Genomic DNA, 57,671 nt, shown 5'->3' with positions numbered 1-57,671 from the left:
CATGAGCTCACTCTCTTTCCTTACGTTCGGTCCGCGCGTCGATCGTGTGGCCGCCTGAGCAGCCAGACCCCCGTTGAAACTATTTCTACACGCAAACGATCCCCGCTTGGGGTAGCCGCGCTGTTACTGGTGGTGCAATTGTTACTGACATCGGGCGCTTGTGCAGCACCTGAATACACAAGTGCCGTCCCGGTTCTCCTTCGAGGAGTCCGGAACGGCACTGGTGAAGTGACTAGGTCACGGGATCGCGCACGATCACCAAGCGTTCATGGTGTCGAGGATCTGGCCGCGAGCCTTCCACAGCTCTGCCGACCAGTACGGCCACGAGTGCGTGCCGTTGGACGGGAAGCTGTAGGTGGCCGGGATACCCAGCGAGTTCATGCGGATCTGGAATGCACGGGTGTTGACCAGGGCGAGAGCCTCGAGGCCCATGCCGTTAGCCGTGTTGTAGTAATCGATCGGTGCGCGCGGGTGGTCGTATTCACCGGGCAGGCCGCTTGCCGACGAGATGTACATCGACAGGCCCTGCAGACGCGGTGCGAAGACGAACGGGTCGTTGCGCAGCCAGGACGGGCTCCACGGCGGTCCCCACATGGAGTCGACGTTGAAGCGACCGGCATCGAGCATTGCGACGCGGATTGCCTCGCGCATGCCCGGAGCCGAGATGTTCAGGTAGCCCGACAGCGAGCCGGCGAACTTGAACTGGTCACGGTGGTAAGCAGCCAGCGTCAGAGCAGCGCTGCCACCCATCGAGAGGCCGAGGACCGCGTTGTTGGTGGGCGAGACGCCGTAGTTCGCGAGGAAGTTGGGCAGTTCTTCGGTGAGGAAGGTTTCCCACTTGTACGTGATCTGCTGGCCGTTGAAGTTCGACGGTGCATACCAGTCGCTGTAGAAGCTGGACTCGCCGCCGACGGGCATCACGAGGGTGATGTTGTCGTTGCGGTACTGGTCCATCGCATTGGTCTCGAAGCTCCACGCGTTGGCGTCGTTACGCGCACGCAGGCCGTCGAGGAGGTAAAGGGCAGCGTTTCCGCCGCGAGCGGCCCACTGGACCTGGACCTTGATGTTGCCCATCGAGGAGGGCACCCACAGCTCGTCGTATCCGCCGGAGGGGGCGGTGTGGCTGGGAGCAGTGTGCGCAGGCGCAGCAGAGGCGACAGCACTACCGGCAACTCCTGCAGCAAGGGGGAGCACAAGTGCTGCGGCACCGATGGCCAACGCTCGGTGCTTGAGGCGCTGGGTCAGCCTCTTTCTGGCAAAACGCATGGATACTGCTCTCTCTCTTCGTCTGCGGAACCCACTCGGTGGAGTGGTTCCGGCGGATTCCGTCGGGGAACAGGCTTTTCTGCCAGCCCGAACGAGTTCGGGTCGGCAGCGGACCTCTTCCAAGTCACACTGCGCTCGCTGGACTTTATGTCACAGGTTCAGCTGTGACAAATAGGTGGACCGTTACGTCCCAATCCGCGAGCAACACCGTCATCACCCTCGGGGGTGATTCAGGTTAGGTGAATCGTCTTCGAGTACATCGTGGCCAATCAATTCGGTGTTACTGAATCGAAATATTCAAACCCTCAACAGTCGGTGATGCTGATCACATCACCTGGGTGACTCCGGTGGAACGAGACCGCAGCGTTCCAATTCGTAGGCCGGAACCCGGTCGAATCGGTACTTCGCGAAGTCGAATGCCTGCTGGAAGTTCTGTTTGAATCTGGCCCAGGTCAGCTCGGAGCGGTACGACGTGAGCAGCTCCTGAGTTTCCGGGCAGGTGATGGCCAGCTTTGCGTCCGCAACCCAGTCTTCGTCGAGGAAGAACGGCAGCCACGGTCGAACGTCGATCATTCCCGTGTCCGCGACCACCCAGTCCGGATAGAGATTCTTGTCGTGCCCGATCCGGCCGTCCTCGAGTCGCTCGGTGTGAGCTGCCAGGGGATACGCCAGCCCCATCTGATCGAGCACCCGAACGTCGAGGCCGACGTTCATGCTCGTCATTCCGAGGTTGAGGAAGAAGACGACGTGCTCGGCCGGCTCTTCGATCGGTCCGGGTGGTGGGACGACGAACCAGGAGTCGTAGCTCGCGGACGGCAGCAGCAGCCCACCCTCCGGAGTCCGCGCGATGGTCTCGACCATGGCACGCATTCGCGGATAGTCGAGGTAGTCCTCGGCCAGGATCGGATGCTTGTGACCGGTGTTGAGTGCGTAGAACGCTCGCTCGTCGACGATTCCCGAGCGACCCACCACGGATCCTTCGGGCATACCCGTCGTGTTCGCGGCGAAGAAGGCCCAGATGATCGTGCCGATCCACAGCACCGCCGAGACTCCGAAGATCGCGGTGTCGCGATTACTTCCGAACGCTGCCCGCGCCGGCACCCGCAACGGAATGACCGCCACCGGGATGAGCAGGCAGAACAGCACCGGCAACAGGACGCGGCCGTGCATGAAGTCGCCGCCGACGCGCAGAGAGTAGATCCCGAGGATCAGCCCACTGCCGAGAATGAAGGTGACAATCGCCCGCGGCGTGCGCAGAAACTGCTGAAAGCGCTGCCACAGCGGGCGTGCGGGTTGATCTGCGGTAGCGGTAGGTGTGTCCGCTCGGCTTCGCCACACGAGCAGCAGCGCACCGATGAGCAGGAACAGTAACGGCAACCAGAGCAGGTACGGCCCGACCAGGTTCCACAGGTAAGCAAAACCCTGCGCCCACTTCGCGCCACCGGCGTCCTTCGACACCGCGGTGTTCGGGTACGGCAAGGCGTAATAGCCCATTCGCCAGATCTGATAGCCCACCGGGACAAGTCCGGCGACGACGACGATCAGTGTGCGAATCTTCCAGGTCAGGCCTGCGGAGAGAACGATCATCATCAACGCGGCAGCACCGGGAATCGCCATCTCGGGTCGAACCAGTGGTCCGAGTCCGGCCACGAACGAGAGAGTCAGGATCGACGCCGTGGACGGCGTCGACGCCTGCGCCCACCGAACGAGCAGTACCCACAGGAGCGCGATCCAGAAGATCACCAAGCATGTCTCGAGCCCGGAAGTGGCGAAATCTCGCGCAGGCGGAACCGCGATGTAGACGAGAACACCCGCCGGTACCAGCAGGATCGTTCCGCCCGCCGACGGCCGAACGCCGCGGTACAGACGACCGGTGCCGAGCATCGCCAACACGACGGCAGCAGTCGAGAGTACGAGCGCGATCGTCAGAACAACGTATTCGAGACGGATCTGCGTGAGCCAACTGAACGCGTAGACGATGTACGTCCACGCGGTACTCGTGTTCGCCTCGACACGCTCACCCGCGTTGAAGACCGGGCCGTTCCCCGCGAGCAGGTTGCGAACGGTTCGCAAGACGATGAGTCCGTCGTCGGCGATCCAGCGACGCTCCCACGCACCCCAGAACATGAGGGCAGCAGCAAGCACCACCCCGCCGAGAAAAACTCCTCGACTGAGGGTGGTGCGATTCGCCGCAGTGTCGACGTGCGGGTCGGCCTCGGTGCGTGGCTCAGACGAGGTAGACAGCGACACCCACTACTCCGATCCACGCAATCGCGAGGAGTTGCAGCACCCGGTCACCGAGCGCGATCTCCTCAGGCTCTCCGGCTTCGCCGCCGTCGACGTCCACCGCGTATCGCAGCACCGCGATGGTGAACGGCACCATCGAGATGGCGTACCAGTTGGTGCCCTTGATGGCGTCCTGTTGGAACGCCCACAGTCCGTAGCAGAGGACCAGCGTCGTCGCTGCCATCGTCCACACGAAACGCAGGTACGTCATCGTGTAGCTCTCGAGGGACTTACGGATCTTGGCGCCGGTCTTCTCGGCCAACTGCAGTTCGGCGTAGCGCTTGCCTGCCGCCATGAAGAGTGAGCCGAACGCCATCATCAGCAGGAACCACTGCGAGAGATCGATCTCGGCGGCAACGCCACCGGCGATCGCTCGAAGCAGGAAGCCGGACGAGACGATGCAGATGTCGATGACGGCCTGATGCTTGAGACCGAAGCAGTAGGCGAGCTGGATGACGATGTACACGCCCATGACCACGGCGAGTTGCCAGTTGGCCAGGAAGGAGAGCCCGATCGCACCGGCAAGCAGCACGACTGCCATGCCGTAGGCGATGTTGACGGGTAGAACGCCGGCCGCGATGGGACGGAATCGCTTCGTGGGGTGAGCACGGTCGGCTTCGACATCCATCGCGTCGTTGACGAGATAGATGCCTGATGCCGCCATACAGAACACGACGAACGCCAGCGCGACGGGCAACAGCACGTCGGCTTCGGTGGCGGTTCCGGCCGCGATGGGCGCTGCCAGCACAAGGACGTTCTTGACCCACTGACGTGGGCGAAGCGCCTTGACGATGCCGGCGGGCAGGGACTTCGGGGGTCCGCTGACCGTAGCCGGTTCCTCGCTCATTTATCTCCACATTTCTGTTCGGCTCTGGCTTCTTCGACCCGGCGAACTACCGCCGCGGATGCGGCTCCCAGTGCCGCTCCGGCGAGTACGTCGGTCGGGTAGTGAACTCCCAGGACCAGACGCGAGAGCATCATCGGGGGCACCAGCAACGCCGGTAAGGGTAGCCCGGTGAGCCGACCGATCAGCACAGCCGCCGCCGTCGTCGACGTCGCGTGTGATGACGGGAAGCTGAGCTTGCTCGGTGTCGAGACGTTGACCTGCACCGAAGGATCGGAAGGTCGCTTGCGCCTGACCACCCGTTTGATCACCACGGAGGCGGCGTGTGCACCGAATGCTCCGACGGCTGCTCCGGCCCATTCCCGTCGACGCGGCTTGTCCACAGCAGCTCCGACGGCAGCGATCGCGATCCACCCGAGGGAGTGCTCACCGAAGTGAGACATACCGCGGGCGACCTTGACGGCTCCCGGCAGCTGCCCGACGGTCGACTGAATCCCGGCCAGAATCTGTACTTCAGGAGATGCCGAAGACACGTTCCCACCTTTCCGTGCTGGTCAGTGAAGGAACGGCGTCCTGGTACTGCTTCTTGAGCTCGGGGAAACGGGCGGCGAGTTCGCGGCGCAACCGTGTTGCTTCCTTGAGCAGTTCGAGCGCGAGTTTCGGGTTTCGCTTGCGGTAGACGACGCCGCGACCGTCGGCCGTGGTGACGGTGACGCCGTCGACCTGCGAGAGCAGGAACCAACGGGCGTCGATGGTCGGAACGTTGAGCTGAGGGCGCTCGAGGTGTTCCGGCTTGGCCGGCTTCACGTTGTGCACTCCGGCCCTGAGGACCCGGGTGATCTTCGCGACGGTCGACAGCGGCAGGCTCACGTCTCCGACATCCGCACCGGAGGGCAGCGGCAACGCAGTCGACGACGGCAGTACGACGGCGTCGGAGAATTCCTTGCGCTGGGCGTGGACCTCACCGAGTGCCGTCGGCAGCATGTTCGCGACGTGCTCGGGTCCGGCGAGGAAGTCCGCGATGGCCTTGTTCTGGATCGCGACGGTGGAGTACTCGAGGCACAGCAGGTGCTTGAGCGTTGCCTTCACCGTGTTGACCACGAGGCCACGGCCGTTGCCCGGCATGTGGAGCGCGGCCACCACCAGACGGTTACGGAGGTGGAAGTACGCCTGCCAGTCGATGGCGTCGTCCTTGTCGCTCCACGCCATGTGCCAGATCGCGGCACCGGGCAGCGTGACGGTCGGGTATCCGGCATTCTTTGCGCGCAAACCGTATTCGCAGTCGTCCCACTTGATGAAAAGCGGTAGCGGCTGCTTGATTTCTTCGGCGACCTGGCGCGGGATCATGCACATCCACCAGCCGTTGAAGTCGACGTCGATGCGGCGGTGCAGGAGTTTCGATTCGCGCAGCGGCTTCTTCGAGAAATCGTGGTCGTATTCGACGTTCGGTGCCGCGGTCCACATGAAGATGCCGCGGTCGACCACTTCACCCATCACGTGGAGGTGGCTTCGTTCCTGCAGGTTGAGCATCTGCCCACCCACCAGCATCGGCGACTTCGCGAAACGCGAGAACGAAAGCGCACGCAGAATCGAGTCCGGTTCGATCTCGATGTCGTCGTCCATGAACAGGATGTGCTGGCACTGCGTCGTCTTGAGTGCCTCGTACATGATTCGGCTGTATCCGCCCGAGCCGCCGAGGTTGCCCTGATCGTGAATGGCGAGCCGATCACCGAGCGCTGCAGCAGCTTCGGCGAATCCGGGTTCGTCACGCACCTTGCGGGTGCCCTGATCCGGCATGATGACGGCCTTGATCACGTCCGACACCAGCGGATCCGAAGCCAGTGCAGCAAGCGCCTTGACCGCGTCGGTCGGACGGTTGAACGTCGGAATACCAACGGCGACAGTCGCTTCGCCTGGAGCCTCGACGGGCGCGTACCAGCCGCCGCTCTCGACGACCACTGCCGTATCGGTGGTGATGTCGAACCAGATCCAGCCACCGTCCTCGAACGGCGCCAGTTCCACCTCGAACTCGACCGCGGCATCGCCGTCGGCAAATTCCTTACCTTCCACGTGAATTCGCGAGGAATCCGCCTTGGAACGGTAGATGTCGACGCGGCCGTGGCCGGACAGCTCGAGACGAAGGACCACCGATTTCAGGATGGACCATCGACGCCAGTAGCTGGCAGGGAACGCGTTGAAGTACGTGGCGAACGAGACCTCGGTCTCGGCGCCGAGCGCTACCGACGTGCGCGAGGTCGAGTGCGCCCGCCGACTATTGGACCAGGACTCTTCCAAGTACAACGTGCGGACGTCGAGCGGCTCACCGGCGCGGGGCAGGATGATCCGCTGAAGCAGGGACTTGCCGAGGTAGGTCACCTCGTCGCCGCTGACGGCATCTTCGCCTTCGAGTAGATGACGTGCGTTCATTCGCTCTCCCCTGCCAATTCCGCACCCGTTTCGAGATGCGGGCGCAGGGTGTTCTCGAACATCGTCAGCGCGCTGGCGATCGCCATGTGCATGTCCAGGTACTGGTAGGTGCCGAGACGCCCACCGAAGAGGACCTTGTTCTCCACGGTCTCCTTCTTGGCGCGTGAGCGGTACGCGGAGAGCTTCTCGCGATCCTCGGGAGTGTTGATCGGGTAGTACGGCTCGTCCTTCGCCTCCGCGGCACGTGAGAACTCACGCATGATGACGGTCTTGTCGGTCGGGTACTCGCGCTCCGGATGGAAGTGACGGAACTCGTGGATACGGGTGAACGGCACGTCGGCGTCGTTGTAGTTCATGACCGGGGTGCCCTGGAAGTCTCCGGTGGGCAGAACCTCGGTCTCGAAATCGAGGGTGCGCCATCCCAGTGCACCTTCGGAGTAGTCGAAGTAGCGGTCGAGCGGGCCCGTGTAGATGACAGGGGCGTCGGGGCTGGCGGTGCGCAGTTCGTCGCGGACGTCGAAGTAATCGGTGTCGAGGCGGACCTCGATCTTCGGATCCTTCGCCATGTTCTCGAGCCACGCCGTGTAGCCGTCGACAGGCAGGCCCTCGTACGTGTCGTTGAAGTAGCGGTTGTCGAAGTTGTAGCGGACCGGCAGGCGGCTGATGTTCGCGGCGGGCAACTCGGTGGGGTCGGTCTGCCACTGCTTAGCTGTGTAGTCACGCACGAACGCTTCGTAGAGCGGGCGTCCGATCAGGGAGATCGCCTTCTCTTCGAGATTGGAGGCGTCCTTCGAATCGATCTCGCTGGACTGTTCGGCGATGAGGGCGCGTGCTTCTTCGGGAGTGAAGTACCGACCGAAGAACTGCGACACGAGACCGAGTCCCATTGGGAACTGATACGCCTGTCCCTTGTGCAGCGCGAAGACGCGGTGCTGGTAGTTCGTGAACTCCGTGAACTGGGTGACGTAGTCCCAGACCTTCTTGTTGGAGGTGTGGAACAGGTGGGCACCGTACTTGTGGACCTCGATGCCGGTCTCCGGCTCTGCCTCCGAGTATGCGTTTCCCCCCAGGTGGTGACGGCGATCCAGCACCAGCACGCGCTTACCCAGCTGGGTAGCGGCACGCTCGGCGATGGTCAGCCCGAAGAATCCCGAACCGACGACGATCAGGTCGTACTGGGCACGGGCGGTCTCTGAATTTGCAGCGGTCACGATGAACCAGGGTATCGGACCTGTTCGGAAGCCGAGGGTTGGATGCGTCACCAGGGCCGATGCGGCAAGTCAGGACGTTGCAAGACCGATTAGACCGGAAGCACTCGGTGCACCGCTCGACTCGAATTCGATCACGATCGGTTCGTCGACGGGGAAGTGTGCGGGAAGTAGAAGTAGTCCCTCCGACGCGCAGCGTTCGAGAAGTTCGCGGCGGGTGACCCTCGCGATCTCGGGATCCGCGTCGCCGCCCTGGCTGAGGTCCGGGTACAGAAACTGGATCGGATGGTGGATCACATCGCCGGAGATGACGGCGCCGCCGTCGGCAGTGCGAATCTCGATCACGATATGGCCCGGCGTGTGGCCGGGCGCGCTGCGAACGACGACGCGTGTGCCTTCGGACTCGACCAGGACGTGGCCGTCGTCGACCGCCTCCCACTTCGCCCCGTCCAGAACGGGACGGACGCTGTCCTCGAAGGTCTGCGCCAGATCCGAGACCACTCCTTCGTGTGGACCGTCGGCGGCGAGTTGTTGGAGCGCGGCCAGTTCGGTGCGATCGAAAATGTAGGTCGCGCGGGGGAAGGTAGGCCGCCAGGTTTCGGCGTCGAGGGCGGTGTTCCAGCCACAGTGGTCAGGGTGCAGATGTGTGCTGACCACCAGATCGACGTCGTCGACGGACACACCGGTGGCTGCGAAGCGTGAGAGGTAGTCGGTGCCGAACATGTGATGCGGCAAGAGGTTCGGCCGGTGCTTGCTGTTTCCGTTGCCGGTGTCGACGACGACGGCCTTGCCGCCGATCTCCACCAGGTAGGTGTGGATGGCAAGCACGAGGTCACCACTACCCTCGTCGAAGAACTCCGGTGTCAGCCGCGCCGACGCTTCACTGATCTCGGCCTCACTCGCCTGGGGAAAGAGCTCTCGCGGCGGAAACGGCCAGTGCGCCAGCTCTGTCAGTTGGGTGACGCGTGCCGACCCGACGTCGATGGTGAAGCTCATCAGTGTTTGCCTTCCGAACAGCTCGATACCGCTTGTGGGCACACACAAAGGCACCCACCGAAATGCTCGGTGGGTGCCTGGTCGGTGTCAATGGTTTTCGACGCCGGTGATCAAAGACTCTTCGCGATGATGCCCTTCATCACTTCGTTGGCGCCGGCGTAGATCTTCTGGACGCGGGAGTCCTCGTACATGCGCGCGATCGGGTATTCACGCATGTAGCCGTATCCGCCGTAGAGCTGCACGCACCGGTCGACGACGGCGCATTGCTGCTCGGTGAGCCAGTACTTGACCATCGCGGCGTCTGCGCCGTCCAGCTCGCCGTTGAGGTGATCCTCGATGCAGTTGTCGAGGAAGACACGGCAGGTGCGTGCGATCGTCTGGCACTCGGCCAGCTCGAAGGCGGTGTTCTGGAACTCGAAGAGGCTGTGCCCGAACGCTTGACGCGCCTTGGTGTATGCAACGGTCTCCTCGACTGCACGCTCGATGGTGCCGATGGCCTGCGCGCCGATGATGAGGCGTTCCTGCACCAGCTGCGCCATCAACTGACCGAAGCCGAGCCCCTCGGACTCACCGAGGAGGTTCGAGACGGGAACGCGAACGTCGGTGAAGGACAGCTCCGACGTATCGGCGCCGTGCTGACCGACCTTGTCGAGCACGCGGCCGACCGCAAAGCCTTCGCAGTCACGAAGATCCACGATCAGGAGCGAGACACCCTTGGCGCCCGCCTTGGGGTCGGTCTTGACGGCAAGCACGATCATGTCTGCGCTGCCACCATTGGTGATGAAGGTCTTCGACCCGTTCACGACGTAGTGGTCACCGTCACGGATCGCGGACGTGGTGATTGCCTTGAGGTCGGAACCTGTTCCTGGCTCGGTCATTCCGATGGCGCCGAGGATTTCGCCCGTCGCCATACCTGGCAGCCAGGCCTTCTTCTGCTCTTCGCTTCCGTACTCGAGCACGTAGTGGGCGACGATGCCACTGTGCACGGAGTTACCGAGCGCATAGTCACCGCAGTAGCCCTGCGCCTCGAAGACAGCGAGATCGTGCGCGAAAGTTCCACCGCCCCCGCCGTATTCCTCGGGAATCGAGCAGCACAGCAGGCCGAGCTTGCCGGCTTCGAGCCACACGGACCGGTCGACGCGATGCTGAGCGTCCCACTGCTCACGCTTGGCGATCAGTTCACGATCGAAGAAACCACGGGCCAGTTCGGCTACTGCGGTGATCTCGTCGTCGTGCCACGACGGCTTGCGCTTGGTCGCCATGATCAGACCCGCTTCAGCAGGGCAGCGAGTGCCTGACCGCCGCCGATGCACATGGTGACGATGCCGAATTCGAGGTCGCGGCGAACCATGTCGCGCGCGGCACGCAGGGTCAGGATGGCTCCGGTGGCGCCGACCGGGTGTCCGAGGGCGATCGCTCCGCCGTACGGGTTGGTCTTCTCCGGATCCAGGCCACTGTCACGGATGACGGCGATGGCCTGCGAAGCGAACGCCTCGTTGACCTCGGCGGTGCCGATGTCGGAAGGCTTCAATCCTGTTTGTGCAAAGAGCTTTTCGAGAGCGAGCACGGGAGCGTAGCCCATCAGACCGGGCTCCATGGCTGCCGTCGTGACGGTTTCGAGCGTGACCAGTCCGGTGAGACCGCGCTTGGCTGCCTCGGTGCCCGTCGCGAGGACGAGTGCGCCGGCGCCGTCGTTGATCCCCGACGCGTTACCGGCGGTGACGGATCCGCCCTCTTCGAATGCGGGGCGCAGCTTGGCGAGGGTTTCGACGGTGGTTCCGGGCTTGGGATGCTCGTCCTCGGTGACGGTGACGGAGCGCCGACCACCGGTCTCGACGGGAGTGATTTCCTCGGCGAATGCCGCCTTCGCTGCGTCGGTAGCGGCGCGGCGCTGAGATTCGACGGCGAACTCGTCCTGCTGCTCGCGACTGACGCCGTACTTACGGGCGACGGCTTCGGCAGTGCGGCCCATGTGAGCCTTGCTGAACGGGTCGGTGAGCATCGCGACGGTGCCGTCGACGAGGCTGCGATCGCCGAGCTTGTAGCCCGAGCGGGCGGCGAAGTCGTAGAAGGGCATGCGAGACATGCTCTCGTCACCGCCGGCGAGCGTGATGGCAGCTGCGCCCCATCGCATCTGCATCGCCGCAGACCACACAGCCTGCAGACCGCTGCCACAGAGGCGGTTGACGGTGTAGGCGGGGACGTTCTCGGGCAGTCCGGCGGCGATGCCGACGCGGCGTGCGTTGTAGGCGTCCGGGCCGACCTGGCCGATGCAGCCCATGACGACCTCGTCGATGTCTTCGGGCGCAACGCCGGCGCGGCTCAGCGCGGCCTTGGCTGCTGCGGCGCCCAGCTCGTGTGCGGGTACGTCCTTGAAGACGCCGCCGAAGCTACCGACGGGGGTCCTGGCCCCGTCGACGATGACGATCGGTTCGGGTGTGGTCATGATTGTCCCCATCTGCTGTGCTCACGTCGATTTCTCTGTCCGTGGCCGATACTAGGACATCGAAGTATCTCGCAGATGGGGACGTTGGTGTCAGGGTGTGGGAGCGCTCTCGGCGACGGGCACGACCTCGGCGTCGGCGTCGGTGTCTTTGTGGTTCCGGTAGCGGTAGAGCCCGATACCCACGAGGATCGCTGCAAGTCCCAGGGACACGATCATCTGGCTGCGCGTCGAGTCCAGGGTGAGCATTCCGATGCAGAGCGCGATGATGGCGGCGATCGTGGCGTAGGTCAGGTACGGGAAGAACCACATCTTGAGTTCCAGCTCCTGGCCCGAAGCTTCGAGCTTGCGGCGGGTGCGCAGCTGGGACACCGAGATGACCAGCCAGACGAACAGCGCGATCGCACCGGAGGAGTTGACCAGGAACAGGAAGACCTTGTCCGGGGAGAGGTAGTTCATGCCGACGGTGAGGAAGCCGACGATCGTCGAGACCAGGACAGCGCGCATCGGGACGCCGGTCTTCTCGATACGTGAGAGCGACTTGGGGGCGTCGCCGCGGCCGGCGAGGGAGAAGATCATGCGGCTCGCGGTGTAGAGACCCGAGTTGAGGCAGGACAGAACCGACGTGAGGACGACGACGTCCATGATGTTGCCCGCGGCCGGAATGCCGTAGGAGTCCATGACGGCGACGTACGGGCTGAGTGCAACCGACGCGCTGTCCCAGGGAAGCAGAGTGACGACCACCGCGATCGAGCCGATGTAGAAGATGAGAATTCGCCAGACGACGGATTTGACGGCTGCGCGAACAGCTTCGAGCGGGTTGGCCGATTCACCGGCGGCGATCGTGGCGATTTCGGCCCCGAAGAACGAGAACACGACCACAAGGACTGCGGCGAGCATCGCTCCTGTTCCGTTCGGCAGGAAGCCGCCGTGACCGGTCAGGTTTGTCATTCCGGGTGCTTCGACGCCGGGCATCCATCCGCAGATCGCCACGATGCCCATGCCGAGGAACGCGATGATGGCGACGACCTTGATGGAGGCGAACCAGAACTCGAACTCGCCGAACGACTTGACCGAGATGATGTTGGTCAGCGTCAGCACGATCATCAGAATCAATGCCCAGGTCCACTGGGGAACCCCCGGAACCCAGCGATTCATGATGAGGGCACCGGCGGTGGCCTCGATGCCGAGCACGATGATCCAGAACCAGGCGTACAGCCAGCCGATCGAGAAGCCCGCCCAGCGGCCGATGGCCTTGTCGGCGTACGAGGAGAACGAGCCGGTTTCCGGCGACGCTGCCGACATCTCACCGAGCATGCGCATCACGAGGATGACGACGACGCCGGCAAGCGCGTAGGAAATCAGGACACCGGGTCCCGTCTCCTGGATCGCCACACCGGAGCCGACGAACAGTCCGGCGCCGATGACGCCTGCGATCGCAATCATCGACAGATGCCGCTTCTTCAGCGTGTGCTGAAGTGCCGGCTGGTCTGTACTGGACATCAGTACTCCTTGTGGGCTGTTCGGAACGTGGATCTCGGTGGCGCTCTATCCGGAGCGCATTTTCGATAGCGCCAGTGTCGGACCTTCGGCAAGCTCGCGTCAGGCTCCACTTTGTACAAACGTGACCGCAGGCACTACAAAGTGGCGAGTTCGAGGTGTCAGACTGGACTCATGCCCATCACGCTCCGCCAGCTTTGTGCGACCGAACAGTTCGGCCTTCGCGTCCTGGCTGGGCACGACCAGCTCGATCGCACCCTGACCTGGGCACATGTCTCCGAACTACCCGACCCGACGCCCTTCCTCGACGGCGGTGAACTACTACTCATCACCGGGGTGTCACTACCGACGACGGCCGCGGAAACGACCCGATTCGTACGGACCCTGGTGGCGGCCGGAATTGCCGGAATCGGTTTCGGAACCGGCCTCGGATACGAGCAGGCGCCACAGACTCTGGTGGATGCGGCCACCCGTTTCAGTGTGCCCCTTCTCGACGTCCCATTGCGAACACCTTTCATCGCCCTGACCAAAGCGGTGTCGAAGGCGCAATCCGACGACGACATGAAAGCGCTGCGCAGCAATTACCAGAGCCTGCGGCGACTGCTTCAAGCTGCGGTGACGGTCAACGGCACCCGGGCAGTCGTACGACGGGTGGCGGAATTGATCGGCGGATGGGCGGCTCTGCTGGACTCGGCCGGACATACCGTCGAGATCTCACACACCGCCGCGGCCGCCGGAATCGAGCGAACTGCCCCCGAGCGCGACGCCCGCCCGATGGAAGTCAGTTTCCTCACGAGTGAGAACGAGGACGTCATCTCCCATCCGCTGCTGACGTCGAGGGGAAAGCTGATGGGGTACCTCGTCGCCGGCTGCCCCGGCGCCGTCGGTTCACTGAATCAGGGCATCGTCATCGCAGCCGCGTCTCTGCTCACGTTGATGACGGCTCGAACCCGAGACGCACAGCTGACGATGAACCACCTTCGTACCGTTGCGATGCATCAGCTGTTCGAGGGACAGAATGCGCTCGCCCGCAACATCTCCGGGGAACTGTGGGGAGGATTTCCGGTCGAGCCTTTCCAGGTCTTCCACGTAGCGGGCCCGAGTGGCCTGCTCGAGAGCGTGTCCGTCTCACTGCTCGATGGTCTCAGCCGCGATCTGGCGTTCGGCATCACCGACGGTGCACTGATTGCCGTCGTCTCGGCTACCGACAGCGGGCGAATCCTCGCCCGTGTCAACGAAATCGACGTCACCGTCGGCGTGTCGGACATGCTGTGGTGGGACGATCTCTCGCGCGCCAGACGCCAAGCCGCGCAGGCAGCAGCCGAGGCCGGTGCCCGCAACCTGCCTTCGATGCGGTTCGCCGAACTCTCGGAGAGCGGATTGTCCGCATTTCTCGACCAGGATCGCTCGACGGCATTCGCGGCGGCACACTTGCGCCCGCTTCTGGAAGCGAAGGGCGGTAGCGATCTCTACCGGACCTTGGCCATGTGGTTGGCACACAACGGGGTGGGCGACGCCGCAGCCACAGCGCTGAATATTCATCGGCATACGTTGCGCAGCAGACTCGCTCGGATCGAGAGCCTTCTCCAGCTCGACCTCGGCTCCCCCACGGAACGTGCGGAGTTGTGGCTCGAGTACCGCCTGCTCGGCGACGCCCCGACCATCTGACCGACAACCAACGAACCCTGAACGACCTGAAGGGCCTCCGCCGGGTTACGGCAGAGACCCTTCAGAGTCGATACGTGCGAGTCGCTACCGACCGACCTTCCCCTAGCTTCCGCCCGTCGGTATCCACTCGCGGAGCACGTTGGCATCAACTACCTGCGCGCCCAAAACCTTTGTCCAGATGATGGTTCCGTTTTCGTAGACACGGAAAGTGCCTGCTTCGGAGGGCAACTGCATCTCCGGGCCGGCAGGAGCACCGAGAGAGCCGCTTTCACCGCCGAGCTCCCGATACTTCTTCTCGATCTGCGTCTCCGTAACCGTACCCGATGGATCGTCGGATGGCGAATTGGATTCCGGCACTGTCGATTCCGAATCCGGCGCCACTACCACACCCGCACCGTCACCGATGGTGAACCAGTCGGATTTCAGGCCGAGTTTCTGGCGGAACTGAATTCCGGTGGCGCCAACAGTTGCATCTGTTCCGACTACCTCGACTGCCGTCACTCGCCCGCCGTCGGTACCGAATCCGTTGCGCGAGAGAATCTTGAGCGATTGCAGCTCACCCACATCGAAGGCGTCCGCAATCTGCCCTGCGGTCAGATTCACTGTCCAGTCATGATTCGGAGAAAGGGCGTCACCGAGATCCTCGACGGCCGGGAATTCACCGCCGGAGCTGTAACCTCCTGTGGACGAGGAGAATTCGGTGGCAACAATCTTGCCGTCACGCGACAGAACGGCGCCGGCGGTGGACCGGACGGCTTCGGTGGTGCGGGGATCTTCCTTGCCCGCTCCGCCGTAGACCTGGCAGTCCTGAGTGTCGCAGGTGTCGGCGTACGAGCTGCGATGCTCGGTCGCAGCGTACGAGCGTGCTGCCACGGCTTGCGCCCGTAGCGCTTCGGCCCCACCGGAATCGGCCCATTCGGCCTTCGCTTCGACCGGCACCACGCCGAGCAGGTAGTCCTCCATGTCGAGGAGATTGACTGTCCGAGCCGAGCCGTTGTCGAGCACTACGCCGAGGGCGCCTCGATAGGGCGCATCGTTGTTGCACAGCTTCAGGAACTGGTCGGCGGGTCGATCCGGACCGAGGTCCACCGGGTCCACCCACGGATGCTCGGTGACCGCTTCCCAGACAACCCCGCCACCGCACCCGCTGGTGACCACTACCTGCGCACCGCCACCGGGCAGTGCAGTGAGATGGGCAGCCTCGCCGGGCGCGGTGCGCTGACCGTTGACCACGAGGCCGGCGTCGGAGTAGACGTCGAGCGTCGAGTTGTCCTGGGCCGTGAGCCGCACACTCATCTGGGCGGGCGGCATCGAGTCCAGGACGGTTCCCCCATAGTAGTGACTGAGGATTCGCTCGCCGGACCAGCCGTCGTTCTTGGCGTAGCCGTAAGCGCCCCACTGGCCCATTCCACGGCCATGTCCGTTGCCGTGCCCGGAGAGCGTGAATTGCGTGTCGGCAGCGACGGCGTGCAGGATCGACGGCTCGTCAGCGCGGATTTGCGTGAAACCTCCGATCGCGACGCCGAGCGCAAGAGCCGGAACGAGACCGAGGACCGAGATCCGCATCAGCGAGGTTCGCCTCCCGGGTCCGCCCACCAGAAAGCGACCTGCGCGACCGGACACAGGCCTCTTACCTGCAGTTCCGCTTCTTCCGCTTCTCGCCATCAATGCTCTCCTCATCGCTACCGGCCTCACGAGTCCGCGAAGTCGGTACTTCGCGCGCAGGCCAGTCCACAACGATTTAACTAAAGTCTCACCCTAAGGTTGAGCGTTATGGACTTTTGTGACTAGTGTGGCAAGAGTGTTTGGAGTTAGCAACACCAGTCACACGAGTCACATCAGCATCACGAGTTGCAGACGTACGCGTCCGAAAACTGGAGTTCAACCCCAGAACATGGCATCCGACCTGCTCGGATCCGGTTTTGAAGGATTCCGTTCACGGCCGTCATCGGCCCTGAAGTTCGCTCGCAAGTAACTACAACCGAGGAGTAATCCCTTGCCACACCGTCGACCGAAGCCCTCGCTCGTACTCGGGGCTGTAGCCGCAGTGGCTGTCGCAAGTCCTTTTGCGGTCTACGGCTTCACGAGCACTACGTCCGATGTACGTTCCGCGAACGAGACGACGTCAGTAGCAGTGCCGACCCAGATCGCAGAGGTGCTCCTCGCGTCGGTGCCCGACATCATCATTCCGGTCAAGGAGCTGACCGGTCTCGATCTCCCCGACATCAACCTCGGTGATCTGAGAAACCTCAAGCTCCCGACCGAAATCCCGCTACCTCCCGGGATCACGCTGCCGACCGAGCTGTTCCCGGCACCCGCTGCTCCCGGCGCCCCGACCGAAACCGCTCCGGTTCCTTCCGAGGAAGAGCCAGGTGCCGTGGTCAAGGAAGTCACCCGCGACACTCCGTTCAGCATGGTCGCGTTGACCTCGGACACCATCGTCTCGGCGCAGTCCAAGGTCCGCGCCCTGGCCGAAGACGGCACCTGGGGCCCGTGGTTCACCCCTGACGCCATCGACTCCGCCAGCTCGGATCAGGCCACCAACTCCGGTACCGCCACCGAACCGGTCTTCGTCGGCGCCACCAAGTCCATCCAGATCCTCACGCCGCAGGGCGCCGCTGCTCCCGCAGCCGAGGTTGTGCCGGCCCCGGCTCCGGAAGCTGCCCCCGCGCCCGCTCCGGAAGCTGCCCCCACTGAAGCACCCGCAGCCACCGGCGAACTCGGGTACACACCCGCTTCGGTGTCCAAGCCGCTTCGCCAGGTGACGACGGCAGCAGATGCCGTCACCGCCGTGTTGATCGACCCGGGTGCCAGCGAGGCAGACAGCAATCTGCAGGCCGTCGCAGCGCCGCTCGGCGGCAGCGGACCGTCCGTCATCACCCGTGCTCAGTGGGGAGCAGACGAGTCACTTCGCTGCGACTCCCCCACCTACGACGACTTCATCGGTGGCGCGACCGTTCACCACACCGCAGGTAGCAACAACTACACGAAGGCCGAATCGGCCGGCATCGTCCGCTCGATCTATGCCTACCACGCACAGACGCTCGGCTGGTGCGACGTCGGATACAACGTCCTCGTCGACAAGTACGGTCAGACCTTCGAAGGCCGCGCAGGCGGACTCGACAAGGCAGTTCAGGGTGCACACGCGGGTGGATTCAACGAGAACACCACCGGTATCGCGATGATGGGCGACTACTCCACCGTCGAGCCTTCGCAGGCGACGCTCAACGCCGTCGGCAAGTTCCTCGGTTGGAAGCTCGGCATGGCCGGACTCGATCCCAAGGGCCGAACGACGATGTACTCCGAGGGCACCGAGTTCACGCCGTACCCGCAGGGCGCAGCAGTCGATCTGCCGATCATCTTCGCCCACCGCGACGTCGGAAACACCGCGTGCCCGGGTGATGCCGCATACGCACACATGAACGACATCCGGAACATCGCGGCCGCGAACATCGGGGGGACGTTGAACCCCTCGAACCCTTCCAATCCGTCGACGCCTGCGCCCAAGCCGACCACTCCGGTCGACACGGTCACCGGTGGCACCGGTTCGTCGATCCCGGATCTGGTCACCCAGATTCTGCAGATCACCGACAATTCACCGCTCGCGCAGAAGTGGATCGCCGAAGGTGGCGAGATCGGACGCCTCGGCCAGGCACTGTCCGGAATTCTGCAGGCGAAGCTCGGCAACCAGGGTGCGCTGTTCCAGAACGGCGCTGTCTACACCTCGCCGAACGGCGGAGTGTTCACCGTGCTCGGCGAGATCTTCAAGTCGTGGCAGAGTTTCGGTTCCGACGCGGGTGAACTGGGATTGCCGATCTCGGACGAGTACTCGATCCCGGACGGCCTGCGCAGCGACTTCGAGAACGGTTCGCTGATCTTCAACCAGATCACCGGCATGGTCACGAAGGTCCTCAAGACCTACAACGAGACCTTTGCCCAGGAAATGGCCAACAGCGCGCCTGTCGGCTGACACTCGCGCAGTACACGTCCTCGGGCGCTGGTGGGTTCTACGACCACCAGCGCTCGAGGACTTTTGCGACCCCGTGCGCCGAATTGGTGTCGGTGACCTCGTCGGCTGCGGCTTTGGCTTCGGGGTGAGCGTTGCCCATGGCAACGCCGAGGCGTGCCATCCCCAGCATCGGGATGTCGTTGGGCATGTCCCCGAAGGCAACCAGACCCGACAGGTCGAAGCCGAACCTCTCCGCGGCGGCAACCAGGCCCGACGCCTTCGTGATTCCCGGCGCCGAGAGTTCGATCAGTCCGTTCTCGGTGGAGTACGTCATGTCGGCGAGCGCACCGACGTGCGGAGCGAGCGTGTCGTACATCGCCGTGCTGGTCATGCCTGGACGGCGAATCAGGAGTTTGACGGCCGGCGCCGCAAGCACTTCGTCCTCGGACATCTCGGTGTTGTCCGGGTTGAGCCAGGCATGTTCGTAGTCCGGTGAGCTGACGAACTGTGGGGTGGCGGCGTCATGTGCGCTCTCCCCCACTCGTTCCGCGGCCAAACCTGCGCCCGGGAGTGCAACCAGTGCCAGCTCGGAGAGTTCGGTGAGTGCGTCGACCGACAAGGTCGCGGCGCTGAGGACGCGGTCGGCGTAGCTGTCGTAGACAACGGCTCCATTGGCGCAGACGGCGAGTGGCGCGTATCCCAAGCCCTCGACGACGGGCGAAATCCATCGCGGAGGACGCCCGGTTGCCAGCAGGAACGGCGTGCCGGATTCGACGACGGCATGCACGGCGGCGCGGGTGCGGGCACTGACCAACTCGTCGTGATCGATGAGGGTGCCGTCGACATCGGTCGCAACCAAGGTTGGGCGGTCAGGGCTGATACGACGGTCTGGGCTCACACCGCCATTGTGCCTGCCCGGTACGACGGTCTCGCTCAGCGCGCCCGCTTCGCGCGTTCCTGTGCGTCCATGGCCGCAGCTTCCTCCGGCGTCGGTGCGCCACCGCCGAGTCGACGAGGCACCCAGTACGCCCCGGGCTCGTGCACGAACCCGTCCTGCACGTGGCGCAGGATTGCATCCATCTCGATGCGCAGAATCTCGCTCAACGCTTCGGCGGGCTCGACCGGATCGATCGGTGCACCCACCTCCACCGAGATCGGGAAATGATTGCGGCCCAGATTTTTCGGTCCGCCCTTGGTGACGATCCGCTGGGCGCCCCAGACGATCAGCGGAATTATCGGAACGCCGGCGTCGATGGCCATCCGAGCTGCTCCGGATTTCATTTCCTTGATCTCGAAGCTCCGGCTGATCGTCGCCTCCGGGTAGACGCCCACCAGTTCGCCCCGTTTCAGGGCGTCGACTCCGGCTCGATACGCCTGCGCTCCGGCAGAGCGATCGACTTCGATGACACCGCATCCACGCATGAGGAAGCCGAGGACCTTGTTGTCCGCCAACTCGGCCTTTGCCATCACCCTGAGCTTGCGTTTCGCGGTGCCGACCGCCAGGGCCGCCGGTATGAAATCGAGGTAGCTCGTGTGGTTGATCGCGATGACGGCACCGCCGGACACCGGGACGTGCTCCGTCCCGGTGCGGGTGACTTTCACGCCCTGGAAACCGCTCAGACCACGCGCGACTACCTCGACAGCGGTGTAAACGGGTTCGAAGGACATCGGTCAGCCTTCGGACTTCCGCGCCTCGCGAGCCTTGGCTTTCGCCTCGGCCTCATCGGCATCCATCTTGTCGGCCTGCTCGAGCGTCGGCGCGCTGCCACCGAGGCGAGCCGGCACCCAGTACTCGCCGGCGGGATGGTCGTAGTTCTTCTGCAGATCGAGCAGCAACTCCTGCATCGTCGACCGCAGCTTCGCCGTCAGCTCACTCGCCGGCTCGAAAGGTGCAATCGGCTCGCCGACGGCAATGGAGATGGGAGTGTTGGTGCGGCCCAAACGCTTCGGATAACCCTTCGTCCACACGCGCTGAGCGCCCCAGATGACGACGGGAACGATCGGGACGCCCGCCTCGATCGCCATCCGAGCGGCGCCGGACTTGAATTCCTTGATCTCGAAGCTCCGACTGATCGTGGCTTCGGGGTACACGCCCACCAATTCGCCGCGCTTCAGGAAATCTACGGCCGCCTTGTAGGAGTCGGCGCCCGCGCCGCGGTCGACCGGGATGTGCTTGAGGGCCCGCATGATCGGTCCGGAGATCTTGTTGTCGAAGACCTCTTTCTTGGCCATGAACCGGATGTAGCGCTTCGGGGTCCGTGCCGGCAGTCCCGCATACGTGAAGTCCATGTACCCGGTGTGGTTGATCGCGATCACGGCGCCACCGGACGCCGGGATGTTCTGCTCTCCCTTGACGGAGAACTTCAGGCCCTCGAAAGCGAAGACGGTACGGGCGATGCCGATGACTGTTCTGTAAACGGGATCCACAGTTCGCTAGCGTAGACGGGAATCCGTGATCTGACCCGCAGCAGTTCTGGGGTGGATGTTGGTCAGAATGTCGCAAAAGGGGCGTACGAACGAATGAAGTCGGCAGGACGAGCGGCAGTGGGGGCAGTCGCACTCGCCATGACGTTGGCGATAACCGCATGTGAGGACGACGGACGGACGGGAATCCTGACGGACGAACCGTCTCCGCCGACGACTGAAACCACGACGACAACCACTCTCGCACCCACGACGACAATTGCGCCCGCTGCGCCGGTCGCGCCACCTCCGGTTGGTGACGTGCCCGGCAATCCGGCTGCTGCGCCGGCCTTGGCAGCTTGGGCAACGGACCTGGTGTCCTTGGACGTGGACGCGCTCACGAACGCATGCTGGACGATGCCGCCCACAACGATCGCCGACCGATACTCGGATGTTCCCGCCATCTTGGCGGCCATCGCCGCACCAGGCGTCGACGGCCAGTACGCGGTCACCTGGAGCGGCGGCGGACTCTCCGTCGCCGCCAAGCGCTCGGAGATCGCTTCCGGCTATGCGTGCCCGTTCGTCTTCCCTGCGGGGCAATCAAACTTCTACACCGCGGCCGACGCTTCCCACGCCGTCGTCAGGTTTCTCTCACGCGCCACGGGACGGCCGGTCAATACCCGCGACGTCGAGACGTTCTATCCACTGATCTGCCCCGGCAACAGCCCGTGGGATCCGGACGGCACCGGCGCAACCGGCCAGCCGCCTCTCAAGCTCGATCCGAATCAGCTGGCCGGTATCAAGTCTTTCGACGCCGACGCTGCAACAGTCAGTCCGGTTCGCGGCGACTACGTCCGTGTCACCCTGCCCGTCAGCGACGGAACCGGTAACTCGCGCTCGATGCAGTTCACCCTGTCGATCGGCCCCGAGGGATATTGCCTCGGGGCCGCGACCTGAACTGCTTCGGTCAGGAACCGAAGGGAAGGAAATCGCTCGAGCCAGCGCTGCCTGAACCGAGGCTGCCCGTGCCACCACCGGTTGCAGCCTTGACCTGAATTGCGTGGGCCGCCGAGGTGGAGCCTGTGAATCCGGCTGCGCCACTGTAGATTGCCGAAATCGAATGCGCGCCAGTTGTGGTGAAGGTGTGGTTCAGCGCCGCGATCCCGTTGACCACTGCAACAGCGTCACCGATCGGAGTATCCCCATCCATGAACTGCACCGTTCCACCGTTCTGCACCGAACTGACAGTCGCCGACAGGGTCACCGACTTGTTCACCACGGCATCACCAGGCACCGTCACCACAGTCTCCGTGGTGACATCCGAAGGCGCAGGGTCCGTTACATTCACCGTCCGCGCCTGGGCCGAGGATCCGACTACACCGGCTCCTCCCGAATAGACCGCAGTGATGCTGTGCGCACCCGCAGAGGTAAACGAATGCGTCAGGCCCGCAGCGCCGGCCGTAACCGCTTCAGGACCGCCGATCGCGACGCCACCGTCGTAGAACTGCACGGTTCCGACGCCGACAGCATCATCCGACGACGTTCGGACGGTTGCCCACAAGTCGGTCGCCACACCAGTTTTGGCGTCGGTCGGAATATTCAGTTCGACGACGGAATCCTGGTCGGCAACACTGACCTGAACTGACTTCGCACTCGCAACCGAGTTCTTGAATCCGGCACCAGCCGTGAAATCCGCGGTAATGCTCTGCGCGCCAGCGGCATCGAAGGAATGCGAGAGCGTCGCGGTCCCACCGGAAACCGTTACCGGGGAACCGATCGCCGCACCGTTCGACTTGAACTGCACCGAACCCACAACGTTGTTCGGAGCCACGGTAGCGGTCAGATCTACCGCCGTACCCGTAACCGCCGTAGCCGGAACCGAGAGCGACGTCGTCGTCTCGACATCCACTGGAGCCGGATCAGAGACCGTCACCGTGTGAGCCGACGCCGACGAACTCACAAACCCTGCACCGGCAGTGAAGTCAGCCGTAACACTCTGAGCACCAGCAGTATCGAAGGAATGCGAGAGCGTCGCAACACCCGACGTGACTGCCACCGGAGTGCCGATCGCAGTGCCATTCGACTTGAACTGCACCGTACCGACAGCGCTGTTCGGAGCAACCGTCGCGGTCAGATCAACCGCCGCACCCGTGATCGCCGTAGCCGGAACCGACAACGACGTCGTCGTCACCACATCCACCGGAGCCGGATCCGACACCGTCACCGTCTGAGCGGGCGCCGACGAGCTGACAAACCCTGCGCCAGCAGTGAAGTCAGCCGTAACACTCTGAGCACCAGCAGTATCGAAGGAATGCGAGAGCGTCGCGGTGCCACCGGACACCGTCACCGGTGAACCGATCGCCGTGCCATTCGACTTGAACTGCACAGTGCCCACCGCATTGTTCGGAGCCACCGTCGCAGTCAGATCAACAGCCGTACCCGTGATGGCAGTCGCGGGAACCGACAACGACGTCGTCGTCTCCACATCGACCGGAGCCGGATCAGACACCGTCACCGTCTGAGCAGGCGCCGACGAACTCACAAACCCTGCACCAGCTGTGAAGTCAGCCGTAACACTCTGAGCACCAGCAGTATCGAACGTATGGCTCAATGTCGCAACACCGCCAGTCACCGTCACCGGTGAACCGATCGCAGTGCCATTCGACTTGAACTGCACCGAACCCACAGCGTTGTTCGGAGCAACCGTCGCCGTCAGATCAACAACCGTACCCGTGACCGCCGTAGCCGGAACTTGAAGCGTTGTAGTCGTACTCAGCGCTGAGCTCGAGATCTCGATGGTCTGAGCTTGCGCGGTCGAACCACCAAAACCTGCAGTACCTGAGTAGACCGCAGTGATCGAGTGTGATCCCGTCGTGGTGAACGTGTGATCCAGGGTCGCCGCTCCGCCAGTCACCGCGATCGGTCCGCCGATGTCGATGCCACCGTCCTTGAACTGGACCGTTCCGCCGTTAGCTGCCGGTGAGATGTTTGCGGTCAGCGCGACCGAGGTCTGCTCGACGGCACTACTCGGGACTGTCAACGACGCAGTCGTCTGTACATCGGCAGCGGCCACGCTCACTGTGCGTGCTGGTGACGTGGATGTCAGAAACTCGAGAACACCGTCGTATACAGCGGTGATGGAGTGATCGCCTGCCGCGGTGAATGTATGTGGCAGTGTGGCAACGCCATTGACGACGGCCACCGGGGCGCCGATGTCAGTTCCGCCATCCTTGAACTGAACGGTGCCGCCTGTCGGTGCCGGGGAGACCTGCGCAACCAAATTGGTCGACTGACCGACCGTTGCAGCCGCGCCGGATGTCACTGTGGTCGAGGTCGCCGCCTGCGAGACGACGTTGACGGTGGCCAATGTCTGACCACCCGCATTCAACCCACCACCACTCGAATCGCGCGGAGAGCAGTTGTAGCGCTCCCAGTACCCCGGCCAAAGGGTCTCGTACTGCAAGAACGTGAACGCATTCTTCGGCGAATTGAACGCACCCGAATCACCATCTGTGGCACGCAACTTCGGCTGCACCGTACTACCCGCGGCACCGGCAACCACCGTCACGTCGATCGCGGGCAACCGGAAGGTCTTCCCTGCCCCTGCCTCGATTCCACCGTCACTGTTCTTGCTCGTGCTCGGGCCGTTACCGCCCTTGTTGTTCGAGTCAGCAGTCTGATTGTTCCCCGAAATACGCAGATGCGTACCCGCGCCATCCGGCGAACCGCCGTCGTTGATCCGAATCACCGACGGAGTTACACCGGACAAATTCGACGAAGTACCTGCCACGACCTGAGCATCCACCAACGACACCCCTGCAGGTATATCGAAGTCGTACTTGAGCCGCGTCCATTTACCGACACTGCGGCCTGCATGCCCACCCGTCGGCACCGACATCACGTTCGGCTGAACCCGATAGGTGAACGTCGACCCCGCCACCACCTTCTCCGGTGCAGACACCGTCACACCCGTCGAATGAAACACATCCGCGATATCAACAGCCAGATGTTCATAACCATCGCAACCCAGCTTGAACCCGATCGAGTTCTCCACCGCGGGAGATGACGTCGGAGCTGCCGAAGCAACGCCACCTGCCACCAGCACGCCACCGACCAACGCCGCCACCACGACCGCGGAACTTCTTCTCACCAACACGAACTCTCCTCAGCTAGCAACAGACGTGGATCGGGAACCGCACGGAAGGAGGTCACTCGAACAGAGCGGAAATCGGAATGGAGCTGGACGCTCGTACAGTACCCGTCAAAAGTAGTACTTGTATCAGTTATTTCAGACAAATATTCACGAACTGCCAATAGTTCAGCTAACGACCGATCAGCGATTCCCGAAGAGCAATGCCCCCTTGCACCTATGGGCGCAAGGGGGCATCACATCATCGGAGAATCATGAACCGAACGGCAGCGACAGTGAACCGAGCGAACCGGAGCCACCACCCCCGTTACCGACGTTCACAACCGATGCAGTCGACGTGGAACCCGTGACGCCCTGGGCTCCGCTGTAGACCGCGGTGATCGAATGGTTGCCGGTCGTGGTGAAGGTGTGACTCAGCACGGCCTGCCCACCGACAACATCAACGGCAGTTCCGATCGGAGTCGTTCCGTCGAAGAACTGGACGGTTCCCGACGTCGCGCCGGAAGAACTGACCACAGCCTTCAGCTGCACCGCCGTGCCGACCTTTGCCGAGGACGGAGCCGTCAACGACGTAGAGCTTTCGACATCCGACGGGGTCGGAACCGTGACATTGACTTCGACAGACTCCGCAGTGGACGACGTGAACACACCGGATCCACTGAATACAGCCGAGACTGCAAAGGTGCCTTCTGCTCCGAAGACGTGCGGGAGCTTGGCAACTCCGTCAACAACCGCGACCGGGGCGCCCAGATCGACTCCACCGATCTTGAACTGGACCGTTCCGCCGGAAGGCACCAGGGCGTCCGAGGGATCTTCGGACACTGTCGCGAAGAGATCAACAGGCAGTCCGACCTTGGCTTCACCCTGAACACTCAGCACCGTCTTTGTCGCCTTGTCGACCGGAGCCGGATCCGACACCGTCACCGTCTGAGCAGGCGCCGACGAACTCACAAACCCAGCACCAGCGGTGAAGTCAGCGGTAACACTTTGTGCGCCAGCAGCATCGAACGTGTGGCTCAATGTCGCAACACCAGCAGCCACCGTGACCGGTGAACCAATGGCCGTGCCGTTCGACTTGAACTGCACCGTGCCGACAGCGTTGTTCGGAGCCACGGTCGCGGTCAGATCTACCGCCGTACCTGTGATCGCCGTAGCCGGAACCGAGAGCGACGTCGTGGTCTCGACATCGACCGGAGCCGGATCGGACACCGTCACCGTCTGAGCCGATGCCGACGAGCTGACGAACCCTCCACCAGCGGTGAAGTCAGCCGTAACGCTCTGCGCGCCAGCAGTATCGAACGCATGACTCAATGTCGCAACACCCGCGGAGACTGTCACCGGAGTGCCGATCGCCGCGCCGTTCGACTTGAATTGCACCGTACCCACAGCATTGTTCGGAGCCACCGTCGCGGTCAGATCAACCGCGCTGCCCGTGATCGCCGTAGCAGGAACCGACAACGACGTCGTCGTTTCCACATCCACCGGAGCAGGATCAGAGACCGTCACCGTCTGAGCCGACGCCGACGAGCTGACAAAGCCAGCACCGGCGGTGAAGTCAGCGGTAACACTTTGTGCACCAGCAGCATCGAACGCATGCGACAGCGTCGCAACACCGCCACTCACCGTGACCGGAGTGCCGATTGCAGTGCCGTTCGACTTGAACTGCACCGTACCGACAGCAGTATTCGGAGCAACCGTCGCCGTCAGATCAACCGCCGTACCCGTGATCGCCGTCGCCGGAACCGAGAGCGACGTCGTGGTCTCGACATCCACCGGAGCCGGATCAGAAACGGTCACCGTCTGAGCAGGCGCCGACGAACTCACAAAGCCAGCACCAGCGGTGAAGTCAGCCGTAACACTCTGCGCACCAGCAGCATCGAACGCATGCGACAGCGTCGCAACACCGCCACTCACCGTCACCGGCGAACCGATCGCAGCGCCGTTCGACTTGAACTGCACCGTACCGACAGCAGTATTCGGAACCACGGTAGCGGTCAGATCAACCGCCGTACCCGTGATCGCAGTCGCCGGAACCGAGAGCGCCGTCGTGGTCTCGACATCCACCGGAGCCGGATCAGAAACGGTCACCGTCTGAGCAGGCGCCGACGAACTCACAAAGCCAGCACCAGCAGTGAAGTCAGCCGTAACACTCTGAGCACCAGCAACATCGAACGCATGGCTCAATGTCGCAACACCACCAGTCACCGTGACCGGAGTGCCGATTGCAGTGCCGTTCGACTTGAACTGCACCGAACCGACAGCATTGTTCGGAGCAACCGTCGCCGTCAGATCAACCGCCGTACCCGTAACCGCCGTCGGGGGAACCGAGAGTGACGTCGTGGTCTCGACATCCACCGGAGCCGGATCAGAAACGGTCACCGTCTGAGCAGGCGCCGAGGAACTCACAAAGCCAGCACCAGCGGTGAAGTCAGCCGTAACACTCTGCGCACCAGCAACATCGAACGCATGGCTCAATGTCGCAACACCACCAGTCACCGTGACCGGAGTGCCGATTGCAGTGCCGTTCGACTTGAACTGCACCGTACCGACAGCAGTATTCGGAACCACGGTAGCGGTCAGATCAACCGCCGTACCCGTGATTGCCGTCGCCGGAACCGAGAGCGACGTCGTGGTCTCGACATCCACCGGAGCCGGATCAGAAACGGTCACCGTCTGAGCAGGCGCCGACGAACTCACAAAGCCAGCACCAGCAGTGAAATCAGCCGTAACACTCTGAGCACCAGCAACATCGAACGCATGGCTCAATGTCGCAACACCACCAGTCACCGTGACCGGAGTGCCGATTGCAGTGCCGTTCGACTTGAACTGCACCGTACCGACAGCATTGTTCGGAGCAACCGTCGCCGTCAGATCAACCGCCGTACCCGTGATCGCCGTCGCCGGAACCGAGAGTGACGTCGTGGTCTCGACATCCACCGGAGCCGAAGCAATGCTGATCGTCGCGAGTGGACCTGCACCAGCGTTGAGAGGCGCGGTGTCCTTGTTCTCGCGAGGCGAGCACCGGGTCGGAGCCCACTGTGTACCAAGGAAACTCGCCTTTGCGAGCTGAGTGCTGAAGTTTTCGCTGGCACCGAGGTTGCCGGCCGCACCCGCGGTCCTCACCTTCGGCTGGATCACTCCCGTCGCACCAGCGACCATTGTTACGTCGACTGCGGGAAGTCGGAACCACGTGTCTCCGTTGCCGTTTGTCGAGCCATCGAGGTTCTTCTTGGACTTCGGTACTCGAATTCCACCCTCCGAGTTCGTGCTCGTCGTCGGACTGTTGCCGATCACCTGGTTGTTTCCTGACAACCGCAGGATCCCGCCGCTGCCGTCGACATTGCCAGAATCGTTGACTCTGAGAACATTCGGTGCGACATTGTCGAGTCCGATGGAGGTACCTGCGACGACGGTAGCGGAAACGTACGTCGCATTGCTCGGGATGGCATAGTCGATTTTCAGACGTGACAAGTTCGTAGTAGTCGCTCCGGAGTCCTTGTCCGGATATGACGTTCCGCTCGGCTGAATTCGGTAGGTGAAAGTCTCGCCGGGCTGGACAGAAGCCGGGGCGTCGACCGTGATGAGGTTGTCGGTGACCTTGTGGACGTCTCCGATAATCGATCCGGCAACGCACGCTGTTTTGAAACCGGTGGTCGAGATAGCAGCTGACGCGGGCGTGCCGACCAGCAGCATTCCGGCGACCATGGCGGTTCCGGTTATGGGCACGGCGAATCGCCGCAACTGAGAGATTTGGGGCATGGGCACTTCCTTCGGAAGGGCAAACATGAGCAGTGGATTCGGACAAAACGTGTGCGCGCCGTCACAACATAACGAAAAAACTAGTACGTGTACTACTTTTGGCAAGACACTTGTCCAATTCACCCCGGACTCACCCTCGTATCACCAGACGCGAGATGGAAAAGCAGGGTATGGAAACTCGATTGAACGCAAAACTATCGCCAAAGCGGCCCATCGACAACGCTTTTGGTGGTCACCGCGCCAATCGGCGGGAAAAATTTGATATTTCGTCAGTTCAGAAAAAGTTCCAAACCTACCAGTACGAAAGTACGAAAAGGGCCGCGACGGAGTCCGTCGCGGCCCTGATTGTGTTGGTTCAGCGTGTCAGCGAAGCACATCCGTGCCGACAAACGGCACCAATGCCTCGGGCACTCGCACCGAGCCGTCGGCCTGCTGATGGTTCTCGAGAATCGACACGATCCAGCGCGTCGTAGCCAAGGTGCCGTTGAGAGTGGCGGCCGTCTGCGGCTTGCCGTTCTCGTCGCGGTACCGAACTCCGAGGCGGCGGGCCTGGAACGTCGTGCAGTTGGACGTCGATGTCAGCTCGCGGTAAGTGCCCTGCGTCGGGACCCATGCCTCGCAGTCGAACTTACGCGCAGCCGAAGAACCGAGGTCTCCGCCGGCGACGTCGATCACGCGGTACGGAACGTCGATGGCTGCCAACATGTCTCGCTCCCACCCTAGGAGACGCTGGTGTTCGGCGTCGGCGTCCTCGGGACGGCAGTACGTGAACATCTCGACCTTGTCGAACTGATGGACACGGATGATGCCGCGGGTGTCCTTGCCGTAGCTTCCGGCCTCGCGGCGGAAGCACGAGGACCAACCGGCGTAGCGCTTCGGGCCTTCGTTCAGTTCGAGGATCTCGCCCGAGTGGTAGCCGGCCATGGGTACCTCGGAAGTTCCGACGAGGTACAGGTCGTCATCCTGCAAGTGGTAGATCTCGTCCGAGTGAGCACCGAGGAAGCCGGTACCGGCCATGATTTCCGGGCGTACGAGCACCGGCGGAATCATCATCGTGAATCCGTTGGCGATCGCCTTCTGCGCAGCCAACTGCAGCAGTCCGAGCTGGAGCATGGCCCCGTAGCCGGTCATGAAGTAGAAGCGCGAACCCGAAACCTTGGCGCCGCGTTCCATGTCGATCAGGCCGAGCGACTCGCCCAGCTCGAGGTGATCCTTCGGCTCGAAGTCGAACTTCGGAATCTCACCGACGTGTTCGAGAACGATGTAATCGTCCTCGCCGCCCGCCGGCGCACCTTCTTGTACGACGTTGGAAATCGCGCGGTGTGCGGCGTCGAGCGCGGCCTGCGCCTCGTGCTGCGCGGCCTCGGCTTCCTTGACCTTTGCCGCCAGTTCCTTGGAACCTTCGAGCAGTGCGGGACGCTCCTCCGGAGATGCCTGTCCGACCTTCTTGCCGAAGGCCTTCTGCTCTGCACGGAGGTTGTCTCCGGTCAGAACGGCAGCGCGTCGGGACGCGTCGGCTTCGAGCAGAGCGTCGACCAGTCCTGGATCTTCTCCACGGGTGCGCTGCGACTCGCGGACGATTTCGGGGTTCTCACGGAGAAACTTGAGGTCAATCACGACTTCGAACTTTACCCACTCACTGCAGCTCTCCGACGGTCACGTCCACGTCGGAGAGGGAGAGATCACGATTCGAGCAGACTCAGGTAGTCCTCGCGTCCGAACATCCGAGCCGCGTCGACCGCCGTCGGGTGTCCACCTTTCGGGTCGGCTCCCCCGCTCACCAGCGCTTTCACCACCGCATCCTCGCCCTTGAAGACCGCCCCGGCAAGGGGCGTCTGGTTCTTGTCGTTGGGCCGGTTGACGTCGGCGCCGCGCTCGATCAGGGCAACGACGGCGTCAGCGTGACCGTGGTACGCCGCCAACATGACGAGCGTGTCGCCACTCTCGTTGGTCAGATTGACGGGAACTCCGGCATCGACGTACGACGCCAGCCCGGCTGCATCACCGGTTCGTGCCATGTCGAAGAGCCGGCCCGCCAGCTCGACAGCCTCGGGATCGAGTGGGGTGTTTTCGCTCATGACTACAAAATACTCACAGACGCGATTGTGAGTTTTGTGGTGAAGGTTCGATATCGCCACGGCAACAGGCATGATGGAATCGATGTCCGAAGACAAGATCGAGAAGTCGCCAGATCCGGCAGATCCCCAGGGGGCGCCGGCGAAGAAAACTGTCTCCGCGAGTCGCACCCGTCGGGTCCTGGCCGCCGTCGCGGTGGGTGCGGTGGTCGCCGCGATCGCAACGATCGCGATTTCCGGTGGATTGAACAAGGACGACTCGTCCTCGGTCAGTGTCAGTGGCGGCGGTCCAGCAGCGACGGGATCTACTCGCGACGACGCCTTCACCGCGGCTGCGGCCGGCGACTGCCTCAACTGGACGCCTGCGACCGAGTCGGGCGGGGACCGCACGGACATGTCGAAGGTTCAGTGCGGAACTGAACACCGCTTCGAGGTTGCCGGACCACTCGACCTCTCGGTGTTCCCCGGCGCCGAGTTCGGCCCCGGTTCCCGGTACCCGGGCGCCCTTCGATTCGCCGAACTCCGCGACGAGCACTGCACACCCATCGTCATGTCCTACCTCGGTTCGAAATTCGATCCCAAGGGCAAGTTCAGCGTCGGCCTGATGTTCCCGAGCGAATCCGGTTGGGCCTCGGGCGAGCGCGCACTGCGTTGCGGCTTGCAGTTCTCGACGACGACCGGCGAACTTCAACCGTTCGCGGGCCGCGTGGCGGATCAGGACCAGTCGAACGTGTGGGACGTCGGCACGTGCATCGGCATCAACCAGAACCTCCCGACCGATCCGGTCGACTGTGCGAAACCGCATGCATACGAAGTTATTTCGGTGATCGACCTCGGCACTCAGTTCCCCGGCGCGATGCCGTCGGTGGAAGATCAGGACCGCTATCTCGAAGGCGTCTGTACTCAGGCATCCAACGAGTACCTGGGTTCCGCAGACGCACTTCGCGACAAGACGCTGACGCTGTTCTGGGACAACATTTCACTGGAAAGCTGGTTGGCCGGTAGCCGCCGAGTCAATTGTTCGATCGGCAAAGAGGTCGAAACCGGCGGGTTTGCCGCGATCACCGGAAGCGCCAAGGGCGAGATCCTGATCAACGGTGCCGCTCCGGTTCCGCCACCCGCTGCACCGGAAGGTCGGTCGTTGCCGACGCCGTTGCCCGGCGCAGCTCCGCCGTCGTAAGCCATGACAGTGACTATGACGCCCGACCGATTCGAGGAACTGGTCGGCGAGGCACTAGATCTGATTCCGCCGGAACTTGCGAAGGCCATCGACAATGTCGTGGTGCTGGTCGAAGCACGTGACGAGGAAGAACCGGGGCTGCTCGGTTTGTACCAGGGCGTCGCTCTGACCGAGCGGGATTCTCATTACGGCGGGTACCTGCCGGACACGGTCACAATTTTCCGCGATTCGATCCTCGATATCTGTGCATCCGAGGACGAGGTAGTTCACGAGGTTGCAGTGACCGTCATCCACGAGATCGCGCATTACTTCGGCATCGAAGAAGACAGGTTGCACGAACTCGGCTGGGGCTGAGGACAAAGTCGTCCGATTTCGGGGGGAACCAAAAGCGGGCGGTATGCATCAAAGTATGTGCGGGGGGAATATCGACGGCTGTGCGCACGGCCTCCCGACCACTTATCCGCCCTGGTCAGGAAGGAGTTCGGCACTATGCACGTCGACCCTCAAGCCCTAGTTGCCGCCGCACTGGAACTCGAGTCTGCGGCGACGCGATTGCGCGGAATCGTCTCTACTGCGCAGCCGACGCTACGCGTTCTCCCAGCCGGATCCGAGGAAGTGTCCGGTAGCGCGGCAAATTACTTCAACACCATCTCGGGCAGCCTTGCCTCGTCCACCGATCGGGCAATCGAGGAGCTCACCGCGGCTGCGGCAGCTCTGCGCAAGAATGCAGCTGCCTACGAGCTCGAAGACCAGCTCACCAAGTCCAGCCTGGCAGCCGCACCGATCTGATCGACAGAAATCGAACTCGGTAACTCGGCAACACAGTCACACTTCCTGGGGGGAAGAACAATGGTCGGCATCACCGGCGTCATCTGGTATCCACGGGGCGCAGCACCCAACTCCGCAGCACTGGTCGCCGGAGCCGGGCCGGTCCCTCTCGGCGTGGCGGCCGGAGCCTGGTCCACCGTGTCGTCCGGACTCACCGACACCGCTGCGTCCATCTCTCGCGTGATGGCGGATCTTCGCACCGGGTGGTCCGGAGAAGCAGCGGATGCCGCATTGAGCAAATTCGCACCGTTCCAGGAATGGGCTGCAGCGGCCGCGTTGCTCGCGGGAGAAACCGCAGGTAAGGCCCAAGTACAGTCCGGTTCCTACACCGTCGCCACCCTGGCCATGCCGTCGCTGGCGGAGATCGCGGCAGTTCAAGCGGCAAAGGTAGCCGCGTACTCCATCGGCGGTGCCCTGGTCGGCGGTGCCGCCGCCGCCGAGGCTGCCGAAGAAGCTCTCAAAATTCGAGCGGCGGGGACAATGGAAACGTACGACGCCGCAACGGCCCACCTGGCCGTGCAGCAGAACTTCGACTCACCACCGTCCATCGCGGAACCCACAGCTGGGGCATCCGCTTCGACCGAAAGCCCAGGCAGCGCCGCACGACAGTCCGTCGTGCAAGCGGCATCCACGCTCGCTGACGCAATCGCGGATCCCGTGCGCGCCGCCACCGCTGCTGTCGCATCCGTAGTTTCCAACCCGGTATTTGCCGCCGCTGCCTCACAGGCCGGTGCCATCTCCGGTGGAGTTGCCACCGCAGCCAGCGCCACCACCACCGCAGTCACAGGCGCCACCACTGCCGCATCAGCTCTCGCGACGGCAGGAGCAGGACTCACCGGACTGGGCGGCGCGGGACTCGGCGGCGCAAGACTCGGCGCTTCCACACCATCACTGTTCGGCACCCCGTGGGCAAGCCGGGCACCGGCACAGGTCAGCGCAGCATCCGCGACTACAGGAGCCGGAGCAATCGCGGGCTCGTCGTCGAGCAGCAACACCGGTCGGCACGCTCTTCCTGATCCCTCCACCGGCCAGAGCGCCACGCGCCAGAACCCCGTGACCTCGCCGGTTCAGGGCACCGCGCATACCGTCAAGGTGGATCCGGCCCGAACCGCAGGCGGATCTGCGCCGATCGCCGGCGGCCGTCATGCGGCCCAATCTGAAGACGAGACCGAGCACGACACACCCGATTACCTGAAGCACTTCGAGCACTTCGCCGACGGCCGAACAGTCATCCCGTCCGTGATCGGTGGCGCACTCGAAACTGCAGAGCATTGATGGTGGATCTCGGCACCTCACCTGAGGGGTGGAATTTACCTGTCGTCGCCCTGTCACAGGACGAAATCGACTATGTACGTGAGCGACTCGGACTCGATGGGCTTCCCGTGGTTCTCGGTGGCGCGACGGTTCACGGCAGTGCGAGCGCTCACCGTACGGCGATGCAGTCCGCGGCAGATTCACTCTCCGAGCGCGATCTCCTCCCCGGCGGGGAGATCCATCACGACCTCAGTGCCCGCCTGCGCGTCCTGACCCACCCCAAGTGGGAGTTGGCGCTGCGTCGGCATGTCGGTGGAGGGATTTCACGCCTCTGCGTCGCGCAGGGCGAGTTCCTTTGTGTCGAAGCAACTTCAACCGGTTCTTCGTTCGCATTGCGCAGCGTCACCGCCGAACCGACTGCACCCGTTGTCACCGCGCTCGGCAGCGCCGAAGCAATGCCGATTGCCGTGATCAACGCACCGACCGAGATGCTCAGCCTGGCATTCGGCGCCGGCCCGGATGCAGGCAGCGTAACCTCGGCCTTGATCAACGCCGGAATACCCGAAGACGACGCGCGCCAACTGGGTAGCGCAATCGTCACATGCACCGCCTTCGCCGAATTGGTCGGAATACCACACAGTTTGGGAGCGACGACGCTCATGACCGGCGCAGTGACTGTGTACGACACCTTGTCGGGTCGGCTGGTCGGTTCGACCACTCGGGCCGCCGACGGCACCGAATGGACGTCCATCAGTTCCGGAACATCCCATCGCCTCCGACAAGCCGTGAACGCTCTGGTAACTGAACTCGAGGAATCGGCGCCGGAGACTTCCGGGTAACCTCGGGGCGTCCCTTCAACGCCCGGAGCCTTACTTCAGCATGCAGTTCTCGCGTCAACCGTCGTCACCGGGCGAACAAGGCTCGGTCGCCACGATCGACCGGCCGAACGATGAACGGGCAACAACACCGCACCGACAAGACCTGAACGGACTGCGTGGCCTCGCCATCGGTTTGGTGGTCGTGTTCCACGTGTGGTTCGGACGGGTATCGGGCGGGGTGGACGTCTTCCTGGTTCTGTCCGGATACTTCTTCGTCGGCTCACTGGTTCGACGCGCCGAAGCCGGGGGTTCACTCAACCCGGTCCCGGCACTGCGGCGGGTGTTTCTGCGGCTGTTCCCCCTGATCGCGGTGGTCAGCATTTTGACCGCACTGGGGACCGCGTTGCTGCTGCCACGCACACGCTGGGCCGATCTGGGCGATCAACTGATCGCGGTGCTCGGGTTCTTCCAGAACTGGCAGCTCGCCAGCACCGCAAGCGACTACCTGGCCGCCGACGGCTCGGTCACTCCCCTGCAGCACCTGTGGTCGATGGCCGTACAAGGTCAGTTCTATCTCCTGGCCATCGCACTGGTCTCCGTGATCGCTTATGTGGCTTCACGCGTGAATCCCAACTATTTCCGCCCGTCACTCGCGGTCACCCTTCTGGTTCTGACCGCAGGATCTTTTCTCTACGCACTCGCCAAATCTTCACGTCACCAAGCCTGGGCGTACTACGACTCCGGTGCCAGGTTGTGGGAATTGGCACTCGGTGGTCTGCTGGCCGTTCTGATGACCAGCACACGCAGTCGGCAGATCGCATCCCTGCCGTTCTCGGTCAGAGCGACGATCGGCTGGGCGGGTCTTTCGTCGATCCTGTTGTGCGGCATAGTGCTCGACGGCGCCCAGCAGTTCCCCGGCCCGTGGGCGCTGGTGCCGGTGCTGGCCACTCTTGCGCTGATCCTGTCCGGAGTCGGCGACGACACGCCTTGGACGTCGAAGACGCTCGCCCATCCGGCACTGACGTGGCTCGGCTCGTTCGCATTCGCGCTGTACCTGATTCACTGGCCGATTCTGGTGTTTGCACTCGTGATCACCGGACGCCCCGAAGCCGGCCTGCTCGGTGGGGCACTGATCATCGCCCTCTCCGTCGCGGGGGCGCTTGCACTCCGGCGCCTGATCGAGGTTCCGGTGGAACGTGGAGGCCGCTCGCGCCGGTACACCGTCCTGGCATGCGTCGTCACCGCTGCCGTGGTCCTCGCCGCTTCGGTCGCCTGGCAGTCGTACGCGAGCAGCCAGACGACGGGCCAGCGGGCAGTCGACACCCTCGACCTCCCGACCCATCCCGGCGCACTCGCGCTCACCGACGGTGTCGAAGTACCCAAGGCGTCGATGGTTCCCTCGATCTTCGATGCGCCACTGGACCTTCCGGCCAGTACGCTCGACGGCTGTATCGCCGATTTTCTCGAGCGGGACGTCGTCCACTGCACCTACGGCGACGCCGACGCAGACAGAACCATCGCGCTCGCGGGTGGTTCGCACTCCGAGCACTGGCTCACTGCGCTCGACGAACTCGGCAAGAGTCACGGGTTCCGCGTCGACACGTATCTGAAGATGGGCTGCCCGCTCACCATCGACTCCATGCAGACGTTGTCGGACAACGACTATCCGGATTGCGTCGACTGGTCGCGTGGAGTGCTGACCGAGTTGGCCGACGCCTCACCCGATTTCGTGTTCACGACGGCAACCAGGCCGAGTTCCGACGGCCCTGGCGACGTGACGCCCGAGTCTTACGTACACGTGTGGGAGGAACTGGGGCGCGACGGTATCGACGTGCTCGCCATCCGCGATACCCCGTGGTTGCACCACGACGGCGTCGCCTACCGCGCGATCGACTGTCTGGCGACAACCACGTCACCCGATCACTGCGCGATGCCACGGTCCGAAATGCTCAGCGACGTCAATCCGGCGCCGTCGGCGATCGGCGATCTGACCAACGTCCGTCTACTCGACCTCAGCGACGGCGTCTGCGGACCGGAGTTGTGCCGCGTCGTGGAGGGAAATGTATTGGTGTATCACGATTCCCACCACCTGACAGCCAGCTACGTGAGCACTCTGTCCGCTGAACTCGGGCGCCAACTGAGCGTCCAGACCGGTTGGTGGTGAAGCCGGCCGTCAGCCCATCACGTCGTCGGCACCGGGGATGAGTCGATGCTCGAACGGCGGGTTGACGGTTCCCCAGCGCAGGCACTCCCAACCGCCGTCGACCGAAGGCAACAGTTCGACAGTCTCGGTGTTGGCCAAGTGGTTGTTGGCTGCGAACAGACCGGGGACACCGGCAAGCTGGGCTGCGACAAGACGGATCGCTGCACCATGACTGACCACGACGATGTCGCCGCCGTCTCGTGAGCCTTCGAGAAATTCTTCGCGTAACGAATTGACGACTGGGACGTATCGCTCCAGGACGTCGTATCCCGTTTCACCACCGGGGATGCGAGCGCCGAGGTTGCCGGTGTGCCAGTGATGGAACGTCTCCATGAACAGTCGGTGCGCGGCCTCGTCGGTACGATCTTCGAGGTCACCGGCCTGCACCTCGTGCAATCCGTCCCGCACGTCCAGAGAGACACCGGCGGCCTGCTCCACGAAACCTGCTGTCTGCCGGGCACGCAAAGCCAACGACGATACGAGTGCCAGCGGCGGCGCCGAAGCCAGGCCGATGCCCAAAGTCTCGGCCTGCGCCAACCCTTCCGGCGTGAGCTTTGCTCCGGGTAGTGCGGTGTCGAGACGTTTGGCGACATTCGCCTCCGTCTGACCGTGCCGAACGAGGATGAGCCTTCCGGTCATCGTTCTCCCCCTCCACGCTTGAGTTCGTCGATCCACCGAATCGCTTCTTCGTCCGAAGGAGGTTGTGGCCCGGTCGAATTCGCTGTCGCCCACGACCCCAGGAAGCGGACTCCGGATTTACGATGCAGGGCACGCATCGCCTCGGCCACCAGCGAGTCCTCGACGTGTCCGACGCAGTCCACGAAGAACCGGTACGTGCCCAATTCCGTTCGCATCGGCCGTGATTCGATCCGAGTCAGGTCGATACCGCGAGCGGCGAATTCGGAGAGTGCACGCACCAGGGAGCCGGGAGCGTTGTCGAGGTGAAGCACCAGCGCGGTGCGATCGGCACCGGTCCGCGCCGGAACCGGGGCCGGCTTGGTGACCAACACGAAACGTGTGCGGGCGCCGCCTACATCGGCGACGTTGTCCGCCAGGCTGTCGAGTCCGAGCATCTGACCTGCCAAAGCCGTGGACACACCGGCGTCGACGGTTCCGGCCTGCACATCCAGGGCCGCACCGGCGTTGGACGAGGCCAACACCACCTCGGCCTGGGGCAGGTTCTCGGCGATCCATCCGCGGACCTGCGCGCCCGCATGGGGGTACGCGCCGATCGTTCGGACCTGATCGGCGGTGGTCCCGGCCCGAACCAGGATGGAGAAACTCACGTCCAGATCGGTTTCGGCGACGATCTGCAGCGGAGAACCGAGAGCGAGTGAATCGAGCGTCGGAGCTACGCCGCCTTCCACCGAGTTCTCGAAGGGAACCACGGCTCCGTCCACGGAACCGTCGCGAACCATGTCGAGAGTCGCCGGCGGACTGCCGGCCGGTACTCGCTCGACAGTTTCGCCGAACGCGCCCTCAGCCTCCAACTGGGCGAGAGCTATCTCCGTGAAGGTTCCCGACGGACCGAAATACGCGATTCTTGGCACGCCTAAAAGATTACGCACCGACCCACGCCGGTCACTGCAAACCCGCGGCACGCAAAGCCGTTTCCACTGCAGGCAGATCCGCGACCTCGATCGTGAGCAGCACCTCACGCATGGCCGACGCGGCTTCGGGGATCAGCGCGGCAAGTTTTTCCGGCTTCGGATCGACCATCGCGGCGCGCACGTCGTCGCCGCGCAGTGCAGCGACGGTGCCACACAGCAGGGCGATCACCTCGTCGCCGTCGGCCGCGCGGGCTACGAAACCGACGGACTCGTGCGCGAGTACCGCCAGGAAATCAGCCACTTCGGTGGGCGTAAGACCGGCGGCGAGTCCGGGGATCCGGCCACCTTCGCACAGACGCAGCGCCGCTTCGGCGGGTGTCAGATCCTCTACGCCGCCGTCGACATACACAGCGAGCGGAGCGGGCAGGCGCAGCGCGATCGCGTCGTCGATCTGGTCGGTGGTGACGTCGACGTCGAATCGGACGGCCTCGTACGACGCTTCCGTGTCCGCACGCAGTTCTTCCGGATCGATATCGAGACGGACGACAACCCGGCCTGCTGCTTCGCCACCGATCAGAACCGACGCCGGAACAACCGGGAGAAAGAGTGCTTCGAGGAGTCCGCGCGAGTTTCTCGGGGCGGGCAGCCCGAGTGAGAGAGGAATAGCCACAGACAAACCGTAACCCCGGCGCAGGCGGCGGATTCCACGCGAGTTGCGCAAAAGTCTTGCGATTCACACCGAAGCGCCTTAGGTTAGGGTTACCTCATCATCCGATGGAGTTCGAGAGAACACCCGCCAAGGGGGCAGCATGGCAACGAAGACCAGCACCGGCCCGTCCACCGCCGAACGCGTCCGCAGCGCCTGTGTGCGCGCACAGGACGCAGTTCTCGCCATCGAAGGCAGCGATCCCACCGCCACGTCGGTGCATCACCTGCGTTCGAACGGTGACGTCGTCGTTGCAGTCCCACATGCCTCCGCAGCTGCGGCCCTGGCCTGGAACTCCGGCGGCGGCGGCCTGCCTGCCGTCCTCGAGATCACCGATCACGCACCACTGCGGCTGCGTGAGCCCGTGCGCTCCCTCGTGTGGCTTCGCGGCTCGTTACACGCCGTGCCCGACTACGAGGCACGCGTTCTCGCCGACGACGTCGCATCCGAACATCCCCACCCGGGGCTCCTCGACATCGGCCACACCTCGGTCCTCCTTCGCTTGAGCCTGGCCTCGGCTGTAGTCGCTGATTCAACGGGGGCAGAACCCGTCGCCGTGGACGAACTGCTGAACGCCAGCCCCGATCCCTTCTGGGAAATGGAGACCGCATGGCTGCAGCATCTCGACGAAGACCACCGCGACCTCGTGGACCTGCTCGTGCGCAAGCTTCCCCCGTACATGCGCACCGGACGCGTTCGCCCACTCGGCATCGACCGCTACGGACTTCGCCTGCGGGTCGAGGATCACACCGGTGACCGCGACGTGTGGATGCCGTTCGCCAACCCCGTCGACGACGCTCCCGCGCTGAGCCGCGCCATCCGCATGCTGGTCGGGTGCCCTTTCCTCAACGGCCTCCGATCGGGCGGCGCATCAAACGGCTAGCGTTGCGCGGGTGAATGCCCGCGAAACCGTCCGCACGTGGTTACGGCCGCCGACTCCCGTCCCGGCCGGCCCGGCCCTCGATCCGACCGCCAGACGCGGAGTCTGGATCGAGATCACCATCGTTCTGCTGGTCACGTTCGGACTCAGCGGATTGTCCGGGATCCTCTCGCTCGCCGAATCCCTGGCGACGCCGGTTGCGCTCTCGGATCAGACGGTTGCACTCAACCCGTCGCGGGCCGCCATCGACTGGATCGACCTGGCGCGCCAATTGCTGGGCGTCGCAAAGCTTCTCGCGTGGGCAGCGCTGGGACTCTATCTACTGTGGCGTTCGGGGATCGGTCCACGTGCTGCGGGACTGACCCCCAAGCCTCGATTCGGGCGCGACATAGCACCGGGATTCGGCCTCGCCGCTGTGATCGGTCTCCCCGGTCTGCTGTTCTATCTCGTGGCTCAGGCACTGAGCATCAACCTCACCGTCCAGGCCAGTGCGCTCGACGATCACTGGTGGCGGGTGCCGATCCTCGTACTGTCCGCGATCGCGAACTCCGGTGCCGAAGAGGTGCTGGTCGTCGCCTACCTGATCACTCGCCTCCGAACGCTGGGTTGGAGCGAGAACAAATCACTGCTCGCGTCGTCACTCCTGCGCGGCAGTTACCACCTCTATCAGGGATTCGGTGGCGGCGTCGGAAACGTGATCATGGGGCTCGTGTTCGGCCGGTACTGGCAGCGCACCGGGAAACTCTGGCCGCTGGTCATCGCCCACGCTCTCATCGACATGGTGGCGTTCATCGGTTACGCCCTCCTGCGCGATCACGTCTCCTGGCTGCCGTGACCGGTACCGTGAACTGGTGACCGGCGACTCCGAATATCCTCAGCGCCCTCCGCGGCGCCAGCCGCCAGGGCCACCTCCGCGTGGACCGATGCCTCCGAGGCAGAACCCTCCACGCCAGAATCCACCCCGTCAGGGCCCACCCCCGCAGCGGCGTCCACCGATGCCGCCGGAAGGGCCGACGGTCATTCGCCGCGACGGACGCCCGCAGCAGCAGAATCCGGCCAATCAGGCCTGGTCACAGGTCCCACCACAAGCGCCGCAGCAGCCCAGGCGTGAGGACTGGGCGCCGACCCAGCGCCCGCAACCGTTTCAGGACGACCCGCGCAGGCAGGGGCCGCCGCGTCAGGATCCGCAGCGCCAGGCGAAGTACGCGCCCGCACCGCCGCGCCGAACCCCGCCGAACGCCCCGCCGCGCCCTCCAGAACCTCCGAAGCAGCGACGCCCCCGCAAGCGTCGTAGCTGGGGTAGACGTATCGGCATCACGTTGTTGGTCTTGCTGCTCGCGCTGGCCGGCGCGATCTATTACGTCGACAGTTCGCTCAATCGAATCGACGCGCTGCCCGACTACGCGGGACGCGTCGCAGATACTCCGGGCACGAACTGGCTGATCGTCGGCTCCGACAGTCGTGAGGGGCTCACCCCCGAGCAGGAGCAAGCCCTTGCGACGGGCGGCGACACCGGCCCCAAGCGCACTGACACGGTCATCTTGGTCCACGTCCCCAAAAGTGGGAAGACGACCATGGTCAGCATCCCCCGCGATTCGTACGTTCCGATTCCCGGCTACGGCTCCGACAAGATCAACGCCGCCTTCGCCTTCGGTGGCGCTCCATTGCTGGTGCAGACCGTCGAAGAGGCAACGGGGCTTCGCATCGACCACTACGCCGAGATCGGATTCAGCGGGTTCGCCGGCATCGTCGACGCCGTCGGTGGCGTCAACGTGTGCCTGGCACAGCCGATCGACGATCCGCTGGCCGGGATCAACCTCCCCGCCGGATGCCAGGACTTGAAGGGTTCGGACGCACTCGGGTTCGTGCGAACTCGCGCGACGGCGCTCGCCGACCTCGACCGCATGAACAACCAGCGCCAGTTCATGTCGGCGTTGCTGTCGAAGGCGACGAGTCCGACCACGTTCCTCAATCCGTTCCGGTTGTGGCCACTCGTCTCCGATACCGCCAAATCTCTACAGGTCGACGAAGGCGATCACATCTGGAATCTGGCCTCACTCGCCTGGGCGCTTCGCGGCGGGATGACCACCACGACGGTTCCGGTCGCCGGTTTCGAGGACGTGGACGGTTCGGGCAACGTGTTGTTGTGGGACAAGGCGCGCGCTTCGCAGTTCTTCGACGCCCTGGCCAACGATCAGCAGATTCCACAGGATCTGATCACCACGGGGTAATCGCCCTGAGTTCCGGTAGTACCGCGGGAGGACAAGCCCGGCGAACAAATCGCTTTCCGGCAGGACGCGGAATCGGCGGCCGAAAAATACCGTGAAGGTATGAACACAACACACCGCCGATTCCGCACTCTCGCCGTCGTTGCCGCCGCCGTCGGAGCTGCTGCACTCGTGACGTCCTGCTCCGGAACCTTCGAGAAGTTCGACGACTCCAAGGCGTACAAGAAAACCGAAACCTTCTCTTTTGCACAAGCATCCAACGGAATCGACACACTGCCGAGTTGGGTTCCCGCCGGCGCAACGGGTATCGACGAGGTCATCCGCACCACCGGCAACGAACGCATCCTGCGAATGACTGCGAACATCGCGGAGATAGATCACAACAGCTGCATCGCACGACCCACCGTCGAAACTCGTCCCGCATCGTTGTCCGCACAGTGGTGGCCGACGGGGGTCGAGAAGGGCAGTTCTTTTCAGTGCGGCGATTGGTACGTCGGCGAAAAGGACTCGTTCGTCTACGGGTACCGACCGGAAACTGTGGGCTTCGTCATCGATCAGCTCGACAAGAAGTAGCTCCCTCTCAGCGGCGACGACCCAGTAACCTGTTGGGATGACACAGGCGAAGAACTCGAGCGAATTCACCACTCTGCTGCGTCAGCAGATCCGTAACGAGTTCACTGCATCGCAGCAGTACATCGCGGTAGCGGTGTACTTCGATGCACACGATCTTCCGCAGATGGCCGCGCGCTTCTACAGCCAGGCCACCGAGGAACGCGGTCACGCGATGATGATGATCCAGTACCTGCTCGACAACGACCTCGACGTGGACGTTCCGGGCATCGACGACGTCGTGACGAAGTTCGACAGTGTCCGGGCTCCGGTCGAGTTGGCACTCGAGCAGGAGAAGACGGTCACGGAGCAGATCACGCAGCTGGCACGCACCGCGCGCGATACCGGCGACTACCTGGGCGAGCAGTTCATGCAGTGGTTCCTCAAGGAACAGGTCGAGGAAGTGGCAAGCATGACAACACTTCTCACCATCGTCGACCGCGCCGGCGACAACCTGTTCCACCTCGAAACGTTTGTCGCACGCGAGATGAACACCCCGGCCGCTGCCGATGCAATGGCGCCGACGCCCGCCGGCGGCGGCGTCTGAGGGCCACCGGCCTACCGAGTCTCAGGCCGCTCGGCGGCGTTCAGTGATCTGAGGAAATTGTTGTACGCCTCAAGATCACTGTCGCCGTCGATCTCGGCGCGGCGGTCCAGGTCGGCATTCATCCGTTTGTCGTCGCGGTTCCAGCGCATCGCGAAGATCACGACCACCACCAGCGCGACGGGCTCTCCGTACGACCACGCGAGGGCGCCCGCCAGCTGCTGATCCTGCATCACGTCCACGCCCCACTCGGGAGGCGGATCCACGAACGTGGTCAGCAGCGGCTTTGTCGCCATCATGAGTACGACGCCGATGAACACGTGCAGCGGCATCTCCACGAACAGGTCGAAACACCGGCCGAGGTAGCTCTGTCGCACCGGCAGTGGGCCGGTGGCGAGCACCGGCATGATGAAGAGCAGACCGCTGGCGAGAAAGAAGATTTCGAGAAAGACGTGTCCAGCCGGTAACGCCGAGACGGTGTCGAAGATCGGCGACAGGTAGATCCCGTAGTAGCTGAACAGAAATACCGGGATCGTGAACCCGGGGTGCAGCATCCACCGCGCCGGTGGGCTACGCAATGCCGAGAGGGCAAGCGCGAGAATGCCTTTTCCTATTCCTCGGTGCGGCGTCGAACGTAGTAGCAGCAGTCCCGGCGAGCCCAGTACCCAGAGCGGCGGGTCGCCATCGAGAGCGTCAGGTGTTGGAACATCCAGACGCTGAAGAGTTCGTAGCCGTAGCTCTCGACCTTCAGTCCGGTTACCGCGATCAGCAGCAGGCACCCACCGAGGAAACACGCTGTCCGATACCACGGCCATGGTCGCCCACTCGCGCGAACTCGCTGAGCGCCAGTCCAATACCAGAGTGCAAGAACAACTCCCAGGGCAGGAAGAAGCGGGAGGGATGAGGTATCCCACTCCAGCATCTGCCCGATCGACGGCGGCGGCGTGTCATTCACGAACGCTTCACCGGCGGGTCCTCCTTCGTCTCCATGCGGGTACCGTCGACTCTACACCTAACTACTATGTTGGATAGTATTTAGGAATTCGACGGAAGGTACAGGTGCACAGCAGTGTCCAGAAGCATGAAGATATCCGCCGCCCTGATCGCGGTGTTCGCGGTAGCACTGATCACGTTCATCACCGTCGATCCGATTCGGGCAGACAACGAGGACGCCGATCGGGCAGCACAATCCACCGCCGTCCTCACCGACGACGCGTACCGATTGACCTCGGCCGCCGACGGCAAGGTGAACCTGGTCGAGTTCCTCGACTTCGAATGCGAAGCCTGCCTCGCGCTGTACCCGACGATGGAGCGGATCAGAGCGGAGTACGAGGATCGAATCACGTTCGGCATCAGATACTTTCCGATTCCGAGTCACACCAACAGCACTCTCGCGGCGCAGGTCGTCGAATCCGCATCTCGCCAGGGCAAATTCGTCGAGATGTACAAGCGAATGTACGAGACGCAGTCGCAATGGGGTGAATCCGCCGAATCACAGGAGGCGCTGTTCCGTTCCTACGCACAAGATCTCGGACTTGACATGGCCCGATTCGAATCCGACCTCGGCAGCCGCGGCGTCCGCGAGCGGGTCGAGCGCGACTTCGAAGAAGGCCGACGCCTCGGCGTCCAAGGTACTCCGACGCTGTTCCTCAACGACGTGAAGCTGGACCAGATGCCGAGCTACGAGCAGTTGAAAGCCCAGATCGATTCGGCCTTGGGAGAATGATCAGGTCAGAACAGCGCAGATCCCCGCGGAGACGGCCACCGTCACGGCTGCGGCAACGGCCGTCGTGACAGCGGCCGGCACACAGGCCGCCACCGCGCAGGTCAGTCGCCGAGGCGACGCCACGTCGCCGTCGACCAGGGAACTCAATCGCACCGCGGTCGCGCTGCCGCGATCGCTCAAGCTCCAGTCCGGCTGAGGAAGCGGCGATTTCGACACCACGGCAAGGGCGGAACGCACCGCAGCCGGGCTGGTGACGCGAGCGGCGTGTCTGTCCGCCGACAGTTCGACGATCGCGCCGACGGCAGCGGGTGCCGCCGCGAACAACGGCACTCGCGGAAGAACAGCGGCCAAGACTTCGCACGCACCGACAATTCGGTGATGACCGCCGCTCAAGTGTGCACGCTCGTGCGCGAGGACAGCATCCCGCTCGCCTCCACTGAGAGCGGATGACAAGCCTTGCGTCGCAACAACAAATCCAGGCTTTCCGGCGACGCTGTACGCCATAGGCAGCGGATGATCCAGCCACAACACGTCGGACTCCGAGTTGTCGCGGCGCGCGACGATCGAGAGAACATCACGATGGAAATCTCGGACCCTCGCGTGCTCACGTGCCTGCTTGCGGCCGGCCAGCACGATCCGAACGGCGATCACACCCACCACAGCAACGGCTGTGCCGGTGATCAGTTCACCCACCCATGAACTCGTGCCGTGCGCGAAGGCGCTGAAACACCGAGCGATACCGTCGACCAGCCCCTCGACCGGCGCGTGGCTCGGCCACACCAGAACCAAGACCGCGGAGAGAGCGAGATACAAAGCCGACGCCATGCTGCCGAGCCACGCCGCGAGCAGCACCGCCGGTGACAACGCCGAGGAAACGGCTCGCAACACTCTCGGAACCAGGAATCCCACGAGCATCGCACCGAGAAACATCGGCAACGCCAATGTCATTGCACACCTTCCCCGGAAAGACCCCGGCGCAGGGCCTCGTTCTCGGCATCTGTCATGGTCTTGGCGAAGTGCAACAGCACGGCAGCGGAATCGGAACTGCTGTCCAACAATTCGCGCAGTGCTCTGGATGTGGCCTCTTCACGGCTGCGACTCGGCCGATAGAAGTAGGCGCGGCTCTTCTTCTCACGACTCACCCAGCCCTTGTCGTAGAGATGCGTCACGACGGTCAGGATGGTGGTGTACGCAAGTTGTCGACGCTCACCCAGGGTCTCGACCAGATCCTTGACCGAGAGCGCGTCGTCGGACTGCCAGAGCACATCCATGACCTCGGCTTCGAGTCCGCCAAGCCCCTGCATTGCTCCTCCATCGCGTCGTGACAGAACTTCAGTCGCCCGTGGTCATCTCCCCGAACGACACGCCCCGGGAATTCAGGTACGCGAGCGGATCGGTCTTCTGTCCGTCAGGTTGCCACACCTCGTAGTGCAGGTGTGGTCCTGTCGATTGTCCACGATTGCCCACGGTCGCGATCAGCTCACCCGCCCGCACCTTCTGACCCGCAACCACGAGCGCCTCGTTGATGTGTCCGTAGACGCCGACGGTCCCGTCGTCCTGCTGGATGCGGACCCAGAGCCCGAATCCCGCGGCGGGACCGGATTCGAGCACAACACCGTCGGTCGCCGACACGATGGGCGTTCCGATCGCGTTCGCGATGTCGAGACCGTAGTGGGTGGTTCCCCACCGTGGACCGAAGTTGGACGTCATCGTCCCGCTGACGGGGGCCATCACCTGTGGCTTTTCGGCCTCGTACACCAGCGCCGCTCGCTCGTATTCGAGTTGTCGCGTCTTGCCGAGTTGTTCGGCTATTCCGGCAAGATCCGTCGACCGGACAAGGTCGAGGATCTCCGGCGCCGACACCGCAGATACATCCTCGACTACAACCGACGGCGGCGACGCGTGCCCGATGGAAGTGCCGGACGCGAGGATTGCACCCGTCGCCACGGAAACCGCGGCCATGCGCCCGCCGGGTCTGATCGGCTCGGATTTTCGATGTCTTCCCACTTCTCGGTCCTCGCGTCGATGACAAATGAAGGTCTACGCCGCCACCTTACAACTATGTTGCATAGTTTTTAAGACATGCACTATTGCGCATATATGCATATGTGTCTAGGCTGGCGTCGACGAAAGGACCTTCGATGTCACACGGACACGGGCACGGAATCTCCCCCGCCGAGGCTGCGACCAGCAACAGCGGCAAGCATGTCAACAAACTGTGGATCGCCGCCGGCCTCGGGTTGGTGACCTTCGTGCTGCAGGTGACGGTCGGCCTCTTCACCTCGTCACTGGCCCTGCTCTCGGACTCGGCGCACGTGTTCACAGACATCTTCGGCATCTTCATGGCGCTCGCCGCGATCCTCGTCGCACAGCGTGCCGCCCGGCGCCCCGACCGTACTTTCGGCATGTACCGCACGGAAGTGTTTGCGGCACTGGCCAATGCGATCCTGCTCTTCGCAGTCGCCGGGTGGGTGCTTTACGAGGCCGCCAGCCGCTTCACGGATCCGCCCGAGGTTCCCGGCCTTCCCGTCGCGACAGTCGCCGTCGTCGGTCTGGCGATGAACGTCATCGCCTTCCTCATGCTGCGCAGCGGCGCGAAGGAAAGCATCAACATCCGCGGCGCCTACCTCGAAGTCATGGCAGACATGGTCGGGTCCATCGGCGTCCTGGTCAGCGGCTTGGTCACGCTCGCGTTCGGTTGGCGCTACGCCGACCCCGTCATCGGCGTCGCGATCGGCCTCTTCGTCTTGCCACGTGCCTTCAACCTGGGCCGCCACGCCGTTCGCATCCTCCTCCAGCAGGCTCCCGACCGCATCGACGTCACCTCGATCATCGAGAAGATCAACGCTCTGCCGGGAGTCGTCGACGCGCACGATCTGCACGTCTGGACACTCACCTCGGGGATGGAAGTTGCTTCCGTTCACGTCACCGCGGTCAGTGACGCCGATCCCACAACGGTGCTCGCAGCAACCCGAACCTTGCTTGCCGAGGAATTCGAACTGGGGCACGCCACCGTACAGGTGGAACTACAGGGAAGCGACGGTAAATGCGCGGAACTCGCCTGGTGAAATGGACATTCCTAAATGAAACATTCGAATTCACCGGGCTCGATAACCTCACCGAATTCGAAGAAAAATTAGGCCTTCTTTAGTTTGGGAACGCTTACCACAATAAGGTCATACTGGGATGACAGGGCCTCTGACCTGCACTATCTTGGAATTCATGACTTCTGGGGAGACTCACATGACCAAATTCCACGCACTACTCCGAGACCAGATTCGCAACGAGTTCAACGCTTCGCATCAGTACATCGCGACAGCGGTTTACTTCGACAATGCGGATCTGCCACAGCTGGCAAAGCACTTCTACAAGCAGGCTGTGGAAGAGCGTAACCACGCCATGATGATCGTTCAGTATTTCCTCGATCGCGACATCAATGTCGAACTCACCGGCGTCGACGCCGCGAAGGCCGACTTCAAGGATGCCCGCGAGCCCATCGCTCTCGCGCTGACGCAGGAGAAGACGGTCACCGAGCAAATCGTCCAGCTCGCGAGCACTGCCCGTGAAGAAGGCGACTACCTCGGCGAGCAGTTCATGCAGTGGTTCCTCAAGGAGCAGGTCGAGGAAGTTGCAAGCATGACAACACTTCTCACCATCGCGGACCGCGCAGGCGCCAACCTGTTCGACCTCGAAGACTTCGTGTCCCGCGAGATGAGCACCGTCGGTGACACCACCGGTGCACCGAGCGCAGCCGGCGGAACCATCTAGCCTGCAGCACTCACGGATTTTGCCCTCGAGCCGAACGGTTCGCTTCCTGCCAGCAGGATCGAACTGATCAGCTCGGGGGCATCTGTCATCGGTACGTGCCCAAGGCCGGGCAGAACCATCAACTTTGCCTGCGGGAACGGCTTTTTCACGCGCTGCGCCTGATACACGGGCAGGATGAGATCGCGTCGACCCCACGCAACCGTCACCGGCACAGTGGGATCCACGATGGGCGGCAGCACGAAGTCCATCTCGAGACCGAGATCGACGAGTTCGTTCGACACGAGCGAACGGCAGTCGGCCAACGCCGCTGCATAACCGACATGACTCGGATGAGCAAAGAACGCGGCGAGCGCCGGATAGCGAATCAGCTTGTACCGCAATGCGCGTGGCAATCCGTCACCCATGAGCTTGGCCGTGCCGCGCAGTGCACGGAACGTGTTGATCGCTCGCACCTGATCGAGGTGATTGACAAAGAACCCGGCCGGCGAAAGAGCTGTCGCCGACGCGACATCTCCGCGCGCTGCCAGCGAGAGGGCAATCCAGCCGCCGAGGGAGTTTCCCGCGACGTGGGCACGCTCCCCCGCCGGCGTCACTTCCTTGACGAACTCACTGACATCGTCGATCAGCTGTCCCATGACGTCCGGACCGAGTTCGGGCAGCAGCGACTCTCCGTGACCCGGCAGGTCGACGGTGACGACGCGGCGGTACGGCGTCAGCTGGTCCAAAAGCGAATCCCACGCCTGCCGTCGATGGACGATGCCATGGACGAGCACAAGCGTGGGACCACTACCGGAGATGTCATGCGACAAGGTCATGTCACCAACATTAACCGTAACTTCGCGTAACGCCTATAGTTCGGGCGAAAAAATCAGCGCAGCGTGACCTGACGACCACGAAGTCCGTCGCGCGAGCGAAGCTCGGCCGAGGTCAGCGGAGCATCGACGGCCAGAGCCTCGGCAAGACGCTCACCGAGCTCGACGGTTGCCGCTGCCCACTCGTTTGCATGCTTTTCGCGGTCGAGGTCGAAGACGGGAACCAACAGGCCGTGGGTGCGGAACGAGCCTGCGTAGCGCGAGCCCTCACCCAGATGCAGTCCACCGGTCGCGTGCACGCGCGCCAGCGCGAGCATCAAGTCGTCTTCGCTCTCGGGACGAACCCAACGCAGGTGCGCCTTCTCGCCGGCGTCGACCCACCACGCGGCAACCAGGCCGTCGCCTTCGAGGCGTGCAGAGGGCATGATCGCCGAGTTGGCGTGCTGCACGGTGGCGGCAACCTCGGGATCGGTTTCGACGCCCTCGGGGATCCACCAGTTGAAGTTCTGGTGCACGGTGATGTCGAGCAGGGCCGAGGGATCGACGACAGCGGTGACTGCGGGGGTCTCGGAATCGGGGTTCGCGGCAGAAAGCGCGTCGCCGGGGGCCGCGTCCTTGATCCAGTTCACCGAAGCGGCGAGGTCTGCGCCGAGGTCGGCCGAGTGCGCCTGAACCTGGACACCGACAAATCCGGTGGCCGTCTCGCCCTCGTCGCGGACGAGTGCGGCAACAGCGCCGGGGAGGACCGTTGCCAACGTGACGGGACGGTCGGAGCCGATGACCGGCAACGGAGCCGTGGCGGACGGAACGAATTCACGCAGCGCGACCAGATCGCACTCGGCGGCAAGGCCCTCGAACGGGCGGCTGACTACGCCGGCAGCGGCTTCACGCTCTGCTTGGCGTGCCGCCAGCTTCTCTGCGCGTGCGCTGCCCTGCTTCGGTCCACTGTTTCTTTTGCTCTTCTTGGCCACGAGGGCAAAATCTACACGCTGCCCAGCCATTGCTTCGTGCGCCCGGGATGGTTGGTGGCAACCCAACTGACCCCGAGCTCACGACACAGGTCCACATCCGCCTTGTCGTCGACGGTCCAGCAGTACGTCGCGCGACCCGCAGCAGCGGCCCGATCGACCAGATCGGGATGTTCGCGCAGTGCCTTGATCGACGGCCCGATCGCCGTAGCGCCCACAGCCGTCGACGCACCGCCGCCGAGGTACCGCGACGCGTCACCGAGCAGGACCGTCGGCAGCAGCGGTGCCGAACGACGCACTCGCCACACCGCACTCGCCGAGAAAGACATGACGACAGCGCGCGAGTGATCGGCCGACGGCGGTGACGCGATCCCGAAGCGGTGCAGTTCCGCCAGGAGTTTGGCTTCGACCAATCCGCCGAACCTCACGGGGTGCTTGGTCTCGATGAACAGCTTCACCGGGCGCGCAAAATCCAGAGCGAGGGTGATGAGATCGGAGAGAGTCAGCAGTTCGGCCGGTTCGCTCGTCGACCCGTAGTCCAGAGCGGTCAGCGAATCGAGCGTCATCTCGCTGACGATCCCCGTCCCGCTGGAGGTGCGGTCGACCTTGCGGTCGTGAACGCAGACCAGGTGTCCGTCGCGGGTGAGCCGGACGTCGCATTCGAGCCCGTCGGCACCCTCCTCGAGGGCCAGTTCGTAGGCGGCGAGGGTGTGCTCCGGCCGCGCAGCCGACGCACCTCGGTGCGCAACGACGAGTGGACCTCGACGATCTGGGCTCACAGGGCAGCGGTCTCCTTCTCGTCCAGCACCGTCTTCTCGTCCAGCACCGTCTTCTCTTCCAGCACCGAGCGCGGCACTGGCACCCACCGGGTTTCCGATTCCGGTTCACCGCGCCAGCTCTTGCGCTCGATCCGGCGGATCACGACGAGTGTCAACGCCGCGGTGACGGCAGCGATCAGTGCGATGAAAGCGTTCAGCAGAACCCCGTCGGCCATTGCCTGAATCCCCGGGCGTGATCGCCAGTACGCGTTGACCACCAGCAGCAGAGCGCTGAATCCCCAGAAGCCCCACCAGATCTTGACCAGCAGGGTTCCGCGCGGATCGCGGCGGACCAACTCGAAGAGATAAACGGCCGGCATCACCAGGTTGAGGATCGGCACAGCGCAGCCGACGACAACTTCCGACGCTGTGCGTGGATCGGATTCCCGGACACCTGCGAAGTGTTCACGACGCCGACGAAGCAGCCAGCACACAGCGGCGATTGCCGCGAAGACCGAGATCAGCAGTCCACCCAACTGAGTGAAGTACACGGCGGCGTCGGAGACCGTGAGCAGCGGCTGCGGGATCAGCCTGGTGCGGTTGCGGACCAGGATCGCGTATCTGCCCAGTTCGGCGAACACCGCCAGTCCGTAGAGGATCGTTGCGAGCGTCAGCAACGGCCCGACTCGGTCGGCCATCCGGTCCGCTCGCGAGGGCGGCACCGGTGAGGTGTCGACGACGTCCTGGAGTCCCCACTGCGGGACAGCGTCGTAGCGCGGAGTGGAGAAGCTACGACGCACTGGTGCGTCCCCCACGCCGCGGGGGTCGGACGGGGAGCGCGCGATCCAGCGGAAGCCACGGCGGTTGGGCGGTTGGTAGATCTCGGTGCGGGTGGGGATCAGCAGGACGCCGCTGCAGCGCGGACACCACTGCGTCGGGCCGCCGACGACAGGCCAGCGTGCGGCGCACCGGGCGCAGACCTGAACGACACTCACAACTTCGATTCTGTCACGCCGTATCGGTAACGGCAGCAAATGGATTCACTCCCGATTTGTGATCGAACCTCCACCGCGTTCACCTGCATTGTTCGAATAATGTGACCTCCGCCACTTAAAAACTCGAGTTATCCACAGTTTCCACAGGTTCATCCACAGTTCTGGATGAATGAATCGGGCTTTATCCACAGGTCACGGGCAAGACCCTGAGAATTTGCTGACAGGTGTTAGCGAACGATGCACAGGCTCGAGGATGAATTTGACACCGCAGGTCAGTGAACTTTCGGGCGTCGACGTCATTTATCCCGGCAAAGTTCACAATCCATTCAGAAATTGCTCCCGAAAAGACAGAAAAGACCGGTATCCCCTTTTTATGAGAAGTCGGTTTTTGACACACCTGGAAGCATGACCGTCGATGACTTCTCCACAGCCCGAGCCAACTCTGACGTTCACCCCGAGACGGGTCACGCAGCTCGCGTTCGTGTTGATCGGATGTCAGCTCGTCATTCGCGTCTGGGTTGCCGCGAGCAATTACTTCTACTGGGACGACCTCATCCTGATGGGCCGCGGAGGACGCTTCCCGCTCTTCTCGAGCGAACTCCTGCTCTACGACCACGACGGTCACTTCATGCCCGCGGCCTTCTTCTTCACCGGGTTGATCGCCCGTATCGCGCCGTACAACTGGGCGCTGTCGGCAACGCTGCTCGTCATCGGTCAGGCCGCCGCGTCGTTGGCGCTTCTGCGCACTCTTCGGTTGGTCCTCGGCCGGCGACCGGCACTGTTGATTCCGCTGCTCCTGTATCTGTTCGTCCCGCTGACACTTCCGGCGTTCTCGTGGTGGGCAGCCGCGCTCAATGCATTGCCGCTCCAGATCGCGCTGGCCTGGGCATGCGGCGACGCGATCAAGCTGTACCGCACCGGGCAGGTGCGCTACGTGTTCTCGGGCACCGCGGTTTTTGTCGTCTCCTTGCTGTTCTTCGAGAAAGCAGTACTCGTTCCGTTCGTCGCACTCGCTTTTCTGGTGCTGTACTTGCGCACACAAGGTGAAGGAACGCCGATACGAAGTGCGGTCACGAAGTGCCGACTCCTGTGGACGGCCTGCGCCGCCGTGCTCGCGATCTGGATTCCGGTGTATCTGACAACTGTCGAATCTCCGATCACCGGATACGGCCGTTCGATGTCCACCGAACTGCTGCATCACGGAACGTCTTTGGGGATGCTTCCCACTCTTCTCGGCGGCCCCTGGCGCTGGGAGCGGTGGATCCCCAGCCCCGCCTGGGCCGATCCGCCGACGCTCTTGGTGGTCGCAGCCTGGGCCGCGCTGCTGACGACGGCCGTGATGACAGTGCGTGCCCGACGCGGCGCTGCCTGGATCTGGGCTGCCGCGGCGCTGTACTTCCTGGCCTCAGTGGTGGCGATGACCGCTACCCGATCCGACGCCGACACCACTTACGAGTTGGCGCAGACCTTGCGTTACTTCACGGATTCGGCGACGGTGTTCGCCCTCGCCGCCGCTTTGATTCTCGCTGCGCCTCGGCGACGTCCGGCCCGTATACCCGTCGCAGTCGCCGCCGGCCTGTCAGTGCTCTTCGTGATCAGTTCGCTCGTCTCGACCGTCACGTTCGTCGACATCTGGCGCGAGAACCCGACCCGCGACTACCTCGCGAACGCGCGAATGTCGTTGTCACAGAATCAGGATGCTCCACTGCTCGAGCAACCCGTCGCGATCGAAGTGCTCCTTCCCGTCGCCTTTCCGAACAATTTGGCAAGCAACGTTCTCGCGCCGCTGCCTGATCGCCCCGAATTCTCTTCCAGCACTCCGATTCTGCGCGCCATCGACGACAGCGGTCAGATCGTCGATGCCGAAGTGACCTGGACGAGAAGGATTCCCGAAGGAACGGCGCCGAACTGCGGCACCCGTGCCGAAGGCCCGACCGAGCTCCCCCTCGACGGCCCCCTGGCCGGCTGGGAATGGACGGTTCAGCTCAATTACCTCGCCAGCGCCGACGGAACGATCGATGTTGCGTTGGAGTCCGGCGACGCAGTATCCGTACCCGTCACCCAAGGTTTGCACTCGGTGTTCGTGCGCCTGGTCGGCCACGGAAACAGCGTGAAGATCACGCCGACAGCGCCGGGACCGACCCTGTGTTTCGGCGCCGGACAAGTCGGTGCCGTCGTCCCGACCAAGTGAAATAGTGGCAGAGTAGAACTCATGGAGCTGCGTATATTCACCGAACCCCAGCAGGGCGCTACCTACGAACAACTACTGACTGTTGCCCAGACCGCCGAAAAACTCGGCTACGGCGCATTTTTCCGCTCGGACCACTATCTCGCCATGAATTCCGACGGCCTTCCCGGGCCCACCGACGCGTGGATCACGCTCGCCGGAATCGCCCGCGAAACATCCACCATCCGCCTCGGCACTCTGGTGACGTCGGCTACGTTCCGTCACGCCGGACCGCTGGCCATCTCGGTCGCACAGGTCGATCAGATGAGTGGTGGCCGCGTAGACCTCGGCATCGGTGCCGGCTGGTACGAGGAAGAGCACCAGGCGTACGGCATCCCGTTCCCGGCGCTCAAGGATCGCTTCGAACTGCTCGAGGAAACTCTCGACGTCGTGACCGGTCTGTGGCGTACGACGGTCGGCGACACGTTCGACTACGACGGTAAGCACGTGCAGATCAAGAACTCTCCCGCGCTTCCCAAACCGCACCAGGTCGACGGTCCGCCGATCCTGATCGGTGGCACAGGCAAGAAGAAGACTCCGGCGCTCGCCGCTCGGTTCGCAAACGAGTTCAACATCCCGTTCAAGTCCCTCGAGGAAACGAAGGACATCTTTGCGCGGGTTCGTCAGGCTTGCGTCGAGCACGAGCGCGATCCGAACGAATTGGTGTACTCCAACGCTCTCGTCCTGTGCTGCGGCCGCGACGAGGCGGAGATCAGGAAGCGCGCCGAGGCTATCGGACGCGACGTCGACGAGCTACGTGAGAACGGTCTGGCCGGAACACCTTCGGAGCTGGTCGACAAGATCGGCACTTTCGCCGAGGCCGGTTCACAGCGCGTGTATCTGCAGACTCTCGATCTCGCCGATCTGGATCATCTCGAACTCGTCGCAAGCGAGGTCATGCCCCAACTGCAGTAAGGAATGGGCCGGGATCTACAGCGCGTTCGCGTCGAGGAACGCGCGTAGGTCTCGGTCCCACTGGGCCGAGCGGGAACGGTCGAGAAAGACGCGCACCAGCATGAAAGCGATGACCAGCAGCGACATCACGCTGAACCAGGTGAAAACCCCGGTCACCACGGCTGCGACGTCGGCAGCGCTCTGAGTGATCGGAGCTACGGTCTTGTCGCCCTGATCATTGACGTAGATGGGGACCTCGGTGCCGGCGGGCGTCGCCGAGTCGACAGTGACATCACCCGTGCGAACCTGGCCGTTCCAGTTCCACTGCGCGCTGGCCATTTCGGTGGTCGGCGCAATGTAATCGGCTGTCGAGGCGGTGGTCTGCGTCGAATCTGCTGTCGTCGTCGCCGAAATACTGTGTAATTCGGCGGATTGTTTGGCGATCAGTGCGTTCTGGCTCGAAGCAGTCGCAGCCCCTGCCCATACCGCGAGAGGCAGGAGAAGAATCGCGAAAATGATCAGACCGAAGGACATGAACCCTTCGATCCGATCACTGCGGCGAACCATCGGATCGTGGCCTACATGAATTGTGCGTCGGAGCAGCGACGCAGTTCCTCGCGTACTACCTGACATTGTGAGCTCAGTTCTCTCGACGACACACTCTTACATCGAGATTCCCTTTGTTTCCATCTAGTTGCAAGTGTTAACGAGCTGAATCACATGTGTCCTCCAACACCTGTCCAGTTATTCGCTCGGCGGAAGGATGTCCGTCTGCGCCGGAACCTGATCCTGACGGAGCAATCCGACCGGGCAACTGACGCCCGTGGCATGCACCGGGCAGTAACCGCCGGGATTCTTCGCCAGATACTGCTGGTGGTAATCCTCCGCGTAGAAGAAGTCGCGCAGCGGACCGATTTCGGTGGTGATCGCTCCATATCCGGCTTCGGCAAGCCGTTCACCGAAAGCGACGGCCGACGCATGAGCGATTTCTTCCTGCTCCGCGGACGTCGTGAAGATCGCCGAACGGTACTGCGAGCCCTGGTCGTTACCCTGACGCATCCCCTGCGTCGGATCGTGGTTCTCCCAGAAGTGCGCCAGGATCTGCTCGTAGGAGATCACTGCGGGATCGAAGACCACCAGCACGACTTCGGTGTGACCCGTACGTCCGGAGCACGTCTCTTCGTACGTCGGGTTGGGCGTGAAGCCGCCCGCATAACCCGCAGCGGTCGTGTACACGCCGGGAAGCTGCCAGAACTCCTTCTCGGCGCCCCAGAAACAACCCATTCCTACGACGACGGTCTGCAGTTCGGCCGGAAACGGCGGCGTCAACGGATGCCCGTTGACGTAGTGCGCGGTCGGAACCGGCATTTTCTGCTCTCGGCCCGGGAGTGCGTCCTCAGGCGCGATCAGCGTGGATTTTGCGGACGCTCGTCCCAGAATATCGTCGTACCAGCTCATGCTTCGATGCTACGCGCGAGCGACTGTTTCGCCACGCCGTGATCGCCCGGGCGCCGGGCAACTCCACCCACCGGTAGCCGATTTCTGCTACCGCGGCCGTGGCCAGAAGGAAGAGCGCAAACGCCAGCGTCGGTCCGACGTACAAAACAGTGTTCTCGACGACGCGGTACAGGATCAGGGTGTGCACGAGATAGATGACGTAACTACGCGTCGAGAGCCACTTCACGACCGGCCAGCGCGTCGGGACGCCGTCGTAGCGGCCGATGAGAACTACCGCTGCGGCGACTACCG

At 63.3% G+C, this 57,671-nt stretch carries 51 protein-coding genes and 1 pseudogene (2 of these 52 running past the window's edge); 19 read left to right on the top strand and 33 right to left on the bottom strand.

What is annotated here, in order from left to right; all coding sequences use genetic code 11:
* From G9U53_RS11785 to G9U53_RS11735, 11 genes are all read right to left on the bottom strand, one after another.
* Window positions 1-3, bottom strand: partial view of an alpha/beta hydrolase-fold protein gene (locus tag G9U53_RS11785; RefSeq protein ID WP_064687986.1) — the 5' end (the start) only. It extends 1,881 nt beyond the left edge of the window; only the first 3 of its 1,884 coding nucleotides appear in the window; its start codon is at window positions 1-3; its stop codon lies beyond the left edge, outside the window.
* A 252-nt stretch (window positions 4-255) separates the two neighbouring features.
* The gene (locus G9U53_RS11780; RefSeq protein ID WP_007731818.1) at window positions 256-1,266 is read right to left on the bottom strand and encodes an alpha/beta hydrolase family protein; all 1,011 of its coding nucleotides are present in this window, start codon (window positions 1,264-1,266) and stop codon (window positions 256-258) included.
* A 330-nt stretch (window positions 1,267-1,596) separates the two neighbouring features.
* Complete coding sequence (zomB, locus tag G9U53_RS11775) at window positions 1,597-3,516, bottom strand: flagellar motor control protein ZomB (protein WP_042921227.1); 1,920 nt, start codon at window positions 3,514-3,516, stop codon at window positions 1,597-1,599.
* Window positions 3,494-4,399 carry a decaprenyl-phosphate phosphoribosyltransferase gene (locus G9U53_RS11770; RefSeq protein WP_003943808.1) on the bottom strand — a complete coding sequence of 302 codons (906 nt, stop codon included), beginning with the start codon at window positions 4,397-4,399 and terminating at the stop codon, window positions 3,494-3,496. Before G9U53_RS11770 ends, zomB begins: the two co-directional genes overlap by 23 nt.
* On the bottom strand, window positions 4,396-4,929 hold the full coding sequence (locus G9U53_RS11765) for a phosphatase PAP2 family protein (RefSeq protein WP_003943893.1): 534 nt from the start codon (window positions 4,927-4,929) through the stop codon (window positions 4,396-4,398). The genes G9U53_RS11770 and G9U53_RS11765 overlap by 4 nt, the downstream gene beginning before the upstream one ends.
* Window positions 4,910-6,823, bottom strand: coding sequence for a glycosyltransferase (locus G9U53_RS11760; protein ID WP_165638714.1), 1,914 nt, complete (start codon window positions 6,821-6,823; stop codon window positions 4,910-4,912). Before G9U53_RS11760 ends, G9U53_RS11765 begins: the two co-directional genes overlap by 20 nt.
* Window positions 6,820-8,034 carry a UDP-galactopyranose mutase gene (glf, locus tag G9U53_RS11755; RefSeq protein ID WP_063315967.1) on the bottom strand — a complete coding sequence of 405 codons (1,215 nt, stop codon included), beginning with the start codon at window positions 8,032-8,034 and terminating at the stop codon, window positions 6,820-6,822. The genes G9U53_RS11760 and glf overlap by 4 nt, the downstream gene beginning before the upstream one ends.
* 69 nt (window positions 8,035-8,103) lie before the next feature.
* A complete protein-coding gene (locus tag G9U53_RS11750; RefSeq protein WP_064687987.1) occupies window positions 8,104-9,027 on the bottom strand; it encodes an MBL fold metallo-hydrolase in 924 nt (307 codons plus the stop codon).
* A 110-nt stretch (window positions 9,028-9,137) separates the two neighbouring features.
* Window positions 9,138-10,289 (bottom strand): acyl-CoA dehydrogenase family protein, encoded by a 1,152-nt coding sequence (locus G9U53_RS11745; RefSeq protein WP_007731824.1) that lies wholly within the window; start codon window positions 10,287-10,289, stop codon window positions 9,138-9,140.
* Window positions 10,290-10,291: 2 nt separating this feature from the next.
* Window positions 10,292-11,473: a thiolase family protein gene (locus tag G9U53_RS11740; RefSeq protein ID WP_007731825.1), complete on the bottom strand. Its 1,182-nt coding sequence runs from the start codon at window positions 11,471-11,473 to the stop codon at window positions 10,292-10,294.
* A 90-nt stretch (window positions 11,474-11,563) separates the two neighbouring features.
* Window positions 11,564-12,973 carry an amino acid permease gene (locus tag G9U53_RS11735; protein WP_064442963.1) on the bottom strand — a complete coding sequence of 470 codons (1,410 nt, stop codon included), beginning with the start codon at window positions 12,971-12,973 and terminating at the stop codon, window positions 11,564-11,566.
* A 171-nt stretch (window positions 12,974-13,144) separates the two neighbouring features.
* On the opposite strand from G9U53_RS11735, the gene G9U53_RS11730 reads away from it, so the two are divergent.
* On the top strand, window positions 13,145-14,638 hold the full coding sequence (locus G9U53_RS11730; protein ID WP_003943944.1) for a PucR family transcriptional regulator: 1,494 nt from the start codon (window positions 13,145-13,147) through the stop codon (window positions 14,636-14,638).
* A gap of 102 nt (window positions 14,639-14,740) precedes the next feature.
* Here the strand turns inward: G9U53_RS11730 and G9U53_RS11725 are convergent, their stop codons facing one another.
* Entirely contained in the window at window positions 14,741-16,303 is a 1,563-nt protein-coding gene (locus G9U53_RS11725) for a SpoIID/LytB domain-containing protein (RefSeq protein ID WP_165638713.1), read from the bottom strand.
* Between the two features lie 331 nt (window positions 16,304-16,634).
* Between G9U53_RS11725 and G9U53_RS11720 the strand changes: the two genes are divergently transcribed.
* The gene (locus G9U53_RS11720; protein ID WP_165638712.1) at window positions 16,635-18,608 is read left to right on the top strand and encodes an N-acetylmuramoyl-L-alanine amidase; all 1,974 of its coding nucleotides are present in this window, start codon (window positions 16,635-16,637) and stop codon (window positions 18,606-18,608) included.
* A gap of 37 nt (window positions 18,609-18,645) precedes the next feature.
* Here G9U53_RS11720 and G9U53_RS11715 read toward each other — a convergent pair whose 3' ends face one another.
* The 3 genes from G9U53_RS11715 to G9U53_RS11705 are packed head-to-tail and all read right to left on the bottom strand — an operon-like array spanning window position 18,646 to window position 21,014.
* Entirely contained in the window at window positions 18,646-19,467 is an 822-nt protein-coding gene (locus G9U53_RS11715; RefSeq protein ID WP_037131235.1) for a Cof-type HAD-IIB family hydrolase, read from the bottom strand.
* Window positions 19,468-19,520: 53 nt separating this feature from the next.
* On the bottom strand, window positions 19,521-20,255 hold the full coding sequence (locus tag G9U53_RS11710) for a lysophospholipid acyltransferase family protein (RefSeq protein WP_058038054.1): 735 nt from the start codon (window positions 20,253-20,255) through the stop codon (window positions 19,521-19,523).
* 3 nt (window positions 20,256-20,258) lie between these two features.
* Window positions 20,259-21,014 (bottom strand): lysophospholipid acyltransferase family protein, encoded by a 756-nt coding sequence (locus G9U53_RS11705; RefSeq protein ID WP_003943903.1) that lies wholly within the window; start codon window positions 21,012-21,014, stop codon window positions 20,259-20,261.
* Window positions 21,015-21,107: 93 nt separating this feature from the next.
* Between G9U53_RS11705 and G9U53_RS11700 the strand changes: the two genes are divergently transcribed.
* Window positions 21,108-21,947: a hypothetical protein gene (locus G9U53_RS11700; RefSeq protein WP_083057949.1), complete on the top strand. Its 840-nt coding sequence runs from the start codon at window positions 21,108-21,110 to the stop codon at window positions 21,945-21,947.
* A 10-nt stretch (window positions 21,948-21,957) separates the two neighbouring features.
* On the opposite strand, the gene G9U53_RS11695 is transcribed toward G9U53_RS11700, so the two are convergent.
* The 4 genes from G9U53_RS11695 to G9U53_RS11680 all read right to left on the bottom strand — a co-directional run bounded on the left by G9U53_RS11695 (window position 21,958) and on the right by G9U53_RS11680 (window position 30,977).
* Window positions 21,958-25,140, bottom strand: coding sequence for an Ig-like domain-containing protein (locus tag G9U53_RS11695; RefSeq protein ID WP_165638711.1), 3,183 nt, complete (start codon window positions 25,138-25,140; stop codon window positions 21,958-21,960).
* Between the two features lie 252 nt (window positions 25,141-25,392).
* Window positions 25,393-28,899: an Ig-like domain-containing protein gene (locus G9U53_RS11690; protein ID WP_242692525.1), complete on the bottom strand. Its 3,507-nt coding sequence runs from the start codon at window positions 28,897-28,899 to the stop codon at window positions 25,393-25,395.
* A 363-nt stretch (window positions 28,900-29,262) separates the two neighbouring features.
* The gene (gene serS / locus G9U53_RS11685; protein ID WP_007736032.1) at window positions 29,263-30,516 is read right to left on the bottom strand and encodes a serine--tRNA ligase; all 1,254 of its coding nucleotides are present in this window, start codon (window positions 30,514-30,516) and stop codon (window positions 29,263-29,265) included.
* Between the two features lie 65 nt (window positions 30,517-30,581).
* Window positions 30,582-30,977, bottom strand: a complete 396-nt coding sequence (locus G9U53_RS11680; protein WP_003945404.1) for an ankyrin repeat domain-containing protein — start codon at window positions 30,975-30,977, stop codon at window positions 30,582-30,584.
* 82 nt (window positions 30,978-31,059) lie between these two features.
* Between G9U53_RS11680 and G9U53_RS11675 the strand changes: the two genes are divergently transcribed.
* From G9U53_RS11675 to G9U53_RS11650, 6 genes are all read left to right on the top strand, one after another.
* Complete coding sequence (locus G9U53_RS11675) at window positions 31,060-32,154, top strand: septum formation family protein (RefSeq protein WP_165638709.1); 1,095 nt, start codon at window positions 31,060-31,062, stop codon at window positions 32,152-32,154.
* A 3-nt stretch (window positions 32,155-32,157) separates the two neighbouring features.
* Window positions 32,158-32,508: a metallopeptidase family protein gene (locus G9U53_RS11670; protein ID WP_007736028.1), complete on the top strand. Its 351-nt coding sequence runs from the start codon at window positions 32,158-32,160 to the stop codon at window positions 32,506-32,508.
* A 135-nt stretch (window positions 32,509-32,643) separates the two neighbouring features.
* Window positions 32,644-32,943 carry a PE domain-containing protein gene (locus tag G9U53_RS11665; protein WP_063315263.1) on the top strand — a complete coding sequence of 100 codons (300 nt, stop codon included), beginning with the start codon at window positions 32,644-32,646 and terminating at the stop codon, window positions 32,941-32,943.
* Window positions 32,944-33,003: 60 nt separating this feature from the next.
* On the top strand, window positions 33,004-34,257 hold the full coding sequence (locus tag G9U53_RS11660) for a PPE domain-containing protein (protein ID WP_165638708.1): 1,254 nt from the start codon (window positions 33,004-33,006) through the stop codon (window positions 34,255-34,257).
* A complete protein-coding gene (locus G9U53_RS11655) occupies window positions 34,257-35,075 on the top strand; it encodes an ESX secretion-associated protein EspG (protein WP_165638707.1) in 819 nt (272 codons plus the stop codon). The genes G9U53_RS11660 and G9U53_RS11655 overlap by 1 nt, the downstream gene beginning before the upstream one ends.
* Before the next feature lie 40 nt (window positions 35,076-35,115).
* On the top strand, window positions 35,116-37,218 hold the full coding sequence (locus tag G9U53_RS11650) for an acyltransferase family protein (RefSeq protein WP_075831788.1): 2,103 nt from the start codon (window positions 35,116-35,118) through the stop codon (window positions 37,216-37,218).
* Window positions 37,219-37,227: 9 nt separating this feature from the next.
* On the opposite strand, the gene G9U53_RS11645 is transcribed toward G9U53_RS11650, so the two are convergent.
* From G9U53_RS11645 to G9U53_RS11635, 3 genes are read right to left on the bottom strand one after another with little or no spacing between them, the layout of a single operon-like run.
* Window positions 37,228-37,896 carry a histidine phosphatase family protein gene (locus G9U53_RS11645; protein WP_007736019.1) on the bottom strand — a complete coding sequence of 223 codons (669 nt, stop codon included), beginning with the start codon at window positions 37,894-37,896 and terminating at the stop codon, window positions 37,228-37,230.
* Complete coding sequence (pheA, locus tag G9U53_RS11640; RefSeq protein WP_042920580.1) at window positions 37,893-38,807, bottom strand: prephenate dehydratase; 915 nt, start codon at window positions 38,805-38,807, stop codon at window positions 37,893-37,895. The genes G9U53_RS11645 and pheA overlap by 4 nt, the downstream gene beginning before the upstream one ends.
* 31 nt (window positions 38,808-38,838) lie before the next feature.
* Complete coding sequence (locus G9U53_RS11635; protein WP_165638706.1) at window positions 38,839-39,477, bottom strand: hypothetical protein; 639 nt, start codon at window positions 39,475-39,477, stop codon at window positions 38,839-38,841.
* A 139-nt stretch (window positions 39,478-39,616) separates the two neighbouring features.
* Here G9U53_RS11635 and G9U53_RS11630 point away from each other — a divergent pair, with 139 nt between their 5' ends.
* The 5 genes from G9U53_RS11630 (at window position 39,617) to G9U53_RS11610 (ending at window position 43,777) form a co-directional block, all read left to right on the top strand.
* The gene (locus G9U53_RS11630; RefSeq protein WP_007736014.1) at window positions 39,617-40,396 is read left to right on the top strand and encodes a DUF2470 domain-containing protein; all 780 of its coding nucleotides are present in this window, start codon (window positions 39,617-39,619) and stop codon (window positions 40,394-40,396) included.
* Window positions 40,397-40,406: 10 nt separating this feature from the next.
* Window positions 40,407-41,228 (top strand): type II CAAX endopeptidase family protein, encoded by an 822-nt coding sequence (locus G9U53_RS11625; RefSeq protein WP_058227346.1) that lies wholly within the window; start codon window positions 40,407-40,409, stop codon window positions 41,226-41,228.
* Window positions 41,229-41,388: 160 nt separating this feature from the next.
* The gene (locus tag G9U53_RS11620; protein ID WP_174519508.1) at window positions 41,389-42,624 is read left to right on the top strand and encodes an LCP family protein; all 1,236 of its coding nucleotides are present in this window, start codon (window positions 41,389-41,391) and stop codon (window positions 42,622-42,624) included.
* A 99-nt stretch (window positions 42,625-42,723) separates the two neighbouring features.
* Complete coding sequence (locus G9U53_RS11615; protein ID WP_042453189.1) at window positions 42,724-43,194, top strand: hypothetical protein; 471 nt, start codon at window positions 42,724-42,726, stop codon at window positions 43,192-43,194.
* Between the two features lie 37 nt (window positions 43,195-43,231).
* On the top strand, window positions 43,232-43,777 hold the full coding sequence (locus tag G9U53_RS11610; protein ID WP_003944176.1) for a ferritin: 546 nt from the start codon (window positions 43,232-43,234) through the stop codon (window positions 43,775-43,777).
* Window positions 43,778-43,788: 11 nt separating this feature from the next.
* Here the strand turns inward: G9U53_RS11610 and G9U53_RS11605 are convergent.
* Window positions 43,789-44,729: pseudogene (locus G9U53_RS11605) on the bottom strand (cytochrome c oxidase assembly protein).
* A 126-nt stretch (window positions 44,730-44,855) separates the two neighbouring features.
* Between G9U53_RS11605 and G9U53_RS11600 the strand changes: the two are divergent.
* A complete protein-coding gene (locus tag G9U53_RS11600) occupies window positions 44,856-45,500 on the top strand; it encodes a thioredoxin domain-containing protein (protein ID WP_165638705.1) in 645 nt (214 codons plus the stop codon).
* Here the strand turns inward: G9U53_RS11600 and G9U53_RS11595 are convergent, their stop codons facing one another.
* From G9U53_RS11595 to G9U53_RS11585, 3 genes are read right to left on the bottom strand one after another with little or no spacing between them, the layout of a single operon-like run.
* Window positions 45,501-46,448 carry a M56 family metallopeptidase gene (locus G9U53_RS11595; protein ID WP_007736002.1) on the bottom strand — a complete coding sequence of 316 codons (948 nt, stop codon included), beginning with the start codon at window positions 46,446-46,448 and terminating at the stop codon, window positions 45,501-45,503.
* Complete coding sequence (locus tag G9U53_RS11590; protein WP_003944179.1) at window positions 46,445-46,804, bottom strand: BlaI/MecI/CopY family transcriptional regulator; 360 nt, start codon at window positions 46,802-46,804, stop codon at window positions 46,445-46,447. The genes G9U53_RS11595 and G9U53_RS11590 overlap by 4 nt, the downstream gene beginning before the upstream one ends.
* Window positions 46,805-46,832: 28 nt before the next feature.
* Window positions 46,833-47,462 carry a M23 family metallopeptidase gene (locus G9U53_RS11585; RefSeq protein ID WP_165638766.1) on the bottom strand — a complete coding sequence of 210 codons (630 nt, stop codon included), beginning with the start codon at window positions 47,460-47,462 and terminating at the stop codon, window positions 46,833-46,835.
* Window positions 47,463-47,641: 179 nt separating this feature from the next.
* Here G9U53_RS11585 and G9U53_RS11580 point away from each other — a divergent pair, with 179 nt between their 5' ends.
* Entirely contained in the window at window positions 47,642-48,568 is a 927-nt protein-coding gene (locus G9U53_RS11580; protein ID WP_054782294.1) for a cation diffusion facilitator family transporter, read from the top strand.
* Between the two features lie 154 nt (window positions 48,569-48,722).
* A complete protein-coding gene (locus tag G9U53_RS11575) occupies window positions 48,723-49,268 on the top strand; it encodes a ferritin (RefSeq protein ID WP_030535839.1) in 546 nt (181 codons plus the stop codon).
* Here the strand turns inward: G9U53_RS11575 and G9U53_RS11570 are convergent.
* The 4 genes from G9U53_RS11570 to G9U53_RS11555 are packed head-to-tail and all read right to left on the bottom strand — an operon-like array spanning window position 49,265 to window position 52,801.
* Entirely contained in the window at window positions 49,265-50,083 is an 819-nt protein-coding gene (locus G9U53_RS11570; protein WP_003944129.1) for an alpha/beta fold hydrolase, read from the bottom strand. The two genes, G9U53_RS11575 and G9U53_RS11570, sit on opposite strands and share 4 nt — an antisense overlap.
* Before the next feature lie 53 nt (window positions 50,084-50,136).
* A complete protein-coding gene (locus G9U53_RS11565) occupies window positions 50,137-51,051 on the bottom strand; it encodes a DUF5926 family protein (RefSeq protein WP_165638704.1) in 915 nt (304 codons plus the stop codon).
* Between the two features lie 11 nt (window positions 51,052-51,062).
* Window positions 51,063-51,827, bottom strand: coding sequence for a glycerophosphodiester phosphodiesterase (locus G9U53_RS11560; RefSeq protein ID WP_042920594.1), 765 nt, complete (start codon window positions 51,825-51,827; stop codon window positions 51,063-51,065).
* Complete coding sequence (locus G9U53_RS11555) at window positions 51,824-52,801, bottom strand: DUF4328 domain-containing protein (RefSeq protein ID WP_081557196.1); 978 nt, start codon at window positions 52,799-52,801, stop codon at window positions 51,824-51,826. The genes G9U53_RS11560 and G9U53_RS11555 overlap by 4 nt, the downstream gene beginning before the upstream one ends.
* Window positions 52,802-53,216: 415 nt before the next feature.
* On the opposite strand from G9U53_RS11555, the gene G9U53_RS11550 reads away from it, so the two are divergent.
* Window positions 53,217-54,992 carry a hypothetical protein gene (locus tag G9U53_RS11550; protein WP_081557195.1) on the top strand — a complete coding sequence of 592 codons (1,776 nt, stop codon included), beginning with the start codon at window positions 53,217-53,219 and terminating at the stop codon, window positions 54,990-54,992.
* Between the two features lie 21 nt (window positions 54,993-55,013).
* Window positions 55,014-55,943 carry an LLM class F420-dependent oxidoreductase gene (locus G9U53_RS11545; protein ID WP_081557194.1) on the top strand — a complete coding sequence of 310 codons (930 nt, stop codon included), beginning with the start codon at window positions 55,014-55,016 and terminating at the stop codon, window positions 55,941-55,943.
* A 15-nt stretch (window positions 55,944-55,958) separates the two neighbouring features.
* On the opposite strand, the gene G9U53_RS11540 is transcribed toward G9U53_RS11545, so the two are convergent.
* From G9U53_RS11540 to G9U53_RS11530, 3 genes are all read right to left on the bottom strand, one after another.
* Complete coding sequence (locus G9U53_RS11540; protein ID WP_081557193.1) at window positions 55,959-56,489, bottom strand: hypothetical protein; 531 nt, start codon at window positions 56,487-56,489, stop codon at window positions 55,959-55,961.
* 177 nt (window positions 56,490-56,666) lie between these two features.
* Window positions 56,667-57,380 carry a peptide-methionine (S)-S-oxide reductase MsrA gene (gene msrA / locus G9U53_RS11535; protein ID WP_020905733.1) on the bottom strand — a complete coding sequence of 238 codons (714 nt, stop codon included), beginning with the start codon at window positions 57,378-57,380 and terminating at the stop codon, window positions 56,667-56,669.
* On the bottom strand, window positions 57,319-57,671 hold the final stretch of the coding sequence (locus G9U53_RS11530; RefSeq protein WP_165638703.1) for an acyltransferase. The gene runs 826 nt beyond the window's last position; only the last 353 of its 1,179 coding nucleotides appear in the window; the start codon falls outside the window, past its right edge; its stop codon occupies window positions 57,319-57,321. Before G9U53_RS11530 ends, msrA begins: the two co-directional genes overlap by 62 nt.

The sequence above is a fragment of the Rhodococcus sp. D-46 genome, assembly GCF_011290655.1.
Lineage (GTDB): Bacteria > Actinomycetota > Actinomycetes > Mycobacteriales > Mycobacteriaceae > Rhodococcus_F > Rhodococcus_F qingshengii.
Note: the sequence above shows the minus strand (reverse complement) of the source record. Positions and strands in the feature narration are given on the sequence as shown.

What these genes read in the sequence shown, in the direction of transcription:
- G9U53_RS11690 (WP_242692525.1), bottom strand. Translation starts at nt 28,899, where the DNA reads ATGCCCCAAATCTCTCAGTTGCGGCGATTCGCCGTGCCCATAACCGGA.
- G9U53_RS11670 (WP_007736028.1), top strand. Translation starts at nt 32,158, where the DNA reads ATGACAGTGACTATGACGCCCGACCGATTCGAGGAACTGGTCGGCGAG.
- G9U53_RS11655 (WP_165638707.1), top strand. Translation starts at nt 34,257, where the DNA reads ATGGTGGATCTCGGCACCTCACCTGAGGGGTGGAATTTACCTGTCGTC.
- G9U53_RS11615 (WP_042453189.1), top strand. Translation starts at nt 42,724, where the DNA reads ATGAACACAACACACCGCCGATTCCGCACTCTCGCCGTCGTTGCCGCC.
- G9U53_RS11660 (WP_165638708.1), top strand. Translation starts at nt 33,004, where the DNA reads ATGGTCGGCATCACCGGCGTCATCTGGTATCCACGGGGCGCAGCACCC.
- G9U53_RS11580 (WP_054782294.1), top strand. Translation starts at nt 47,642, where the DNA reads ATGTCACACGGACACGGGCACGGAATCTCCCCCGCCGAGGCTGCGACC.
- G9U53_RS11680 (WP_003945404.1), bottom strand. Translation starts at nt 30,977, where the DNA reads ATGAGCGAAAACACCCCACTCGATCCCGAGGCTGTCGAGCTGGCGGGC.
- G9U53_RS11550 (WP_081557195.1), top strand. Translation starts at nt 53,217, where the DNA reads ATGACTTCTCCACAGCCCGAGCCAACTCTGACGTTCACCCCGAGACGG.
- G9U53_RS11745 (WP_007731824.1), bottom strand. Translation starts at nt 10,289, where the DNA reads ATGGCGACCAAGCGCAAGCCGTCGTGGCACGACGACGAGATCACCGCA.
- G9U53_RS11645 (WP_007736019.1), bottom strand. Translation starts at nt 37,896, where the DNA reads ATGACCGGAAGGCTCATCCTCGTTCGGCACGGTCAGACGGAGGCGAAT.
- G9U53_RS11650 (WP_075831788.1), top strand. Translation starts at nt 35,116, where the DNA reads ATGCAGTTCTCGCGTCAACCGTCGTCACCGGGCGAACAAGGCTCGGTC.
- G9U53_RS11630 (WP_007736014.1), top strand. Translation starts at nt 39,617, where the DNA reads ATGGCAACGAAGACCAGCACCGGCCCGTCCACCGCCGAACGCGTCCGC.
- G9U53_RS11770 (WP_003943808.1), bottom strand. Translation starts at nt 4,399, where the DNA reads ATGAGCGAGGAACCGGCTACGGTCAGCGGACCCCCGAAGTCCCTGCCC.
- G9U53_RS11595 (WP_007736002.1), bottom strand. Translation starts at nt 46,448, where the DNA reads ATGACATTGGCGTTGCCGATGTTTCTCGGTGCGATGCTCGTGGGATTC.
- G9U53_RS11740 (WP_007731825.1), bottom strand. Translation starts at nt 11,473, where the DNA reads ATGACCACACCCGAACCGATCGTCATCGTCGACGGGGCCAGGACCCCC.
- G9U53_RS11620 (WP_174519508.1), top strand. Translation starts at nt 41,389, where the DNA reads ATGCCGCCGGAAGGGCCGACGGTCATTCGCCGCGACGGACGCCCGCAG.
- G9U53_RS11570 (WP_003944129.1), bottom strand. Translation starts at nt 50,083, where the DNA reads ATGACCTTGTCGCATGACATCTCCGGTAGTGGTCCCACGCTTGTGCTC.
- G9U53_RS11665 (WP_063315263.1), top strand. Translation starts at nt 32,644, where the DNA reads ATGCACGTCGACCCTCAAGCCCTAGTTGCCGCCGCACTGGAACTCGAG.
- G9U53_RS11710 (WP_058038054.1), bottom strand. Translation starts at nt 20,255, where the DNA reads ATGTCCTTCGAACCCGTTTACACCGCTGTCGAGGTAGTCGCGCGTGGT.
- G9U53_RS11540 (WP_081557193.1), bottom strand. Translation starts at nt 56,489, where the DNA reads ATGGTTCGCCGCAGTGATCGGATCGAAGGGTTCATGTCCTTCGGTCTG.
- G9U53_RS11730 (WP_003943944.1), top strand. Translation starts at nt 13,145, where the DNA reads ATGCCCATCACGCTCCGCCAGCTTTGTGCGACCGAACAGTTCGGCCTT.
- G9U53_RS11590 (WP_003944179.1), bottom strand. Translation starts at nt 46,804, where the DNA reads ATGCAGGGGCTTGGCGGACTCGAAGCCGAGGTCATGGATGTGCTCTGG.
- G9U53_RS11760 (WP_165638714.1), bottom strand. Translation starts at nt 6,823, where the DNA reads ATGAACGCACGTCATCTACTCGAAGGCGAAGATGCCGTCAGCGGCGAC.
- G9U53_RS11545 (WP_081557194.1), top strand. Translation starts at nt 55,014, where the DNA reads ATGGAGCTGCGTATATTCACCGAACCCCAGCAGGGCGCTACCTACGAA.
- G9U53_RS11700 (WP_083057949.1), top strand. Translation starts at nt 21,108, where the DNA reads ATGAAGTCGGCAGGACGAGCGGCAGTGGGGGCAGTCGCACTCGCCATG.
- G9U53_RS11725 (WP_165638713.1), bottom strand. Translation starts at nt 16,303, where the DNA reads ATGGCGAGAAGCGGAAGAAGCGGAACTGCAGGTAAGAGGCCTGTGTCC.
- G9U53_RS11600 (WP_165638705.1), top strand. Translation starts at nt 44,856, where the DNA reads ATGAAGATATCCGCCGCCCTGATCGCGGTGTTCGCGGTAGCACTGATC.
- G9U53_RS11585 (WP_165638766.1), bottom strand. Translation starts at nt 47,462, where the DNA reads ATGGCCGCGGTTTCCGTGGCGACGGGTGCAATCCTCGCGTCCGGCACT.
- G9U53_RS11780 (WP_007731818.1), bottom strand. Translation starts at nt 1,266, where the DNA reads ATGCGTTTTGCCAGAAAGAGGCTGACCCAGCGCCTCAAGCACCGAGCG.
- G9U53_RS11750 (WP_064687987.1), bottom strand. Translation starts at nt 9,027, where the DNA reads ATGAGCTTCACCATCGACGTCGGGTCGGCACGCGTCACCCAACTGACA.
- msrA (WP_020905733.1), bottom strand. Translation starts at nt 57,380, where the DNA reads ATGAGCTGGTACGACGATATTCTGGGACGAGCGTCCGCAAAATCCACG.
- G9U53_RS11675 (WP_165638709.1), top strand. Translation starts at nt 31,060, where the DNA reads ATGTCCGAAGACAAGATCGAGAAGTCGCCAGATCCGGCAGATCCCCAG.
- G9U53_RS11735 (WP_064442963.1), bottom strand. Translation starts at nt 12,973, where the DNA reads ATGTCCAGTACAGACCAGCCGGCACTTCAGCACACGCTGAAGAAGCGG.
- G9U53_RS11610 (WP_003944176.1), top strand. Translation starts at nt 43,232, where the DNA reads ATGACACAGGCGAAGAACTCGAGCGAATTCACCACTCTGCTGCGTCAG.
- G9U53_RS11575 (WP_030535839.1), top strand. Translation starts at nt 48,723, where the DNA reads ATGACTTCTGGGGAGACTCACATGACCAAATTCCACGCACTACTCCGA.